Origin of the sequence: Burkholderia sp. AU33545 (assembly GCF_020419685.1) — a bacterium.
GTDB lineage: Bacteria > Pseudomonadota > Gammaproteobacteria > Burkholderiales > Burkholderiaceae > Burkholderia > Burkholderia diffusa.
Window position 1 is genome coordinate 1 of record NZ_JAIZRQ010000012.1, and the last position, 53,768, is coordinate 53,768.

Sequence of the window (53,768 nt, forward strand, 5' to 3'; positions counted from 1 at the left end):
GCGCGGCGCCGCGCGGGCGCAGGCCCGGCGCGGCATCGCGCGTCAGTTCGTACACCGTCTGCCCGCGCAGCCGGAACGCCTGCGAGACGTACGTGAAATTCTCCGAATGCCCGGCGAACAGCAGGCCGCCCGGCTTCACGAGCGGCTCGAAGCGCGACAGCACCTGCCCCTGCGTCGGCTTGTCGAAATAGATCATCACGTTGCGGCAGAAGATCGCGTCGAACGGCTTCGCGATCCCGTAGTCGGCATCGGTCAGGTTCAGCTGCTCGAAGCGGATCATCGCGCGCAGTTCCGGGCGCACCTTCACGCGGCCGGCCTGCGCGCCCGTGCCTTTCAGGAAGAAGCGCTTGAGCCGCTCCGGGCTCAGGTGCTTGACCTGGTCGTACGTATAGATGCCGGCCTCGGCCTTCGCGAGCACCTGCGTGTCGAGATCGGTCGCGAGGATCGATGCGCCGCGCGCGGCCGATTCGCCGAGCGCCTCGATCAGCGTGATCGCGATCGAATAAGGCTCCTCGCCGGTCGACGCCGCCGAGCACCACACCGACACGGGCGCCGCGCGACCCTTCACGAAGTCGGCCAGGATCGGGAAATGGTGCGACTCGCGGAAGAACGCGGTCAGGTTCGTCGTCAGCGCGTTGGTGAACGCTTCCCACTCGAGCGGATCGTTCTCCTGCTCGAGCAGGTCGAGGTAGTCGCGGAACGTGTCGAGGCTGCGTGCGCGCAGCCGGCGTGCGAGCCGGCTGTACGCCATGTCGCGCTTGTGCTCGGACAGCGAAATGCCCGCGCGTTGATGGATCAGCGCGCGGATGCGTGCGAAATCCGCGCCGGTGAACGCGAAGTCGCGCCCCGGCTCGCCCGCGCGGGGCGAGGCATCCGGTGCATCAGGTCGAAACGGTGCGCGCGCGGACGGCATGGCTTAGAAAGTCTCCCAGTCGTCGTCGGACGTGCCGGCCGCCGCCATCGCCGGCTTCTCGCCGTTCAGCGCGGGGCGCACCAGCGCGGGCTTCTCGGCAGGCTTCTGCGCCGGTGCGGCGGCCGCCTTCGCGAGACGCGGGCCATAGCCGCCCGCGGCCGGCGCTTCCTTCGATGCGCGTGCGGCAGCGGCGTCCGGCGCGCGCTTCGTTTCGTGGCTCGCGGCCGGTGCCGCGGCATGCGGCGCCGGTGCGGCGCGACGGGCCGGCTGCACGGCAGCCTGCGGTGCCGGCAGTGCGGCCGGCGAGGCTTCGTGACGGTGCGCCGACGGCAACGCCGGCGCTGGTGCGTGCGCGGCCGGGCGTGCGGTATTGCGCGCCGGCGCGAGCGCGATGCCGCCCGCGACGCGCCACGCCGACACGATCGCCTTCATCTGGCGCGTCTGCTCCTCGAGCGATGCGGCCGCGGCCGCTGCCTGCTCGACGAGCGCCGCGTTCTGCTGGGTGACCGAATCCATCTGGCCGACCGCGCGGTTGACCTGCTCGATGCCGGTCGACTGCTCTTCCGACGCGGCGCTGATCTCGCCCATGATGTCGGTCACGCGGCGCACGGCCTGCACGATCTCGTCCATCGTCGAGCCGGCCCGCGCGACGAGCGCCGACCCGCTGTCGACCTTCTCGGCCGAGTCGCCGATCAGCTGCTTGATTTCCTTCGCGGCGCTCGCGCTGCGCTGCGCCAGCGAGCGCACTTCGCCCGCGACCACCGCGAAGCCGCGACCCTGCTCGCCCGCGCGCGCGGCTTCGACCGCCGCGTTCAGCGCGAGGATGTTGGTCTGGAACGCGATGCCTTCGATCGTGCCGATGATGTCGACGACCTTGCCCGAGCTCGCCGCGATGTCCTGCATCGTCGACACGACCTGGCCGACCACCTCGCCGCCCTGCGTCGCGATGTCGGATGCGTTCACCGCGAGCTGGCTCGCCTGCCGCGCGTTCTCCGCGTTCTGCCGCACGGTGCCGGTCAGCTGCTCCATGCTCGATGCGGTTTCCTGCAGCGACGCGGCCTGCTCCTCGGTGCGCTGCGACAGGTCGGTGTTGCCGGTCGAGATTTCGCGCGCGCCGACGTCGATCGACTCGGTGCCGCGATGCACGGCCTGCACCATCGTCGTCACGGCGTCCTGCATCCGCTTGATGCCGCCGAACAGGCGGCCGATCTCGTTCGTGCTGAACACGTTCACCGGCTGCGTGAGGTCGCCGCCTGCGATGCGCTCGAAGTGCGCGATCGCGTCCTCGAGCGGCTTCACGATCAGCCCGCGCAGCGCGAAGCGGATCGCGATCACGACGACGAACGCGATCGCGATGCCGGCCGCGATCAGGCCGACCATCAGCGAGATCTGCGACTGCGTCGCGGCCTGGCGTTCTTCCGCGCGCTTCTGCAGCGATGCGATCACGGCCGCCGCCGTCTGGTCGAACGCGACGAACATCGGGCTGATCTTCGCGTCGGCAATCGCGTGGTACGCCGCCATGTCGCCCGCGCGCGCCGCGGCAAATTCGGGCTCGACGCCTTCCTTCACGATCGTCGTGTAGCGGGCGGTGAGCTCGTCGACGAGCGCCTGCTCGACACCGAGCTTCGGCGTCGACTGGAACGCCTGCCAGTTCTGGTTCGACTTCGCGTACAGCTCCTGCGCGCGGTCGAGCACCTTCGCCGCCTCGGCCGCATTGCCGGCTTCGGTCAGCGTACGGAAGCGATCGAGCGCAATGCGCGAGCGCAGCAGGTGCGCGGCCGTGTCGTCCAGCGTGTGGATCGCCGGCAGGTCGACGTGCGCGATCTCGTCGAGCGAACGGCTCGCGTGATCGAGCGCGTAAAGGCCGAGCCCGCCAACCGCGGCGGCCAGGCACACGAGGATGAGTCCGACCGCCGTCAGCGTCGTGCGGATCGACCAGTTATGCAACATTGCAGATTCTCCCGAAATTCCTGCGCGCGCGGCGCGCTTACCCGCCGAGCGTCTCGATCAGCGCCATTTCACGGCTCGACATCAGCTTCTCGATGTCCATCAGGATCAGCATCCGGCCGTCGACCGTGCCGAGGCCCGTCAGGTACTCGGTCGTCAGCGTCGCGCCGAATTCCGGCGCCGGCATGATCTGGTCGGTCTGCAGCGTCAGCACGTCCGACACGCCGTCGACCACCATCCCGACCACGCGGTTCGACACGTTCAGGATGATCACGACGGTCTGGTGGTCGTACTCCACGCGGCCGAGATGGAACTTGATCCGCATGTCGACGATCGGCACGATGATCCCGCGCAGGTTGATCACGCCCTTGATGAATTCGGGCGCGTTCGCGATACGCGTGACGCTGTCGTAGCCGCGGATTTCCTGCACCTTCAGGATGTCGATCCCGTATTCCTCGTCGCCGAGCGTGAAGACGAGGAACTCCTGGCCCGTCGCATCGCCCTGCTCCGCGTCGCGGCGGCTGGTCGCCGCGTTCGCCGCGGCCGTATTGATCATTTGGACTTCAGCAGACACGTTTGCCCCCAATCAGTTGAATGGCGAGAGTCAGAAGATTGCGAGCTCGGCGCCGGCTCGGGCGCCGTGCGTCGCACGGGTTTCACGGTTCAGCGCCGCGACGTCGACGATCAACGCGACGCTGCCGTCGCCGAGGATGGTCGCCGCCGAGATGCCGTGCACCTTGCGGTAGTTCGTTTCGAGGTTTTTCACGACCACCTGCTGCTGGCCGACCAGCTCATCGATCAGCATCGCGAAGCGGCGCCCCTCGGTTTCCATGATCGTGACGATCCCCTGGGTCGGATCGGTACGCGCGTCCTCGACCGAGAACACCTCGTGCAGCGCGACGAGCGGCAGGTATTCGCCGCGCACGCGCACCACGCGCTCGCCGTTGCCGACGGTGTAGATGTCGTCGTTCGACGGCTGCAGCGACTCCATCACGAAGTTCAGCGGCAGGATGAAGATCTCCGTGCCGACCTTCACCGACATCCCGTCGAGGATCGCGAGCGTGAGCGGCAGCACGATCCGCGTGGTCGTGCCGCGGCCGGCCTGCGACGAGATCTCGACGTGGCCGCCCATCGACTGGATGTTGCGCTTCACGACGTCCATCCCGACGCCGCGGCCCGACACGTCGGTCACCGTCTCGGCGGTCGAGAAGCCCGGCGCGAAGATCAGTTGCCAGACTTCGTCGTCGCTGATGTTGTCGGATACCTGCATCCCCTGCTTCGCGGCCTTCGCGAGAATCCGCTCGCGGTTCAGGCCGCCACCGTCGTCGCTGACCTCGATCACGATGTTGCCGCCGTGATGCGCGGCCGACAGCACGAGCTGGCCGACCGCATCCTTGCCCGCGGCGACGCGTTTGTCGACGGTCTCGATCCCGTGGTCGAGGCTGTTGCGCACGAGGTGCGTGAGCGGGTCGATGATCCGCTCGATCAGGCTCTTGTCGAGCTCGGTCGCCTGGCCGAACGTGACGAGCTCGACCTGCTTGCCGAGCTTGCCGGCCAGGTCGCGCACGAGGCGCGGGAAACGGCTGAACACGTAGTCCATCGGCATCATGCGGATCGACATCACCGCTTCCTGCAGGTCGCGCGCGTTGCGTTCCAGTTGCGCCATCCCGTTGAAGAGACGGTCGTGCAGCGCCGGATCGAACGCGCTCGCCGTTTCCGCGAGCATCGCCTGCGTGATCACGAGTTCGCCGACCAGGTTGATCAGCTGGTCGACCTTCTCGACGCCGACGCGGATCGAGCTGCCTTCGGCGCCCGATGCGGCGGCGGCCGGGCGTGGACGCTTGTCGTCGTGGTGCGCGGCAGCGTGGGCAGCCGGCGCGGCGGGTTCTGCCTGCGATTGCGGCGCGGGTTGCGGCGCCGGTTGCGCGGCGGCGCTCGGCTGCGCCGGCGCTTGCGGTGCGGCGGCGGCCGGTGCGGCACCGGCGGCTTGCGCGAATACCTCGACGCGTGCGGCCGGCTCCGGCGCCGCGGCCGGTTCGGGCGCGGCCGGCGCGACGGCAGGCGCCGGTGCGGCCGGCGCGGTGCCGCGCGCGATGCGGATCTGGCTGTCGTCGATCACGAAACAGCACACGGCGACGATGTCGTCGGACGGCACGTCCGATTCGAGCCACAGCGTCAGGTCCGCGCCCGCTTCCTCGCGGCCGACGATCCGGCCGAGATTGCCGAGCTCCTCGGTGAGCAGCGCCTGGTCCTTCGCGTCGACGCCGACGAGCGTGATCTTCAGGTGCGGGCCGCCCGCGACGGCGTCGTCCGCCGGATGCGCGGCCGCGACGGCCTGTTCGACCACGTGATCGGGCACGCGGTCGTCGGTGGAAGGCGCCGGCGCCGGCGCGGGCGCTTCGGCCGCTGCGGCCGGCACGACGGCCGCGGCCGCATCCGCGCCGCTCTCGGCCTTCAGGCGCTCGAGCTTCGCGCAGATCGTCGCGGCAGCCGCCGCGTCCGGTTCCGCGCTCGCGCGATAGTCGACCAGCTGGTCGGACAGCACGTCCTTGGTCTCGAGGAACGCGTCGACCATTTCCTTGGTCAGCGTCAGCTCATGGTTGCGCGCGCGGTCGAGCAGCGACTCGAGGATGTGGGTCGTCTCGGTCAGCGCGGAAAAGCCGAAGGTCGCCGCGCCGCCCTTGATCGAATGCGCGGCGCGGAAGATCGCGGCCAGGTCCTCGGGGTCGGGCGAGCCGACGTCGAGGTTCAGCAGCAGCTGCTCCATCTGTGCGAGCAACTCGTCCGCTTCGTCGAAAAAGGTCTGGTAGAACTGCGTGATGTCGAGAGTCATGCCCGGTCACCGGTTGGATTCGTCGCGTTCATGTCAGGAGGCGGTCTGTTCGGACAGCGTCGCGACCAGGTCGATCAGCACGGCCGGGTCGATCGGCTTCTCGATCCAGCCGGTCGCGCCCGCGTCGCGCGCGGCGTCCTTGAAGGCATCGCTGCCTTCGGTGGTCAGCACGAGGATCGGCGTGTCCGCGTATGCCGTCAGCTTGCGCAGCGAGGCGATCACCTCGAGCCCGCTCTTGCGCGGCATGTTCTGGTCGGTCAGCACCAGGTCGTACGGCACGGTGGCCGCCATGTCGAAGCCGGCTTCGCCGTCCGGCGCCACCGTCACGTCGTAGCCGGCCTGCGCCAGCGTCGCCTGCAGCAGCGCACGCATGGTCGCCGAGTCGTCGATGGCGAGAATGGTTCGGATCATGTCTGTCTCGAAATCTGGGAAACGTCAGGGTTTCGGTGCCACGGCGACGGCGCTCGCCAGCGCCGGTCGCGCGGCCTGCGCCGGGCCGCCGAGCTGCTGGGCCAGCAGCTTCGAGCCCGCCGCGTCGGCCGACAGCGTCGTGGTCGTCGCGTCGTCGCGCATCAGCGCGTCTTCGGATTTGCGGTTCAGGACGATCACGCTGATCCGGCGGTTTTCCGGATCGAGCGGATCGGCCTTGTTCAGGTTCTGCGTCGACGCGAGGCCGAGCACGCGCAGCACCTTCGCCTCGTCCATGCCGCCCGCGATCAGTTCGCGGCGCGACGCGTTCGCGCGGTCGGCCGACAGCTCCCAGTTGCTGTAGCCGCCCTCGCCGCCCGCGTAAGGCACCGCGTCGGTGTGGCCCTGGACGATGATCCGGTTCGGCACGTCGTTCAGCGTCTTGCCGATCTCGCGCAGGATGTCGCGCATGTACGGCTCGACGTGATCACTCGACATCGCGAACATCGGCCGCTTCTGCGAATCGACGATCTCGATGCGCAGCCCCATCAGCGTCGAATCGATGCGGATCTGCTGCCGGAACTGGCGCAGCGTCGGGTTCGCCTCGATCGCCGCCATCAACTTGATCTGCAGGTCGTGCAGGCGCGTCTGCTCGAGCCGGTCCTGCGCGCCCTGCGCCTGCGAACGCGTCTTGTCGTCGCCGGCCTTCGCGACGCGGTCGGCGAGCGACGTCGTGCCGTCGGTGCGGCGCAGCGTGCCGGCGTCGAGGCTCGACAGGTCGCGGCCGCCGCCGTTGATGATGCTCGAGTCCTGCGAGCTGCGATCGCCGCTGCCGAACAGCGCGGCCTTCAGCGGCGTGTTGAAATACTCGGCGATCCCCTTCAGCTGCACCGGCGTGACCGAGCTCAGCAGCCACATCAGCAGGAAGAACGCCATCATCGCGGTCATGAAGTCCGCATAGGCGAGTTTCCATGCGCCGCCGTGGTGGCCCTTCTTCTGCGGGGCCACCCGTTTCACGACGATCGCGCGATCCTTGCTCTTGCTCATCGAACGCTCCGCGTCACTTCGCCTTCACGCGGCGCACGTGCTCTTCGAGCTCGGTAAACGACGGCCGCTCGGTCGAGTACAGCACCTTGCGGCCGAACTCGACCGCGATCGCCGGCGCATAGCCGTTCAGGCTCGCGAGAATCGTCACCTTGATGCACTGGAACATCTTGGTCGACTCGGCCACGCGCTGCTCCGCGAGGCTCGCGAGCGGCCCGATCAGCCCGTACGACAGCAGGATCCCGAGGAACGTGCCGACCAGCGCCTGCGCGATCATCGCGCCGAGCACCGCGGGCGGCTTGTCGGCGGATGCCATCGTATGCACGACGCCCATCACCGCCGCGACGATCCCGAACGCCGGCATCGCGTCGCCGACGCGCATCAGCGCGTGCGCCGGGCCCTCGCCTTCCGCGTGGTGCGTCTCGATCTCCTCGTCCATCAGGCTCTCGATCTCGAACGCGTTCATGTTGCCGCCCACCATCAGGCGCAGGTAGTCGGTCAGGAATTCGACGATGTGGCGATCGGCGAGGATCTTCGGGTATTGCGTGAAGATCGGGCTCTTGTCCGGATCGTCGATGTCGGCCTCGAGTGTCAGCGTGCCTTCCTTGCGCGCCTTCGCGAGCAGCACGTACAGGAGCGCCATCAACTCCATATAGACGTCCTTCGTGTACTTCGAGCCCTTGAAGAGCGTCGGCAGCACACGCAGCGTCCCCTTGATGGTCTTCATGCCGTTGCCGAGGATGAACGCGCCGACGCCCGCGCCCGCGATCATCAGGATCTCGACCGGCTGGATCAATGCGCCCAGATGCCCGCCTGCCAGCGCGTAACCGCCGAAGACGGACAACAGCGTCACGAGTGTTCCCACGATAATCAGCACTGCCTGTCCCTCACGAATGACCGGCGGGGAGACCGCCGTTAATCAGGTTTACGGCAGTCGGCAGGAAAACTTTCGCGGCCGCGCCGCGGCGGCGCGGCGGTGTTTACCAGCAAGCCCCGCGCGGTTCGCGCGGCGAGCGGCAGCCGTGAGGCGTCCGCTCGCGCCCCGCCCGGCCTTGCCCGGCCCGGCGCTCAGGCCGCGGCGGCGGACAGCTCGGCGCGCGCGGCGGCGGCCTTGCGGGTCTTGCCCGCGCGCGACGGCGGCTGGCACAGGCCGCACACGAAACCTTGATGCGGATCATGCGCATGCGCGACGAAGTGGCCGCCGCAGCGCGTGCACGGGGTCATCTGCAGCATCCCCGAGTCGAAGAAGCGCACCAGCGTCCACGCGCGCGTGAGGCTCAGCGCGGCCTCGTCGCCGGACAGCTTCACGTGCTCCTGATAGAGCCGGTACGCCTTCACGATCGACTGGATCGGTTCGCAGCGGCCGTGGTCCTGCATGAACCGGTAGATGTTGTAGAACAGCGACGAGTGGATGTTCGGCTGCCACGTCATGAACCAGTCGGTCGAGAACGGCAGCATCCCCTTCGGCGGCGACGCGCCCTTCAGCTCCTTGTACAGCTTGATCAGGCGATCGCGCGACAGGCTCGTCTCCGCCTCCAGCAGTTGCAGCCGGGCGCCCAGCTCGATCAGTTCGATGGCGAGGGTGATTTCCTTCACCTCGATCACGACGCTTTTGCTTGCCATGGTGAATAATCGTCCGCTTGACGTTGTTCGGATGAGTGGCCAAGACGCTGCCTGCCGGCGCGGCGCGCCGGGACGAACGCAAGGCGGGTAAGGATCAGCGGACGCTTTCGACCGGCTGGCCGGCCATCAGGATGGCCGAATGCGCGTGCGTGACGACGTCGCTGCGCCCCTTGTCGGCGAGCGACGACAACAACGCGTGATCGTCGAAGCGGAAGCGGCACAACATCTGGTTCGATGCGGCGAGCTTCACGGTCTGGGCGAGCGTGAGGTTCGCGAGCACATCGGCCAGTTCCTGGGAAACTCCCATGCGGAACATGCCCATCGCCTTGTCTTCCCGCAGCAGGCGCTGCGCGAGGAGGAGGTACGACAGGTTGACCTCTTTGATCTCACTGAGCATTTCGCTGTTGGCGCTCATGATTCCCCCGTTAAGAGCTTTGCTTTGGCCGTTCATGTTATGAAAACGTTTGCTCGATCAGGCCCCGCTGGGCGCTCCGTCGGCACGTTTATATTCTTACAGGGCGAATTTTGGCCAAACGGCATTTATGCCGGTATCAGCGAAGTGGCGTATGCCGCGCAGGATTTGTCTGTAAACCGTGTAGGAATTTTTCCGACAAGGCGAATTGAAAGGGAACAAACGGCGGGGCGGGTGACGCGCGAATTCGTCGACGATGCGGTCCGACACGGGACGAATCCGGCTGAAGGCCTTCCGGCAAGGCTGCCGGAAAGTGAATCGGAAAAAATTATAGTGGTTTTTCACGATAGCGCAACAATTCTCGTTGCCATATCGCTTTGTGTTTCCGCACCCCTTTTATCGGGGTTTTCGCGTATTTCACGGTGTAACAAGCCTTAAGTGTTTGAAAAAACACTCGAACCCCTGAAGGCGATATCGATAATGGACTCCAATGGGCGGCGGCGGGAGCCGCGCCGGCCCGCCCCGCAGCTTGCCGCCCGGCCTCCCGCGCACCGCGCCCCGGACCGGGCCACGTACCGCAGAGCGCGTGCGTCGGCGAGTTCCGCAACCCTGCATCGGACCAGCATGCGCACTCGAGCGCCCTCGCTGGTCGACATCGGAGAACGCCCATGCGTATTGCCCAGATCGCGCCCCTTTACGAAGCTGTCCCGCCGAAACTCTATGGCGGCACCGAGCGTGTCGTGTCCTACCTCACCGAGGCGCTCGTCGAGCTCGGCCACGACGTGACGCTGTTCGCAAGCGGCGACTCCGTCACGTCCGCGCGTCTCGAGGCGGCATGGCCGCGCGCACTGCGGCTCGACCCGTCGATCCGCGATTCGATGGCGCCCCATATGCGCCTGATCGAGCAGGTCGCCCGTGTCGCGCACGAATTCGACGTGCTGCACTTCCACCTCGACTACCTGCCGTTCTCGCTGATGTCGCGCCTCGATACGCCTTATGTGACGACGCTGCACGGCCGCCTCGACCTGCCGGAGTTGCAGCCGGTGTTCGACGCATTCCCGGACGCGCCGGTCGTGTCGATCTCGAACAACCAGCGCAAGCCGCTGCCGCAGGCCGCCTGGGCCGGCACCGTGTATCACGGGCTGCCCGACACGCTGCTCACGCCGCAACCGGACGTGAAGCCCGAATACCTCGCGTTCCTCGGCCGGATCTGTCCCGAAAAGCGAGTCGACACCGCGATCCGGATCGCCGCGCAGAGCGGGCTGCCGCTGAAGATCGCCGCGAAGGTCGACAAGGCCGACGCCGACTACTTCAAGGAAGTGATCGAACCGCTGCTCGGCGAGGCGCACGTCGAATTCATCGGCGAGATCAACGAGGCGCAGAAGCCCGCGTTCCTGTCCGGCGCGAAGGCGCTGCTGTTCCCGATCGACTGGCCGGAGCCGTTCGGCCTGGTGATGATCGAGGCGATGGCCTGCGGCACGCCGGTCGTCGCGTTCAACCGCGGCTCGGTGCCGGAAGTGATCGAGGACGGCGTGACCGGCTTCATCGTCGAGGACGTGCAGGGCGCCGTCGGTGCGCTGCACCGGATCGACAGCCTGTCGCGCGATGCGATCCGCGCGCGTTTCGATACGCGTTTCAGCTCGAAAGCGATGGCGCGGCGTTATGTCGAAACTTACGAATCGCTTTGCACGGCGGCAAAACGGCCGACCTTGCGCCAGGTCGCGGGCGCCTGACGCCGAAATTCGTCAGGAAATACCCGGTAAAATTCGCGCCGAAATCGGCGTGAAAATCCCGAAAACGCCAAAGAGCCGCATCGTCGATGCGGCTCTTTATTTTTGCGCGGTCATTCGATCAGGAAACGATCGCGGTTTTTCCCGACGATCCAATTCGGCGGCTTGCCGCGCCCGCTCCAGGTCGCACCCGACTTCGGATCGCGGTATTTCGGGGGCAGCGGCGCCTTTTTCGGCGGACGGCCGCGCCGCGCTCGCTCCGCGAAGCCCAGATCCTCGGCCGTCAGGCCATATTCGGCAATCATTCGCTGGACGTCGGCAATCACCGCCGCCACTTCCTGGCGACGCACGTCCTCCGCCTGGGCCTGCAAGTCGGCGATTTGCGCCTTGAGTTTCGCGTATTGAGACATTTTTCGACTCCCCTTTTCCATGATGCAGCTCCGGCGAGTTCGGCCGGAACGCCAACATCCGTTACGTCATCGTACCGCCGCCCTGCTCTTCGAAATTAATGCTGTCATCTTTAACCGATTCGTCGATATCGAGAATGCGGACTTATTCTAATAAAAGCCATTCGCCAGCCATTCAGATTTAACAATCGTTGACCCTCTCGAACCCGATTCATTTCCTATAATCCAGACCAATTCCGGGCGTTGGAATAACTCATCCGGTCGTCCGTTTGTCTTCAACCCACTTGAACGAGGTCCTTACATGAATCTTTCTCAGCGTCTGGCTGCAGAGGCATTCGGCACGTTCTGGCTGGTGCTCGGCGGGTGCGGAAGCGCCGTGCTGGCCGCCGCCTTTCCGGGCCTCGGCATCGGCTTTGCCGGCGTCGCACTCGCCTTCGGCCTGACCGTGCTGACGATGGCATTCGCGATCGGCCATATTTCGGGCTGCCACCTGAATCCGGCGGTGAGCGTCGGCCTGACGGTCGCCGGCCGCTTCCCGGCGCGCGATCTCGCGCCGTACATCGTTGCGCAGGTGGTCGGTGCCACGCTGGGTGCGTTCGTGCTGTACCTGATCGCGACCGGCAAGCCGGGCTTCGACGTCGTCGGCAGCGGCTTTGCGACGAACGGCTTCGGCGAGCGCTCGCCCGGCCACTACTCGCTCGGCGCGGCGTTCATCTGCGAAGTCGTGATGACGGGCTTCTTCCTGTTCGTGATTCTCGGCGCCACCGACAAGCGCGCGCCTGCCGGCTTCGCGCCGATCGCGATCGGCCTGTGCCTGACGTTGATCCACCTGATCTCGATCCCGGTCACCAACACGTCAGTCAACCCGGCCCGCTCGACCGGCCCGGCGCTGTTCGTGGGTGGCGAGGCGATCGGCCAGCTGTGGCTGTTCTGGGTCGCGCCGATCATCGGTGCGGCAATCGCCGGGATCGTCTACCCACTCATCGCAGGGCGCGACGATGCCGTCGGCCTGCTGCCCGCATCCGCTCGCACCAACGAATAAAACACTACGGGGTCACGCGAGCAGAGCAGCGAGCCTCACGCTGTCGAACAACATAGAGGCAGGTAATTTGGACGGGCGCCGCTGGCGCCCGTTTTTCATGGCCGCTCAGGAAGCGGCGACGCCGTCGAGGGTGTCCTCGAGCGCGAACAGCATGCGCAGGTGACGGGCGACGCCCGCGTCGAAGTTGTTGCCGATTCGCGGGATGTGCGGCAGGTGCGCGATCAGGTCGGGGTTGGCGTTGTTCATCATGAACGCGTGACCGGCCGTTTCGAGCAGATCGATGTCATTCATGTTGTCGCCGAACGCAATGCAGCGGCCGGCGTCGACGCCGAGCCGCGCGAGCACCGCACGCAGCGCGCGGCCCTTCGACACGTTGGCGGTCATCACTTCGAGACAGTCGGGCAGCGAGTACGTGACGTACAGTGCATCGCCGAACCGCACGCGCATCTGCTCGGCGACCACCGCCAGATCGGCCGGCTCGCCGATGTACAGCACCTTCGCGATATCGGCGCCGTCGTGCGCGGACATGTCGATCACGTCGTACCGGAATCCCGAATCCTGGTGGAATTCGAGCAGGTGCGGCGCGTCCCGGTCGATCAGCCAGCCGCGGTCGGTAAACAGGTTGACGATCACGCGCCCGTGCGCGCCGGTCACGCCCGGCTGCACGAGGCCGCGGACGATCGCGGGATCGATGTCCTGCGCGTGGATCGCCGTGTCGTCCGGTGCATGCACGCGCGCGCCGTTCGACGTGATCAGGTACGGCCGAATGCCCAGCACGTCCCGAATGCCGGCGACGTCCGCGTAGTGGCGCCCCGTCGCGATCACGAACTGCAGGCCGTCGCGGTCGAGCCGGCGGACGGTCTCGATCGTGTACGGATCGAGCTGGTGGTCGCTGTTCAGCAGGGTGCCGTCGAGATCGGTGGCGATGACTTTGTACATGGGGACGGGTGAATGGCGCGCGGGACGCTGCGGAACCGCCATTTTAACGTCGTGCCCGGAGGGCCGCCGGGCGGTTGGGGAATGGAGCGGGTTTCGGGCCGTTCGGCCTGCTCGGCCCACTCACCGCACGCCGCCCACTTGAACCGCTCACCCCGCTTCCGTCGCCCTCAACACCTGCAGCGCAAGCCGCAACGCACCGTGCGCGGAATCGTCGAGCGGCGCGCGCAACCGGGCCGCGTGGCGTGCCGGCACGGCCGGCGCCAACGCGTCGGCCAGCCCGCCGCACAGCGCGACCGGCAGCGCCTGCCGAGGATCGAGCGCGTCGATCATCTTGCCGATCTCATCGCCGGCCTGCGCGATCAGCGCCGCCGCACAAGGATGGTCGCGGTGCGCGAACACGATCGGCGCGAGGCGCGCGTAGATCGTCTGGTTCGCATCGCACGACCACTGGACGAGTGCGTCGCGATCGTGCGCGCCCGTTTCCGCGAGCAGCGCGCCGGCGAACGCGTCACGCGGCACGCGGCCGTCGAGCGCCTGCTGCGCGTATGCAAGCGCGCGCATGCCAAGCCACGCGCCGCTCGCCTCGTCGCCGGACGGAAAACCGAAGCCGCCCGCGATGCGGCAGTCGCCCGCCGCGTCGAGCGCCGCCGCGATGCTGCCCGTGCCGAGCGCGACGATGAGCCCCGGCGCGCCGCCGTGCGCGCCGACGACGGTCGTATACGCGTCGCTCTCGATCGCGAGCGCGTCGAGCGGCGCCTGCGCACGGAACGCGGCGAGCCACGCGGCATTGTTGACGCCCGCGAGCCCGCAACCGAGCGCACATTGCGACCAGTCGAACGCGAGCCCCGCCTGCGTGAAGGCGTCGGCGCAGGCAGCGCCGATCGATGCCCACGCGCGCTCGATGCCGAGGCCGAGCCCCGACGGGCCGCCGCGCCCCTGCGCGAGCTCGCGCCCGTGCCGGTCGGCCAGTACCACGCGGGTGCCGGTGCCGCCGCCGTCGATGCCGATCGCAAAAAGTAGTGCCGTCATGCGTAGATCCTGCTGATTCGAACAGGCGCCAAGCTTAACCGGATCGGCGCCGCGCGCCCATCTGCCGTTCGGCCAGCTATGCCGTGAATGGGCCTTCCGCTATGCTGGCACGATCGAATCGACACTGGAACGAGGCTGACGATGTCGCAGCGGTGCAACTGGGTAAGGACGGAAGCGGATGCTCACTATCACGATACCGAGTGGGGCGTGCCGTCGCACGACGATCGCCATCTGTTCGAAATGCTGATTCTGGAAGGCGCGCAGGCGGGCCTGTCGTGGTCGACGATCCTGAACAAGCGCGCCGGCTATCGCGAGGCGTTCGCCGAGTTCGATGTCGACGCGGTCGCGCGCTTCACGCCGAAGCGCATCGAGAAGCTGCTCGAAAATCCGGGCATCGTGCGCAATCGCGCGAAGGTGGAATCCGCGGTGACCAATGCCCGGGCCGTGCAGCGCATTCGCGACGACCACGGCTCGCTCGCGCAATTCCTGTGGTCGTTCGTCGATCACACGCCGGTGCAGAACGCGTGGCAGTCGTATCGCGACGCGCCCGCGTCGACTGCCCAGTCGGATGCGCTCAGCAAGGCGCTGAAGGAGTACGGCTGCAAGTTCGTCGGCTCGACGATCTGCTACGCGCTGATGCAGGCAACCGGAATGGTCAATGACCACGAGACCGGCTGTCCGTGTCACGCCAAATGCGCGGCGCTCGGGGGCAAGCAGCAGCCGGCACGGAGCCGCAAGGCAGGTTGACGGCGACGAAACCCGCCCGGGGCGGGCCGGGGGTTGGCGCATCGGCACATCACAACGCCATGCGCGGCCCCACACACACGCGCTGCGCTTCTTCAAACTGATACCGATCCCCGTCACGCCGACGCTGAGCGTCGCGATGACGGCTTCGGAACGCGCCCGGCGGCGGCTCGAAGCCGCCGGCAATCCGTCGAATCGGCCGCGTCGCCGTCAGGCGACCGCCCCGCCAAGGCTTGAAACCCGAGACCGGCGCCCTTTTTCCGGCCCGGAAAAGCAAAACGGCGGAGCGGCTTCTTTCGAAGCACGCTCCGCCGTTTCGCGGCGAACCGGAGATGCTCTTAGTGGAGCTTCTTCGGCAGCATCTGGCTGCGCAGGCGCTTGTGCAGGCGCTTGACGGCTGCTGCCTTCTTGCGCTTGCGGACTGCGGTCGGCTTTTCGTAGGACTGGCGTTCGCGCAGTTCAGCGATCAGGCCATTTTTTTCGATAGCACGGCGAAAGCGGCGAATCGCCACTTCGAACGGCTCGTTTTCTTTCAGAAGAATCGTCGTCATGTCGTTCCTAAATTGCTTAAACGGTCAAAAACGTAGCGGCCAAGCGCCACGCACCGGCCATCCGGGCGTCCCCACAACAGGCGAAACGAGCGGAAATACGGCCTCGGAGGCCGGAAAAGAGAGGCACAAAGCACCGCGGGTACGCTTCACAAGCCGCGTGCAGCGCCGCGTTTGACTGCCAGCAAGAATGCCGAGACGGCACAGGCTTGACAGAAAATCTCAATTCAGCCCGCCATCATATCAGGAAATCACAGACAAAACTATCCTTTTGTCGATTCCGGCTCGCCGCCCCGCGCGGCGCGGCCGCGTACACCATCCAACGGGACCGTCGCGCAACCTGCCCGAAATCGCTGTCACCCAAGCCAGGCGCGGCCTGCGCGGCGATCGCCACATTCCGTCCCGATTTTCCTCACACATCCCTCTAAAGTTTTCGCCGGGTGCCGCCGTCAACCAGGAAAGGCGGGCAGCGCCACTCGCGATAAAGCGCAACGCCGAAAACGAACCTGATCCTGTCTGAACTCAGGCATTTTCCAAAACGAGGAAGCAAATGCTGAACATCAACACCAACATCCTTTCGCTGTCGACGCAGACGAATCTGTCGGGCTCGCAAAACGCGCTGTCGCAAGCGATCAACCGCCTGTCGTCGGGCAAGCGCGTGAACAGCGCAGCGGACGACGCAGCGGGCCTCGCAATCGCGACGACCCAGACGGCCGCAATCAACGCGCTGAACCAAGGCGTGTCGAACGCGAACAACGGCATCTCGATGGTCCAGACGACGGCCGGCGCGCTCCAGTCGATCGTCGACAACCTGCAGCGTATCCGCCAGCTGGCAGTTGAAGCAGGCGACGGCTCGCTCGACTCCAACGCACGTGCAAACCTGCAGTCGGAAGTCTCGACCCGCCTGACGGAAATCACGCGCGTCGCAACGCAAACGACGTTCAACGGCCAGTCCGTCCTGCAAGGCCTGAGCACCGTCAGCTTCCAGATCGGCGCAATCAACGGCCAGACGATCGCCGCGAACTTCGGCACGCAGAGCTGGGACTCGGCAAACCTCGGCCTCTCCGCGCTGACGGTTTCGAGCGTCACGGATTCGCAAGCCGCAATGGGCTCGATCGACGCAGTGCTGACGAAGGTCAACACGTTCCAGGCAACGCTCGGCGCAACGCAGAACACGTTCCAGTCGGCCATCACGAACACGCAGACGCAATCGACGAACATGTCGGCAGCGCGTTCGCAGATCACCGACGCGGACTTCGCGACGGAAACGGCGAACCTGAGCAAGGCGCAAGTGCTGCAGCAAGCAGGCATCTCGGTGCTGGCACAAGCAAACTCGCTGCCGCAGCAGGTTCTGAAGCTCCTGGGTTAATACCCCACGACCGGCGGCGCGCGTCTCGCGACGCGCCGGCCGCCGGCACGGGCGCCGCGACCTGGGTCCGGCGCCCGCGCCTTTTCATCGCGCACCCGGGAGGCTCACCTCCCGTTGCGCGCTTGTTCGACACCGACGCGCGATTCGCCCGAACCTGTCCGGCGACGCGGACCGGAGCCCCCGAATGACCTCGACGACCACCACCACCACGTCCACCAGCGACCTGAACACCGCGCTCCAGCAGGCTGCGCAGTCCCTCATCAGCGGCTCGACGAAGTCGTCGCTCGACGTCAATTCGCTCGTCTCCGCGCTCGTCACCGCGAAGACCACCGCGCAATCGACCGCACTCGCGAACAAGCAAGCGTCCGACAACACCGAACTATCCGCGATCGGGCAGATCAAGTCGCAGCTCGCGGCGCTGCAAACGGCGCTGACGGGCCTCACCGACGGCACCACGCTGTCGGCACTGACCGCGACGGCCAGCGGCTCCGGCCTCACCGCCACCACCGCGAGCGGCGCGGCGGCCGGCACGTACACGGTGAAAGTCAATGCCGTCGCGACCGCCAACTCGATTTCGTCGCCGGCGCTCACGTCGTCCGACACGATCGGCAGCGGCACGCTGACCGTCGGCGTCGGCAGCGGTTCGATGCAGGTGTCGGTCTCGTCGACCGATACGCTCGCAACGATCGCCGCGAACATCAACAAGGCCTCGAACAACCCGGGCGTGACGGCCACGGTGATCAATGCGTCCGACGGCCAGCACCTGGTGCTCTCCTCGAACAACACGGGGGCGACGAACACGGTGTCGATCACCGCGGGTGCCGGCCTGAACAGCAAGCTCGACTCGACCCAGTCGACCTACAACACGGTGACGCCCGCCGCGGATGCCAACATCACGATCGCCGGCAGCACCGTGACGAGCGCGACGAACCAGATCTCCAACGCGCTGACCGGCGTCACGCTGAACCTGACGGCAGCCGCGGTCAACACGACGCAGACGCTCACGATCGCGCAGGACACGACCGGCATCACGACGGCGATCAACAATTTCGCGAAGGCGTATTCGAGCTTCGTCACGACGGCATCGAGCCTGTCGTCGTACACGAGCACGTCCTCGGGCTCGACGGCCGGCCCCCTGCTCGGCGACGCGATGCTGAACTCGATCACGAACGGCCTCGCGACCGCGCTCAGCGGTGGCGTCACGACGGGAGGCAAGACCTACAGCCTGTCGTCGATCGGCCTCAACCTGAACACCGACGGCACGCTGACGGTCGACAGCACGAAGCTGCAGACCGCCCTCACGACCAACGGCTCAGCCGTCTCCGCGATCTTCAACTCGACGAACGGCGTCGGGGTCGCGCTGAACAACTTCGCGAATTCGTACTCGCAGACGGGCGGCCTGATCGACCAGCGCACGGCCTCGCTGAACAAGGACCTGTCGAACCTGCAGGATCAGGCGACGCAGCTGAAGAACTACCAGACCGCGCTCACGGCCCAGTACAACGCGCAGTTCACCGCGCTCAACACGCTGATGACGCAGATGCAGAACAACCAGCAGTATCTGACGCAGCTGTTCGGCGGGTCGAGCAGCGCCGGCACGCTTGCCACCAACAAGTGACGGACCGGCACCCGGCCACCGCCCACGAGGACTTCTCGCCATGGAACCCACTTCGCTGACACGCGCGCTGGCGCTCACGCACGCGCTCGCGGACGCCGTCTCGCACGACGCATGGGAGCGCGCCGCCGCGCTCGTGAACGAACGCGCCGCGCTGCTGATGTCGCTCGACGCTGACCAGACGCCGGATGCGCTCGCGATCATCCGCGAGATCCAGCGGCTCGATGCGATCATCACCGAACAGGCGATGGCCGGCCGCGAGCGGCTGATGACGAATCATCGGCTGGCGCTGCAGCGCATCGACGCGGCATCGCGTTATCAGTCGACCGGGATGCTCGGCTGAACCGCACCGACGCAGATCGAACAAGAACAACAACGACGCCCGCGAGGGCGCCCTCCTCGAAGAGCCGCAGCGATGCGGCTTCTTTTTTTTGGGGGACGCCGCAACCGCGCCCCCACCGCACCGCGCCGCGATGCCCGGCGGCACGGCGCCCGTCCGGCCGCGGCCGTTACCGCGCCGGCACGTCGCCCGGGGTGCCGGCGAGCCATGCGTCCCACATGCCGTGGAACGCGTCCTCGAGGTGGCGGGCGAACCGCTTCGCGTCGCCGAGCGGCGAACGCTGCATCTGCTGGCGCAACCCGGCACGCATCGCCGCGAGCTCGCCGCGATCGCGGGAGAACGCGACGGCCTTCGCGATGTAGTCCGCTTCGTCGCTCGCGATCCAGTCGCCGAGACCGGCCGCATGCAGCAGGCTCTCGCAGATGTGCGTGACGAACCGCTCTCCCTTCATCCCGAGCACCGGCACGCCCATCCACAGCGACTCGGCCGTCGTCGTGCCGCCCGGGTACGGAAACGGGCTCAGCATCACGTCCGCGCGGTTGTAAGCAGCGAAGTACGCGTCGCGCGACGAGCCCGGCTCGAGGATCAGCCGGTCGGCGTCGATGCCGTGCGCCGCGAAGCGCGCGCGCGTTGCATCGCAGATGTCCTCGACCGCGAGTTCGTACGCTTTGAGCAGCAGCTTCGCGCCCGGCACGGTGTGCAGCAGGCGCGACCAGACGCGCACCACCTCGTCGGTCACCTTCACGAGCTTGCCGAAGCAACCGAACGTGATGTGCCCGTTGCGCAGCATCGGCAGCGGGCCGACCTGCACGTCGTACGGCGGCGGCGTGAAGCACAGGTAGCTGTCCGGCAGGCGCCACGGCCGCTCGACGAAGTGCGCTTCCTCGGCGGCCGGCAGCACGTGCGCATCGCCGAGGAAATAGTCCATCTCCGCGATGCCGGTCGACGCGAAAAAGCCGAGCCAGCTCACCTGGATCGGCGCCGGCTTCCACGCAAAGGCAGGCAGCCGGTTGTGCGCCGTATGCCCGGCCAGATCGACGAGCACGTCTATCCGCTCCTCGTGGATGCGTCGGGCCGTCTGCTCCGTCCCGAGATCCGTGATGCGATGCCAGCCGTCGAAATGCGGCTTCAGCCGCGCGGTGTAGTCGTCCTCGGTGTCGAACGTCGTGAACGCGACGAGCTCGAGCCGCGACCGATCGAGATGCGCGACGACGCTTTCGAGAAAGATGCCGACCGGGTGCCGCCGGAAATCGCCCGACACGAAGCCGACACGCAACCTGCGCCCGTTCAGCGGCGCCGGCCGGTGCCGCCACGGCTGCGCGTGCATCGACATGCGCGCGCCGAACACGCGCGCATCCGCCAGGTACGCATCCGGGTCGAAGGCGGTCTGGCCCGCGAGGCAGAACAGCAGCGACGTGTAGGTGCCCGGATTGTCGGGATCACACTCCAGCGCGCGGCGATAGCACTGGATCGCCGCGTCGACGTCGCCGGTCTTGCGCAGCACGTCCGCGAGATGCGCATACCGGCGCGCGGTGCCGGGTTCGAGTGCCACGGCGGCATGCGCACTCTCCAGCGCTTCATGGACGCGCCGCGCCTGGCACAGCGCGATCGACAGGTTCTGGTGGATATCCGCCGAATCCGGATCGAATTCGAGCGCGTGCCGGTACTGCACGATCGCGTCGTCGACACGGTCCAGCCAGTAATACGCGTGGGCCAGGTTCACATAGCCCTCCGCCCGGCGCGGATCCAGCTCGATGGCCCGCTTGCCGGCCTCGACGGACTCCTCGATGCGGTTCTGGCTCTTCAGCGCCCGGCTCAGGTTGAGGTGTGCGTCGACGTCGCCGCCGGACAGCTCGATCACCCGTTCGAAATGCACGATCGCTTCGTCGTTCCGACCTGCTTCACGCAGCGCGCTGCCGAGACAGTTGTGGACCTGCGGATCCCGCGGATCGAGTTCGACTGCCCGGCGCAGCGTCGCGATGGATTCGTCGAGCTCGCCACGCGCGAGCAGCGCGGTGCCGAGATTGCCGTGCACGATCGCCCGGCCAGGGTTCAGCGCGACGGCCGCGCGATAGCTGTCCACCGCCGCGTCGAACTTGCGCTGCGTCGTCAGCACGTTGCCGAGATTGTTGTACGCGTCCGCGTAGCGCGGATCGTGTTCGATCGCCTTGCCGTATGCGAGCACCGCCGCATCCGCCTGCCCCAGATCCTTCAGCGCGTTGCCCAGGTTGTTGTATGCCTGCGCATAGTCCGGACGTAGCGCGATCGCCTGCGCGCAGTGCTGCATCGACGCATCCGGCTGCCGCGCCTCGCGCAGCGCATCGCCCAGGTTGTTGTGCGCTTCCGCGTAGTCCGGCTGCCGCCGCACCGCTTCGCGGTACTGCGCGATCGCATCGTCGAGCCGGCCGCGCTCGCGCAGCGCGTTGCCCAGGTTGTTGTGATAGATCGCGCTCGGATATGCGTCGATCGAGCGGCGCATCAGCGCGATGCCTTCTTCCGGCTGCCCTGCCTGACAGGTCAGCAGTCCGAGGAAATGCAGCGCGTCTGGATGCGCGGGCTCCCCCGCGAGCAGCTGCTCGTAGCCCGCCTTCGCGTCGCTCAGCCGGCCCGCCTGGTGATGCGCCAGTGCGGCGCCGAGAATGTCCGTGGTCTGTTGCATGTCGTCGTTTCGTCGTTCGCGCGCCACCCTGCCGGGCGGCTCAATTCGGTTCGTCGCCCGCCGCGGCCCGCTCGTCGGCGCCGGCGTTCGTCCTGTCCATCCACATCCCGTAAAACGCCTCCTCGAGATGTTTCGCGAAGCGCGGCGCGTCGGACAGCGGCGACGCGAGCAGCTGCGCGCGCAATGCCTGCCGCAGCGCACCGAGCCGCTGCGGATCGGCCGCAGCGGCCACGGCCTTCGCGACGTAGTCGTCTTCGTCCCGCGCGATCCAGTCGGCCAGGCCGACCGTCTGCAGCACGCTCTCGCAGATGTGCGTGACGAATCGCTCGCCTTTCATCCCGAGCACCGGCACGCCCATCCACAGCGACTCGGCCGTCGTCGTGCCGCCCGGGTACGGAAACGGGCTCAGCATCATGTCGACGCGGCGGTAGGCCGTCAGATAATCGGCGCGCGGCGAGCGGCCTTCCATCACCAGCCGGCTCGCGTCGATCCCGTTGCGGGCGAACCGCTCGGTCGTGCGGCGCACCGCATGCGCGTCGTCGAGCTCGCCCGCCTTCAGGAACAGCCGCGCGCCCGGCACCGCGGCAAGCACCCGCGACCACACGCGCACGACCGCATCGTTCATCTTCCCGAGCTTGCCGAAATAGCCGAACGTCATCACACCGTTCTCGCGTTGCGGCAACGGACCGACGTCGAGCGCCGGATGCGGCGGCGTGAAGCACAGATAGCTGTCGGGCAGCCGCCACGGCCGCTCGACGAAATGCGCTTCCTCGCCGGCCGGCAGCACGTGCCGGTCGCCCAGTACGTAGTCGATCGCGCGCAGCCCCGTCGAGGCGAAGAAGCCGATCCACGTAACCTGCACCGGCGCGGGCTTCCATGCGAATACGCCAAGCCGGTTTAGCGCCGTGTGGCCCGACAGGTCGACGAGGACGTCGATGCCGTCCGCGCGAATCCGCTGCGCCGCCTGTTCGTCCGACAGGTCGAGAAGCGAATGCCACGCGTCGAAGTGCGGCTTCAGGCGCGCGGTCGTGTCGTCTTCCGCCGCCGACGTCGGATAGGCGATCAATTCGAGCCGGTGTCGATCGAGATGCGCCAGCACGCCTTCGAGGAAAATGCCGACCGGATGCGTCACCAGGTCGCCCGACACCCAGCCGATGCGCAGCCGTCCACCCGACGGGCGCGAGCCGGTGTCGGTATGCGCGAGCGGCCGTGCATCGGCTTCGACGTATTCGCCGAAATGCCGCGCAGCCCTGAGCGTCTCTTCCTGGTCGATCGATGGATGCGTGGCGAGCGCGAAGACCAGCCGGTCGTGCAGGACCGGGTTGGTCACGTCGAGTTCGACCGCGCGGCGGTAATGCGCGAGTTCGCCATCCACGTCGCCGAGCATGCCGAGCACGTCGCCGAGCGTCATGTGCGCGGGCGCTGCCCGGTCGTTCAATGCGAGCGCCGCGCGGGCATGAGGCAGCGCGTCGTCGGCACGGTTCTGCTTCAGCAGCACGATCGCGCAGCGATGATGTGCGTCGACGTCGTTCGTATCGAGCTCGGTCGCGGCCCGGTAGCACATGACGGACGCGTCGTACTTGCCCAGGTCGTGATACATGTCGCCGAGCATGCGATAGGCGGGACCGTGAGCGGGCGCCAGCTCAAGCGCGCGCGTCATGCACTCGGCCGCACGCGCCGTCTGCCGCCGGCGGTACAGCACCTCGGCAAGGCCCGCGTGCGCGTCGGCGCGCATCGGCGACAGTTCCGCGGCTCGCTCGAACTGTGCGATCGCCGCGTCGGCCTGCCCTGCGTCGCGCAGCGCGACGCCGAGGTCGACACGCGCCTGCGCGTCGCCAGGCGTCAGTTCGACGAGACGACGCAAGGTCGCTATCGCCTCGTCGCGGTCGCCGCGGGCGAGCAGCGCCGCACCGAGATTGCGGTGCGCGATCGGGTTGGACGGGGCCAGCGCGACGGCCGCGCGATAGCTGTCCGCCGCCGCGTCGAACTTGCGCTGCGTCGTCAGCACGTTGCCGAGATTGTTGTATGCGTCCGCGTAGCGCGGATCGTGTTCGATCGCCTTTCCGTATGCGAGCACCGCCGCGTCCGCCTGCCCCAGATCCTTCAGCGCGTTGCCCAGGTTGTTGTATGCCTGCGCATAGTCCGGACGCAGCGCGATCGCCTGCGCGCAGTGCTGCATCGACGCATCCGGCTGCCGCGCCTCGCGCAGCGCATCGCCCAGGTTGTTGTGCGCTTCCGCGTACTCCGGCTGACGCCGCACCGCTTCACGGTATTGCTCGATCGCATCGTCGAGCCTGCCCCGCTCGCGCAGCGCGTTGCCCAGGTTGTTGTGATAGATCGCGCTCGGATATGCGTCGATCGAGCGGCGCATCAGCGCGATGCCTTCTTCCGGCTGCCCTGCCTGACAGGTCAGCAGTCCGAGGAAATGCAGCGCGTCCGGATGCGCGGGCTCCCGCGCGAGCAGCTGCTCGTAGCCCGCCTTCGCGTCGCCCAGCCGGCCCGCCTGGTGATGCGCCAGTGCGGCGCCGAGAATGTCCGTGGTCTGTTGCATGTCGTCGCTTCGTCGTTCGCGCGCGGTTCAGTCGATGCGTGAGTCGTGCGGGCCGGCGACGTTGCCGGCCTGGCCCGCGCGACGGGCCCACATTCCGTGGAACGCCTCCTCGAGATGCCGCGCGAAGCGCGGCGCATTGCACAGCGGCGATGCGATCAACTGCATGCGCAGGCCGGTCCGCAGCAGACGCAGTTGCGCCGGATCGGTCGCGAAGGCCACGGCCTTCGCGACGTAGTCGTCTTCGTCCCGCGCGACCCAGTCGGCCAGGCCGACCGTCTGCAGCAGGCTTTCGCAGATGTGCGTGACGAACCGGTCGCCCCGGATGCCGAGCACGGGCACGCCCATCCACAACGCATCGGCGGTCGTCGTGCCGCCCGAATACGGAAACGGGCTCAGCATCATGTCGACGCGACGGTACGACGCCAGGTATTCGCCGCGCGGCGCATTCGGCTCGAGCAGCAGCCGCGCCGGATCGATGCCGTGCTGCGCGAACCGCTCGCGCGTGCGGCGCACCGCATACGCGCCGGCCAGCTCGCTCGCCTTGAGCAGCAGCCGCGATCGCGGCACAGCCGCGAGCACCCTCGACCAGACGCGCACGACCGCGTCGCTCATCTTGCCGAGCTTGCCGAAATAGCCGAACGTCACCGCGCCGCCGGCCAGTTGCGGCAGCGGGCCCGGCACGATCGCGTCGCGCGGCGGCGTGTAGCACAGATAGCTGTCGGGCAGGCGCCACGGACGCTCGACAAAATGCGCTTCCTCGTCGGCCGGCAGCACGTGGCGATCGCCCAGCACGTAATCGATCGCGTCCAGCCCGGTGGTCGCGACATAACCGATCCACGAAACCTGCACCGGCGCCGGCTTCCACGCGAACAGCGCGAGCCGGTTGAAGATCGTGTGGCCCGCCGCGTCGACCAGGATGTCGATCGCATCGTCGCGAATCCGCCGGGCCGCGGCCTCGTCGCTCAGCGCGGCGAGACTCGTCCAGCCCGCGAACAGCGGGCGCAGCCGCTGGGTCAGGTCGTCCTCGACATCGCGGGTCGGATACGCGACGAACACGACGCGCGTGCGATCGGTCGCGCGCAGCACGCTTTCGAGGAAATAGCCGACCGGGTGATGCTTCAGGTCGCCCGATACGACGCCGACCCGCAGCGGTCTCGCGCCGTCGGCCGTCGGCCACGAGCGGTACGGCACCGCTCGCGCGGCGGCCTGCGCGCCGTAGCGCCGCGCGGCATCGAAATGAACGTGCGGCGCGGCGGCCGCGCTGTAATTCAACGCGAACAGCAGGTTGTCGTGCGGCTCGAGAAGATCCGGCCGCAACGCGATCGCGGCGCGGTAGCCTTCAAGCGCGGCCTCCAGTTCGCCCGCATCGAGCATCGCGTTCGCGAGATTGTTGTAGGCCTGCGCATGGTCGGGCCGCAGCCGGATCGCCGTGCCCAGCGCCTCCACCGCGCCTTCGCAATCCTTCAGCGTTCGCAACGCGTTGCCGAGGTTGTTGTACGCATCGGCATCGTCCGGTTGCAGCGCGAGCGCCTGCCGGAAGCACTCGGCCGCCGCCGCGGGCCGGTTGTGCGCGGCCATCACGGTGCCCAGGTTGTAGAAATAGCGTGCCTGCGGATCGCGCCGGATCGCATCCGCGATCGCCGCGACGGCCCCGTCGAAGTCCCCGCGGCGAAACGCGACCAGCCCGTGAACGTGCAGCGCCTCGGCCCGCTCGGGCTCGCGCTGCCGCACCTGCCGGCACAGATCCTCGGCAGCGTCGAGCCGGCCCGCGTCGTAATGTTCCAGCGCGCACGCCAGCAGCGCCTCGACCGGCGTGTCCGCGCCGGACAGTCCGTCGGACGGTTCACGTACGCCGCCGGACGGGAGTCCGCGTTCGAGGAGGTTTTCGTTCATAGGCCGGGCTTCCGCTGGGTCCGCTGGGTGTGCGATAGGCATGGATGACGAACCGGCCGCCCGGGGCGACTGGCGCGAACGATGCCGGGACGGCGCTTTCGGCGCGCGACAACCGGCGCCCCCGCCATCAGGCCGAGCGCGCCGGGTCGCGTGAAAGGCGGGCGCGGACATGCCGGCGCGTCGGCGCCGACGGCAGGAAACTCGCGGATATTGTCGCGACGTTCGCTGTGTTTCGAAGGGACGATCAGTCGAGCAAAACACCCGCAATTCGTCGCATCGCGCGACGGGGCGGTGGCGCGACCCGGATCAGATCGTTTCAGCGCTCGGGCGCCTTGCGCTGGCGGCCGCCGTGATCGACGCCGGGATTGACGTTGCGAGGGGGCACCTCGCATCACGGAGTTGCGGCGAAACGGCGCGGGAAAGCCTCGCGGACTCGACCGCATGCGCGATGCAACGCGACGCTTCAGCGAATTCGGAAAATGGATCGGGAAATTCGGTGCCTGGAATCAGGCTGTTTGGCGCGCCCGGCTGGGATCGAACCAGCAACCCCTGCCTTCGGAGCTTTACCGGCGCGCAACACATCCTTTTAAATCAAAGCCTTACGCAACTCGCAAACTGCAAAACCAAGGCTGCACAAGGTCAATCAAGGCCAATCCAGTTCATCCAAGCTGCAATTTAGCTGCACGACGCCTTACTGACGCGGCACCCGGTAGGTCGTGTGCTGCCGCCAGCGCGCAGGCGTGTAGCGTTGCAGCGTGTCGAGCGCATGCAACATGCCCCGTTTCAGCGGCCCCGCAGCGGGCCTCTCCACCACGACGTGCAACAGCAGCGCAGCCCCGATCGCCGCAGCGACAACGCCCCAAAACATCACAACTTGGTCGACGGTCGAGCCGACTTGGTTGAAGAGCATGTAGCCGACGTTCTGGTGTATCAGGTACAGCGGGTAGCTCACCGCACCGAACCAGACCCATCGCGAGCTGGCCAGCATCGATGTGCGGCGCAACGCGAGCGCAAGCATCACAACGAAGAACGTGGTCATCACGGCAACCACTACCGCAGGATTCAGCGCCCTCCCGAAGTTCTCGCTGAAGTACGGCAGGAGCTGGAATTCGTGATAAAGCGACAGCGCCCAGGAAGCGTAGACGAGCGCGATGCGCGATCTCGACAGGCCGCGTGCACGGATGAGAAAGCACGCAGCGCCGGCGATGAAGAAACCAGCATAGTCCGTCACCAGAAAGCCCTTGAGCTTGATGAACGGGAACACCTCTACAAGCACGGTTGCGACGAGCCACACGAACAGCCAGCGCTCGGCGCGATGAATCTGGCCGATGATGAGCAGAATGCCGACCAAGCGGTAGAACCGCAGTTCCGCGCTGAGTGACCAGTACGCGCCGTCGATCGGATCCGCGCCGAAGCCACCGCCGAGCGTAACCATGTTCACGAGGTATTGCGGCCACGTCGCGACGAAGCGATCGCCGCCGATCGCGAGTGTCACGAGAAAGGTGATCGTGCAGCAGACCCAGAAAGCGGGCAGGAGGCGAGACGCGCGTGACGCGATGAAGCGCTTGATGCTCCCGTCGCCCGCCGTCATCAGGATCACGAAGCCGCTGATCATGAAAAACAGGTGAACGCCAAGGAAACCGTACTGCGCAACCGGCTCAAGCGCCGGATAGTGCATGGTCGTCAGGTCGTCGCCAGCGTAGCCTCGGAACGCGTAGTGGAAGAACACGACAGCAGTTGCCGCAATGAAACGAAGGACATCAAGTTCTGGAATACGGGAAAACTTCACGATCGGTTTTTGTTCGATTTGTCGTTGTGGATTGTGCCGGCTGGGCGGCAGTTTGATCGCGCACGACGGCCCGTTCGCGCGCGCTTGTCATTATGGACGAGGTGGTCGGCTAGCGTCGTTGCACGCTTTTGCGGACGTGCAGCGTCCGCCCTTCAATGCCACTCTTCGAAATTCAAGTACGCGCCGAACCTCTGCTTGACGCCCTCCAAAGCCTCGTCAGCAAACCACTTCATGAGGTTAATATGGGCATCCATGTGCTGAGGCGGGATGAGGTTGTTATTTGCCTTGGTAGCCTGCTGGATCGCCCACAAGGAAGCGTGTTGTGCATTGAGGTAGCGCACGTATTCCGCAAGTTCGCTGCCGAACAGGAACTCGATCTTGGGTATCAGGTTTGTCATCTCGCGCCGCTCCGGCGCGTGAAGCCGGTCGACTCCACCCTGAACGACCGCAGATGCAAACGTCCAGACGACCATAAAAAGTTCGTAGCGCTTCTCGAACAGGTCGAGGTTCAATTTCGCCCTAGCGACGCGGTATTGCCGCCACGCAATAAGGCCGCCGACGATGCCGACCACGAGCGCAACCATCGCGGTCGGCACCCCCTTCACCAGTTCAAACCAGATGGAATGCGTCTCAGACATGACCGCTCCGCTTACATCAGAGTGACTGATTGGCAATGTGACAGCCGAAACAGGCGCACGCCCCGTCAGTGCAAAGTAAATGGCTTGCGCCTCGCACGCTGCCAACATAACGCCCCCCGCGCATATTTGAATGGCTGGAGGGTACAGTAAGTTGCCAAATGAGCGAGACTGCATAACCATGGCGCATGAAAGTGCATAGCGGAATTCGCTCGTCGATCGCCGCGCGGCCGGCCCCGGCCGGCCCCGAGCGGCCGGTGCATGTGTGCATAAAAACCACTCGTTTTTGCGGGCAGGTGGGGCGGGGTCACAACTGCGCGCGCCGGGTCCGCGCCGGCCTCATCCGGGACCGATCCGTCCCCAAGGGGGCCTCTCGCACGCGCCAGCAGGCCCGCCAGCGGCCTGCTGCGTGCCGGCGCACTTGCGGCGCGTCCTCACGCGGCCGGCCGCTCAAAGGGCGCCTGAGACCGCCAACCTCACGCATTGGCGTGGACGAAAAAAAGCCGCCGGCACCGAAGTGCCTGGCGGCTTTTTTGCTGCTGACCGAATGCTCGTCAGACGTCGAGCTGCGCGTCCGTGATGCCGAGCGCGGCGGCGATCTTCTCGCGCGTCGACTTGCGCAGCTTCTCGCTGTTCTCCTGTTGAGCGTAGGCGGACTGGCTGATGCCGAGCCGCGTCGCGACTTCGGCCTGCGTCAGCCCGAGATATTCGCGCCACGCGCGCAGGGGCGTCGCCCCGTCGACCGTTGCGCTGACGACTGCATGCGGAATCAGGTCGCGTTCTTCGTCGCGCTGCGCCATGTATTCCGCGTAGGGGATCACCACAAAGGCCGGCGCTCCGTCCGGCCCGTTGATGATTTGGATGTTAGTACGTGCGTTCATCGCGTTTCTTTACCTCCTCGATTTCGACTACCTTGATCTCACCGTCCCAGTTGAACAGAACCCGGTAGTTGCCGACCCTGAGCCGGTAGCCATACTCGTGATTCGTAAGTGACTTCACGTTATGGCAGTTCGGCATTGCTTCCAAGGTGCCCACGCTGTCACGAATGGCCGTCTGGATTTGACGATCAAGCTTGCGCAGTTGCTTGAATGCTTTGGGGGTCCATTTGATCGAGTTCATGTAAAGAATTATAAGTTTTATTATAAGTTTCGGCAAGCGTTTTATAAGTTATTTTCGCGGCGCGCGCGGGCGCTTCGGATACGGGTATTGCGGCTGGAACTCCTGCACGAGCGCATCACATCGCGCGTCCGTCAGCTCGTCCAGCCCAATCGCGCGAACCCAGAACGCGCAGCCAGAAACCGCAGTCGCGCGCACATGCTCCGCCCCAGGATAAAAACACACCGCCGTCCTGTCGCTGCCCGCGATGTACCCGCTCCAGTGCTCGCACGTCCAGCATGGGCCGTCTAGCTTCGGGATGAATAGGCCGTAGCCTGGTCGTTCGCTACCCATCATCAATACCTGTATATTTATACAGTGTAGCTGCGCGCATCGATTCCCGATACGGTGCAATCGACCGCGCCAGTCCGACTGAAAAAGGGGACAGTGATGTGCACCAACTACAAGGCACCGAACGAAGATCCGGGTATCAACGAGCTGAAGATCGGCATCGGCGACCTGTTCCGCCGCGCGCCGTGGGATGTCGACGTGTGGCCCGACTATCGAGCACCGGCCGTACTTCCGGACGGCGACGGCTCGGCCGTTACCGTGGCCGTGTTTGGCTTCTGGCCGAAGTTCATGCAACCGGACAAGGTTGACGAGAACGGCAAGAAGCGGAAGAAGTTCGACACCGTCAACGCGCGCGGCGAAGAGGTTGCAGAGAAGCGCTTATATCAGCGCGCGTGGCGCGACGGGCAGCGCTGCCTCATCCCGGCGCAGTATGTCGTCGAGCCGTCATACCCGCATGCGAGGCCGAAGGCTGGCGGCGGATGGGATCGCGGCCCGTGCGTGTGGCAGCGGATCGGCCTTGCCGACTGGAGCGCCTACTGTGTCGCCGGGATCTGGCGACGCTACGAGGGCGACGACGGCCGCGTCCTGATCGGCATGACCATGCTCACGCTCAACGCAGACGAACACCCCCTGTTCAAGCTGATGCACCGGCCCGAAGACGAGAAACGCGGCGTCGTGATGTTGCGGCCGGCCGACTACGACGAATGGCTGCACACGAAGAACGTCGAAGCCGCGCGCGCGATGCTGCAGCTCTACCCGGCCGACGAAATGACCGCCGAACCTGATCGGCCGGCGAAGTAGCGGGCGCTGTCGACACGTGGCGCCGCGTCACTGCGCCGGCAGCACATACGGGCGGAAGCGCACGACCTCGACGCCGAGCCAGTCGTTCACCTCGCGCAGCCGCGCCTTCAGCGGTTCGATCTCAAGCTCGTTGAACACCTCGGCCGCGTCGTGCACGTTGCCGAACCCGCCCGCGTTCGACGGGATGATCCCCATCAGTTGCGGCGGCACGCGGTGCGCCGCGAGTTGGTCCTCGACCGTCACCTTCTTGATGTTCCAGAACTCATCCTTCGCCGCGACCTCGCCGATCGGCAGGAGTTGGATGCCGTCCTTCTTCCCCTTCGGCGCGTACATGAACAGGTTCCGGAAGTTGCCCGGCCCCTTCGAGCTCTTCAGCGCCGCGCGCAGGTTGTCGACGTCCTCCGTGCGCTCGGCCGCGTCGGTCATGTACAGGATGAAGCCCGCGTGGCTGCCGTTCTTGTAGTAGCGCCGGCGGAACAGCGTCGCGCTCTCATTCAGCCAGGTCGAATTCAGCGCCGACAGGTATTCCGGCAGCCCGTAGATCTCCTGGTTGAGGTCGGGCTCGTACAGGTGATAAACGGCGCCCTTCGGAAACGCGTGAGGCTCGCGCACGTTCGTCACGAACCAGTACTGGTCCGGCTCGACACCGACCCGCGTGTATTTCGCGAGCGACGACTTCAGCGCCATCGGTGCGCCGATCCGATTCGTGCGCAGCTCGAGGTAGCTGTTCGCGAAGACCAGGTACTCGAGCACGAACCGGCTGAAGTCCGCGCGCGACAGTAGCGGATGCTCTATGTACGACTGCACGAGGATGTTGCGCTTCACGTAGATGGCCGAGCTGTGGTGTGGCGCGGCCCGAAACGAGCGCGCGAGGCCGTCAAGGGGCAGCGGCGGCTCGTACCAGTTCCCCATCCGCATGCACTCGACATACTCGAGCAGCTCGCGCCGATCCATCACTTCGACCGGATCGCCGAAGGAAAACACCTCCGCGCGCGGCGCCGGCGCTGGCGTCGCGTTGGCCGCCGGCTCGGCGTGGCCGTGCGTGCGGCGCCCGGCGCCGCGTCGATACTTGCGTGACATCAAAAAAGCTCCATGAATCCGGTATTGGTCCCCGTCGCGCCCTCGAGCGGCTCGTTCGCGAGCGCGTGCATGCACGCCCAGGCCAGGTCGCCGTGGCTCGCCTCTTCGGATCGGCTCGCCTTGTACGTAACCTGCAGCCCGCTGGGCGTGATCGTTTTCTTGATCGCCATGAACGCGGCAGCGAGATCCTTCCAGCCCGTGTCGAACTCGAGCCGGCCTTTGCGGATCACGTTCTGCGCCTTCATCACGAGCGCGGTCTTGATCTCGACCGAGTAGTGGAACGGCGTCGCGGCCGGGAAAAACTTCGTGACGAGCTGATAGACGCCCTGCCCGATCCCGGTCGTGTCGATGCCGATGTAGGTCACGCGGTAGCGCCTGGTCAACGCCTCGATCTGCGCGGCCTGCGCTTCGAAGTCAAGGCCGTGCCACTGGAATCGCTCGAGCACGCGGAATTTGCCGCCGGGATACTTCGGCGGCGCCAGGACCACGCATCCGACACTGTCACCCGTGTGCGACGGGTCGTAACCGATCCACACCTCTTCGTCGCCGAACGGACGCAGGTACAGCGGCTTGAAGTCGTCCCACACCTCCCATGTGTCGACCATGCACGTCTGCAACGTCGCGAGAGGGAAGACCGACAGCGAATCGTCAATGAACTGGCATAGCAGCAGGTTTGCGTATTCGTCCGCGCTGTATTCGAGCTTCAGGCGTTCGAGGTCGAACAGGTTGCAGCCGCCGCGCACGGCGTCCTCGACGGTCACAATCTGCCGATACTGGCCGTCCGCGCACGCGCGGCCCGCCGCGAGCGCAGCGTTCGAGATGTCGATCGAAACGCGCTGATCTTTCGGTCGACCGCGGTTGAACAGCGCACCGGACCAGAACGGGTACGCGTCGTGCGCGAGGCTCGACGGCGTTGAGAAATACGTCTGGCGCCACTGCGAATGAATCGCCATGCCGGACGCAACCTTGCGCAGGTCCTGGAAGCGCGGAACCCAGAAATACTCGTCGAAATACAGGTTGCCGTGATAGCTCTGTGCCGTGCGCGCATTGGTGCCGAGGAAGTACAAGGTCGCGCCGTTAGGCAGCACCATCGGATCGCCCTTCAGCTCGACGCCGACGGCGTCCTTCGCGAACTGGACGATGTACTGGCGGAACACGTGTGCCTGCGCCTTGCTGGCCGACAGGAAGATCTGATTGCGTCCCGTGTTCAGCGCGTCCAGCAGCGCTTCGCGCGCGAAGTACCAGGTCGCGCCGATCTGCCGGCTCTTCAGGATGTTGCGAATCCGCTCTTTGAAGCCAGCCCGGTACCACGTGCGCTGATAGTCGAAGATCGATTCGAGGAACGCATCGTTCAACTTCTCGATCTGCTCTTCGCTGAACGCGTTGCGGTCGTCCGAGCTGCGCGATCGGCGCGTGCCGCCACCGCCCCCGGATTCGCTCACCTTTCCATCGTTTGCTGGTCGCGAGCGCAACCGGTCGAGCTGACGCGTCAGCAGGTCGATCTCCTTGAAGTCGCGCCCTTCCTTCGCCTCCTTCGTGACGAGCTTTATCAGTTGCGCCTCGATCGTCATGTTGACGCGATCGACCGGTTCGGTCTCGTCCCATCCATCGCGCTTTTTCCAGCTATAGAGCGTGGCCGGCTTCACGCCGAGCAGCTCGGCGATCCGCGCGATGCGATACCCCTGCCAGTACAGGTCGCGTGCGCGTCGGCGTGGATCAACGTCAGACGAATCAATGGGAAGTGCAGTCATGCAGCAAGGCTACCGACGCGCGCGCGTAGGCCCTACTGCGTACGGTTGTATCGGTTGTGTGCACAACCAATATGCGTTGCGACGCAGGTTCGAACTGCCGAAACTGGAATCCCTGAACACAGCCCCCTCTCAGCGGATTCGCACATGGCACAGGCACAGAAGACAAAGTTTTTCCGGATCGCGACCGAAGGCGCGACGACGGACGGTCGTACGATCGATCGAACGATGCTCGAACAGATGGCGAACAGTTACGACCCGAACGTGTACGGCGCACGCATCAACGTGGAACACATTCGCGGCATCCATCCGGAGAGCGCATTTGGCTCCTACGGCGATGTGATCGCGCTCAAAGCCGAAGAGCAAGATGGAAAGATGCGATTGCTCGCGCAGCTCTCGCCGACGAAAGAGCTGATCGACCTGACCACCGAAAAGCGCCAGAAAGTTTATACGTCGATGGAAATCGACGATGACTTCGCCGACACCGGCGCGGCGTACCTCGTCGCCCTCGCTGTTACTGACAACCCGGCGAGCCTCGGTACCGAGATGCTCAAGTTCAGCGCGAAGAACAAGGTTTTCGACTCGCGCAAGCTGCGACCGGAAAACCTGTTCAGCGCTGCCGTCGAGGTCGAGATCGAACTCGAAGAAGAAACCCCGCGCACCACCGACGCCGGGAAGTCGCTGTTCTCGAAGGTGCGCGGCCTGCTGAACCGCAAGGAAGCAACCGACGACCAGCGCTTTTCCGACCTGTCGCAATCGATCGTCGCGCTCGCAGAAAGCCAGAGCCAGGTGATCGAGCAGCTCGAGAAGTTCAACACGAACGTCGACAAGCTGAAGCGCGCGCAGCAGGACGGCGACAAGCGACACAGTGAGCTGGTCCAAAAACTCTCGCGCACCGACAGCAGCGCGCAACAGCGGCCGACGTCGACGGGCAGCGACAACGGGGCGCAGACCGACTGCTAACCCGCCCTCATCCCATTTCCCATAGACGGAGAACCCATGCGGAACACTACCCGCGAGCAGTACAACCGGTACCTGGCCCGCATCCAGGAGCTGAACGGCGTCGGCGATGCGACGAAGAAGTTTTCGGTCGCGCCGAGCGTGCAGCAAACGCTCGAAACCAAGATCCAGGAATCGAGCGCATTCCTCGGCCGGATCAACATCCACGGCGTCGAGGAAATGGAAGGCGAGAAGATCGGCCTCGGCGTATCCGGCCCGATCGCGAGCCGCACCGATACGACCAAACGAGCGCGTGAAACGCGCGACGTCTCGGCACTCGACAACCAGAAATACCGTTGCGAGAAGACGAACTACGACACGCACATCCGCTATCAGCAGCTCGACGCGTGGGCGAAGTTCCCGGACTTCCAGGCGCGTGTGCGTGATTCCATCATTGTGCGTCAGGCACTCGATCGCATCATGATCGGCTGGAACGGCGTGAAGGTTGCGGACGATACCGATCTCGCCATGAACCCGCTGCTGCAGGACGTGAACATCGGTTGGCTGCAGCAGTACCGCAACAACGCGAAGCAACGCGTGTTCTCGGGCGTGAAGATCGGCAAGGGCGAAGAATTCAAGAATCTCGACGCTGTCGTTTCGCTCGCGCGCAACGAGTTCCTCGATCCGTGGTACGCCGAAGACCCGAACCTCGTCGTGATCTGCGGCCGCGAGCTGCTCCAGGACAAGTATTTCCCGCTCATCAACCAAGCGCAGCCGTCGACCGAAACGCTCGCAACCGACATCGTCGTCTCGCAGAAGCGCGTCGGCAACCTGCCGGCCGTCAGTGTGCCGTACTTCCCGCCGCACGCGCTGATGGTCACGCGCCTGGACAACCTGTCGATCTACTGGCAAACGAGCGCGCGCCGGCGCTCGCTGAAGGAAGTGCCCGAGCGCGACCGCATCGAGAACTATGAAAGCTCGAACGATGCGTACGTGATCGAGCAATACGGCGCCGGCTGCGTGGTCGAGGACATCCAGTTCGTCGACGCTGCCCCGGCCGCTCCGCAGGGTGGCGCATGACGAACCCGTTCCGCCAACACTTCCAGCGCACCGTCGCGGCCACGGCCGCGCGCGGCACGCCGGCGAGTGTCGGCGGGCTGCGCGACGACTCGGCCTATACGCTGATGCTCGCGCAGCTCGACGAACACCGCCGCGCACTGAAGGCCGTCGAGTCGCTCGAGCGCAAGGCTGACCTGAAGCGGCAGTTTCTGCCCGCATACGACGCGTGGGTCGCGGGCGTGCTCGACGGCGCGGCCGGCGCCCAGGACGACGTGCTGATGACGATCATGGTCTGGCGCGTCGACGTCGGCGACTACCAGGGCGCGCTCGAGATCGGCGCGTACGCGCTGCGGCACGCTCTCCCACTCCCCGACCAGTACAAGCGCAGCACGCCGTGTCTGCTCGTCGAGGAATTCGCCGAGGCCGCGCTGCGCGCCCATCGCGCCGGCGACGCGATCCAGGTCGAACCGCTCGTCGAGATCGAGCAGCTCACGGCGGCGGCCGACATGCCCGACGAAGTGCGCGCGAAGCTGCACAAGGCGATCGGCTACGGCCTCTCCGCTTCCGATCCCGCGCGTGCCCTCGACCACCTACGCCGCGCGTTGCAGCTCTTCGCGAACGTGGGTGTGAAGAAAGACATCGAGCGGCTCGAGCGCGAGCTGAAGAATTCCGCCAACGGGGGCCAGTCCGGCCCCGGTGGCTGACACCAAGCGTACCCCGCGCACCAGGCGGCACGGGGCCGTAGCCGGCACTGTCCGCGCGAAAGCCCCGTCCACCGCCTCTATCGATCAACCTGACGAGCCCGACCATGTCCTTTGTCTCGACCCCGCCGCTGTCGCGTGCGCCGGCGGAAGCGGAACCCGCCAAGCCGATCAAGAACGATCCGTTCTACCCGGATGTATCGCTCGAGCACGCGCGCGACACGATTCGCTTTGACGGGACGATTACCGACGCCCGTCTGCGGCACGAGCTGCTCGCCGCGATCGCCGAGGTCAACGACGAGCTGCGCAGCGCACGCGCGGCGTGGCGCGATTCCGGCATCACGTGCCTCGCCGACGCGCCGGCCGACCAGCTCGACGGCGAAAGCGTACGGCTGCAGCACTACCGGCGCGCGGTGTATTGCCTGGCGAAGGCGACGCTCATTGAGCGGTACCGCGACTACGACACGACTGGCGATGGCGCTCGTCGCGCAGACGAGCTGGAACCCCAGGGCGACGAGCTGCGCCGTGACGCTCGCTGGGCAATCAGCGACATCATCGGCCGCCCTCGCGTGACGGTGGAGCTGATCTGATGGAGGTGCGGGCGCTCCAGGGGGAAACCATCGACGCGCTTTGCTGGCGCGCGCTCGGCCGCACGCGCGGCGTCGTTGAAGCGGTGCTCGACCTCAACCGGGACCTGGCGCAGTACGGCCCGATCCTGCCTCACGGGCTGCTCGTCGAGTTGCCCGACGAAGTACCGCAAGCGGCGCAATCCGGCGCCGAGCGGCTCCAGTTATGGGACTGAAGATGGCTGAACCTATTTCCACGTCGTCCGCAACGGTCGCGGCGCTCGGTGTCGCCACGTTGTCGCTGTTTCCCGGCGTCGACGCCAATGTCGTCATGGGCGCGTTCGCCGGCTCGCTGCTGTTCGTGATGACCTCGGCCGACCCGTCGATCCCGAAGCGCATCGCGTTCTTCGTGATCTCGTTCGTCGCCGGCTGCCTCACGGCCGACCTGTTCGCCGCCGCGCTCGACGCGGTGCTGCCGGCCCGCGTCGAGGTGCACGCCGGCATAGGCGCGCTGATCGCATCCGCGCTCGTCGTGAAACTGCTGCTGTGGTTAATCGCCCAGGCGGATGCACCCGATCGGCTACTGAACGTGTTCAAGGGGAGGGAAAAGTGATGCTCACGACCTTCTACGTCCTGTTGTGCGCGGCGATCGCGCTGCGCCTCGTGACTTTCCGTCGCGGCGCGAGCGCCCATCGGCCGCTCGCGGCATGCCTGGCGTACACGATCGCGGTCGCCGCCGGCGCCGCGCCGATCCGAGCAGCGTTCGGCATGCTACCGCCGGCGAATCTCGCCGACACGGTGCTGGTCGGCGTCCTGTGCCTCGCCGTGTACGGCGTTCGCGGCAACGTCGTCGAGCTGTTCCACCGAGGCAACCCGCGCGACTCCCTGATCGCGCGCGTGCTGCAATTCAAGGTATGGGGGCGCCATGTATAAGACCCTTCGCCTGGGCGATCGTGGCACGGACGTCGGCTACCTGCAGCGCCAGCTCGTCGCCGCCGGCGCGCGTCTCGACACCGACGCGATCTACGGCAACGCGACCCGTAGCGCCGTGATGGCGTTCCAGGCATCGCACGGCCTGGTCGCGGATGGCATCGCCGGCCCGAAGACCTGGTCGACGCTCGCGGCAGGCCGGCGCGACCCGCGACACCTGACCGACGCGGATCTGCAACGTGCAGCCGATCGGCTGCAGGTCGATCTCGCCGCCGTACGCGCCGTCAACGAGGTGGAATCGCACGGTGCCGGGTTCCTGCCGGACGGCCGGCCCGTGATTCTGTACGAGCGGCACATCATGTACCGCCAGCTCGCGGCGGCCGGCATGGACGCGGATGCACTGGCGGCGAAGTATCCAGCCCTGGTCAACCGGAAGCGCGGCGGCTACGCCGGCGACGCGGCGGAATATGCGCGCCTGGCGAGCGCATCGCAGATTTCGGCCGCGTGCGCGCTCGAGGCGACGAGCTGGGGCGCGTTTCAAATCATGGGTTATCACTGGAAGGCGCTCGGCTACCCGGACGTGTTCGCGTTCGTCGACGCGATGAAGGTCAGCGAGGCCGAGCAGCTTGAGGCATTCGTCCGCTTCGTCCTGGCTGACAAGGTGATGCTCGCCGCGTTGCGCGGTAAGAAGTGGGCAAAGTTCGCCGAGCTGTACAACGGCAAGGCGTATGCCGAGCACCTGTACGACGTGAAGCTCGAACGGGCCTTCGATCGCTACTGCCGGGTGGCCGCGTGACGACCGACGCCCGCATCTTCGTCGTCGGCGCGATCGCGCTGGTCGCTGCGGTCGTCGTCATCGCTGTCCAGCATGCGCACCTGGTCGACGCCGGCCAGCGCGTTGACGATCTCGCGCGCGACCTGCGCGAGCGAACGACCGAGCGCGACGCGGCCCGCCGCGACGTGAAGGTCGTCACGCAGTACGTCGACCGCGTCCAGGTCGTCCGCGAGAAGGGCGACATCATCATCAAAGAGGTTCCCGTTTATGTGGATCGCGAAGCTGATCGCGCCTGCGTTGTTCCTGTCGGGTTTGTGCGCGTGCACGACGGCGCCGCCGGCAACGTGCCGGTGGGCGATCCCGGAAGCGCTGATGCGGCCCCCTCGGGCATTGCGCTCTCTGCCGTCGCCGCAACCGTCGCTGACAACTACACCACCTGTCACGAAAACGCCGAGCAACTGATCGCGCTGCAGGCCCGAGTACGCGACACGGAGGAACCGGCGCCATGAAGAAGCCCGACAGCCTGCGCGCGGCGCTCACGGCCGCCCTGCCCGAGTTCGCGCGCGATCCCGATCGGCTGCACATCTTCATCGAACACGGGTCGATCGCCGTCACCGCTGCGAAGTCGCTGTCGTTCGAATACGCCTACACACTCGACGTCATCGTGACGGACTACGCTGGCGATGCGGATCACCTCATGGTCCCGATCATCGCCTGGCTGAAGATCCACCAGCCCGAGCTGCTGCTCAATCGCGATCTGTGCCGTGACGGGTTCAAGTTCCAGGCCGAGCAGCTCGACAATGGAAAATCCGACGTCGAGATCCTGTTGAAGCTGACCGAGCGCGTCGGCGTGATCGAGCAGCCGGGCGGCTACGAGATTCGCCACTTCGGCGAGCCGCCGATCGCGGGGACCTGATGGCTGATCGCCTGTCACGGGCCGAGGATTGGGCGTCCGGCCTGCTCGGCCAGCTCACGTCCGCGCAGCGCGCGGTCCTGGCGAAGCGGCTGGCCGTCGAGCTGCGCCGGCGCCATTCGCAACGCATCGCTGAAGCCCGCAACCCGGACGGCAGCCGGTACGCGCCGCGCAAGCCGCAGGCCCGCCGCAAGAAAGGCCGCATCCGGCGCGCGATGTTCGCGAAGCTGCGCACTGCACGCTTCCTCAAAACCGCCTCGAGCGCCGACGCGTCGGTCCTGCATTTCACGCGCCAAGTCGAGCGCATCGCGCGCGTGCACCAGGAGGGCCTCCGCGATCGCGTCGAGCGCAACGGGCCGGTCGTCCAGTATCCGGTGCGCGAGCTGCTTGGCCTGGCCGATGCCGACGTCGACCGGATCGCTGACGTCGTTCTGGACTTCCTGTCGCGATAGCGAGACGCTGTACCCGTTCGCGTTGGGTCACGGTTGTTAGCCAGCCGTGTACAACCCTTTTCGCGTGATCCTCTCCCGCGCGCGCGGCATCCTTGCCGCATGGATGATTTTGCTGACCTGAACCGCCGCATCGAAAGCCTTTTGCGCGAAGGCACCGTGATCGAAGTCGACCATGGCGCCCGCCGCGTTCGCATCGAATCCGGCGGCCTGCAAACCGACTGGATTCGCTGGCTCGCGCAGCGCACCGGCGACAGCATCGTGTGGGACCCGCCGTCGATCGGCGAGCCGGGCCTGCTCTTCTGCCCGTCCGGTGAGCCGACGACCGGCCTCTTTCTCCCTGGCGTGTACTGCGACGGCCACGACTCGCCCAGCTCGAGCCCGACGCAGCACGTGCGCCACTACCGCGACGGCGCGCGCATCGTGTACGACTTCGCCGCGCACGCACTCACCGCCACGCTGCCCGCTGGCGCCACCGTGCACGTCATCGCTCCGGGCAGCGTCACAGTCGAAACCAATACCGCGACGGTCAAGGCGCAATCCGTCACGCTCGACGCCGACGATACGACCGTGACCGGCTCGCTGCTCGTGAAGGGACCGCTCACGTTCGAATCCGGCGCGACCGGCAAGAATGGGGGTAGCACGGGCGGTATCGGCTCCGTGATCGAAATTCAGGGCAGCGCCCACTTCACCGGCACCGTGACCGCTGACGTCGACGTGCAGTCGCGCAACGTCAGCCTCGTGGGCCATCCGCACCAGGCGCAAGGCGAATTCGCAGAGACGTCGAAGCCGATCCCGGGAGGCGCATGATCGGCATGAACGCCCGCACCGGCCGCGCAATCGCCGGCCAGGCCCACATCGAGCAATCCGCCGCGGACATCCTGTTCACGCCGTTAGGCACGCGCGTGATGCGCCGCGAATACGGTTCGCTGCTGCCCGACCTGATCGACGGCCCCGTCAATCCCCTGATGCGCATGCGCGTGATGGCGGCGTCCGTCATGGCGCTGGCCCGGTGGGAGCCGCGCATCCAGGTCAACCAGGTGGACTTCGGTAGCACGGGCATCGACGGCGGCGCGGTGCTCGAGCTGCAAGGCGAGCGCACGGACGGACCGCACGCCGGCTCGCCCTTCTCCATGCACCTGCCGGCAACGAACGGTCGAGGTGCGGCATGAGAACCACGCCCATCGATCTGTCGCAGCTCCCGGCCCCCGACATCGTCGACGAACTCGACTACGAAACGATCCTGGCCGAGAAGAAGGCACGCCTGATCTCGCTGTATCCGAAGGAGCAACAGGACGAGATCGCAGCCACGCTCGAGCTGGAATCGGAGCCGATGGTGAAGCTATTGCAGGAAGGCGCGTACGAAAAGATGTTGCTGCTGGCGCTCATGAACGAGAAAGCGCGCGGCATCCTGCTCGCCTACGCCAAGCGCACCACGCTCGAGCACATCGGCGCTCTCTTCGACGTCGACCGTCTGCTGATCTCGCCGGGTGATCCCGACCAGGGTATCGATCCTGTCTACGAGGATGACGACAGCCTGCGCGAGCGCATCCAGCTCGCGCCCCGCGGTTTCTCAGTCGCCGGCCCTGACGATGCGTACGTGTTCCACGCACGCGCCGCTGACGGGCGCGTGAAAGCGGCGACCGCCTACAGCCCGTCGCCATGCGTGATGATCGTCACGATCCTGTCGCGCGAGGGTGACGGCACGGCGAGCCACGAGCTGATCGACATCGTGAAGAAGGCGCTGGAAAAGAAGCGGCCGCAGGCGGACGAGGTCATCGTGCAGAGCGCGAAGATCGTCCGATACGCGATCCGCGCGACGCTGCGATTCTTCAACGGCCCTGATCGAGCGGTCGCACTTGCCGAAGCACAGAGAAAGACGCGGCAATTCACCGAGTCGATGCATCGGCCGGGTTCCGAAGTCACTTTGGACGGCCTGTACGCGTCGATGCGCGTCGCCGGCGTCCAGAAGGTGCTGCTCGACACGCCGGCCGAAGGCGTGGCGATCGCGATCGACCAGGCGCCGTATTGCACGGGTATCGAGCTGAAGGACGGCGGGGTGGCCGATGACTAAGCCTGCCCACTCTCTGCTACCGCCGAACGCGACTGTGCTCGAGCGGCGCCTGACCGAAGCCAATGCGGACGTGCGCGACATCCCGGTCGAGATCGACACGCTGATGGACCCGGATCGGATCCCGCTGCGCTTTCTCCCCTGGCTCGCCTGGCATATGGGCGTCGACACCTGGCGCGATGAATGGCCCGAGCAGGTAAAGCGCGCCCGCGTGAAGTCCGCGATCCGGATCGCCCGTAAAAAGGGCACGGCCGACGCCGTGCGCGATGTCTGCGCGTCATTCGGCGCAAACGTGATGATGCGCGAGTGGTTCGAGAAGACGCCGCGCGGCGTGCCGGGCACGTTCGAGATCGTGATGACGGTCGGTGCGCGCGACGGCGTGCCGGCCACCGCGCAGTACGTCGCGGACATCATGGCCGAGGTCGATCGCACGAAGCGAGGGACCGCGCACTACACCTTTACGCAGGGTTTCAACGTGACCGGCGCAATCGGCGTCGCTTGCGCTGTACGTGCGGCCGTCTATCGCCGCCTCTCTCTCACGGACTAACGGACATGGCTGGAAACCTCATCTACATCACGGACGCTGGCCGCGCCGCACTGGTCGCGCTCGGCAACACCGGCACGACCGCGCGCCAGGTCACGCAGATTGGTCTCAGCACGGCGGCATTCACGTTCAAGCCGGACATGACCGCTCTACCGAACGAACTGAAGCGCATCACGACCTTCGGCGGCGACACCGTCGCGAAAGACACGATCCACCTCGTGATCCAGGATGACAGCGCGGACCAATACAAGCTGTACGGGTTCGGCCTGTACCTGGACAACGGCGTGCTGTTCGGCGTCTACGTGCAGAACACGCCGATTCTGGAAAAGGCGCCGGCGTCGATGTTGCTGCTCGCCACCGACACCGAGTTCACGTCCATCGATGTGGCAAAGCTGACGTTCGGGCCGACGTCTTTCCTCAATCCACCGGCGACCACCGAGCGCAAGGGTGTAGTCGAGCTAGCGACACAGGCCGAGGTCGACGCGGGCGCGGACAACACGCGCGCCATCACGCCGAAGACGGCGGCCGCGCGATATGCACCGCTCGCCAGCCCCGCGATCACCGGCTCGGCGAGCATGACGTCCGCGCCTGGCGCTTCCGATGCGCAGTTGGCAATCAAGGCCCAGTCCGGCGCGTTGAACCGGGAAGCAAAGTTGCGCTTCCACGGCACCTTCGGCTCGGGGACAGGGACCGCCGACGCCGGCGTCCGCCTCATCGCCTCGATCCGCGCCGCTTTCATCGGCGGCACGTGGGGCAAGGAGTCGCTCGGATTCTGGATCAACAACGGTTCCGTAAACGACGCTGCGAGCGACGCAAAACAAAAGCGCGTGATGAATCTGACGGCGGCAGGCATCCAGGTCGACGGCGGCCTGAGCACGACTGTGCGCCCGACGTTCGCCGGCAATCTCGCCTGGGATGCCGGGAATTTCAATCCGCCCGACTATGTCAGCAAGGTCCAGACAAACGCGCAGAAGATCCTCAGTTCGCTGTATCTCGATCGCACCGGGATCGGCGGCACGACGTCCCTTTTCCTCGACGGCGACGACGGGCAGGAGCAGGTAATTGCGTTCCGCACGGACGGCAAACACAAATGGCTTCTGTCCAGCGCCGCCGCCCTGTCGAACCTGAATCTGTTCCGCTACGACGACAACGGGGCAAACGCCGGATCGGTGCTGTTCATTGATCGCATGACGGGCCGCGCGTCGCTCGCCGTGCGTCCGCGCTTCAACGGGTACGAAGCCTGGGATGCGGGCAACCTCGACCCAACCCGCTTTCTCACGTATGCGGGCGCGAATCAGCACGCGACAGGCTCGTATCTGTTCGAGGGGAGCATCGTCACGGCGTCGCCGGACGTATCGGGCGTAACCATCGGCCGCAACGGAGCGTTGCCGAACGTGCTGTGGCGCTACAAGGATGGCGCGGTCGACGAGAAGCTGTGGGACGTCCAGGCATACGGATCGAGCCTGCAGTTCCGCGCGGTCAACGATGCCTGGCGTGATTCGAATGCGTGGCTGACGGTTCTACGAAACGGCGTCAAAGTCACCAGCATCATCACGTCGGTTCGCCCACGGTTCGCCGGCAACCTTGCGTGGGACGAGGGCAACTTCAACCCCGGTGATTACGTCTCGAAGACCGCGACGGCTGCACAGAGCATCGTTGGAGAGCTGACCGTGGACCGAAAGGGGCGCGGCGGCCGGGCTGCGTACTCGATGGACGCTGACGCCGGGCAGGAGAAGGCCGTGATCTTTCGGACGGCCGGCGTGCTTCGCTGGGCGCTCTCGTGTTCCGGCACAGCGGACGCGCTCAACCTGAACCGATTTGCGGACAACGGTACGAGCCTCGGCGCAGCACTCTCGATTGCGCGCGATACCGGCGTGGCGGCGCTCGCCGCACGCCCGACCTGGGCCGGTGCGACACCGTGGGACAGCATGAATCTGACGCCGCTCGACAAGAAGACCGGCGGCACGATGGCTGCCCCTCTCTACTTGCTTGCCAAAGCCGGAATCAACGGTTTCGAGGACGGCACCGGGGATAGAGCAAGTTACAGCACCTACAACTTCGCGTTGAAGGGTTGGAACGGCATGGGGATGCGCTCGTATGACGGAAGCGTCAACGGGTATTACGACTTCCGTGCCGGCAAGTGGGACGTCAAGGGTGGGTTCTATGTGAACGGCGCGCGTGTGTGGGACCCAACAAACCTCACGCCGCTCGACCGGACCATCGGCGGCCAGATCAACGGCACGGTGACACTTTACGGCGCCGGCGACAATGGCTCGCCGCTCGTTTTCAATTCGAATGGCTATGCGCCGCGCATCCAAGCGCAAGCTTCGACGAAGCAACTGATATTCGCGAACGCCGCGAACACTGCCGCGAATATGGTGGTTCAGGATAACGGCACCGTCAGTTTCCCACGGGCGCGACCGAGCTGGGCCGGCCTCACGCCGTGGGATACGGGCAACTTCGATCCGAACGCGAAGATCAATCGCGGTGGCGACACCATGAACGGGCGGCTATTTCTCGCGCGCGACGGGTGGGATGCAGACATCGGATTGCGCTCGGCAGATGGTTGGCAGACGTTCCTCCGCGCGCGGCGTGGTGGCGGAATCGAAATCATCAACAGCGCATACAACAACGTACCGGCGTTCTTTGAGGATAACGGCAATCTACATATCGGCGGGTCGACCTATCAGAGTGACGGCAACGTCTGGATGCCGTGGGCGGGAAAGTATCTCAGCGCACTGTTTGGCGGAAGTCTCGATCTTGAATTCAGCCGGGGGAATCCGGCGATCTGGCGGCACCCTAGCGGATTCCTTATTCAGCTTGGATACCAGACTGGCCCATTCCGAGAGGGTCATCCGCCCGTTGTGCATTTTCCGCTGGCCTTCCCTTCCGGGTGCATGAATGTGCAAGCGACAGCACATAACGCTAGCGGCTCGATCGATTCCGACGTTTGGATGCAAGTGCGCTGGTGGAACAACGATGGATTCCAACCTTTCGTGCAGTCGTCTGGTCAAGGCGCAATCGATGGTTTCTTTTGGCTGGCAATCGGGTGGTGAGTGATATGGGACAAAAATACGCAGTGGTTGACGAAACGCGGCGCATCGTTGCTTTCTATGACGACGCCTTGCATAGCAAAAAGGCCATCCCGGCCGGAGCAATCCAAATCAGTGATGACGAACATCGCGCACTCCTTGAGGGGCAGTCTCATGGGAAATGCATGGCTCTCTGTGTCAGAGGACGTCCTGCTTTCGCAGATCATCCTCCGCCGCCCATCGAAGAACGCATCGAGGTAGCAAAAAACAAGCGCAACCGCCTACTGGAGCAGACCGACGGCATGGTCGCACGGCATCGAGACCAAGTCGAAGAAGGTATCGAGACAACACTGACCGAAGCGCAGTACCGCACGCTGCTCGCATATCGCCGCGAGCTTCGTGACATGACCAGAATGAAAGGATTTCCGGAAGTCCAGTGGCCCGCTTTTCCGTTATGAAGAGCGACCAAAAGCGCAATTTCACCTCTCTGGGCGCCTGCCCAATTCGCATAGGAAGAAACAGAAAATGGCAATCAAGAAAGACATCGTGCTCGAATCGACCGGTGTGCAAGCTGCCTACCACGTCGTCAGCAACGTCTCGATCGATGCAGCATCGAAGTACACAAGTGGAACGGTACAGAGCTACGTGTCGGAAGCGACGTTCAAGTCAGGAAAGTTGCCGCTGCAGGGCGGCGTAACGATTTTCGTGTCGGGCATGCCGGAAGCCAACGAGGGGGCGTTCGCGTATATCCAGCGACGACTGGTGGAACCGAAGCCCGAAGGTGAGGCCGCGAATGCGGACGAGTCGATGATGTACGGCACGGCCGACCGATACATGCTCGCCGGTGGCGAATTCGTCGCGTAACGCGAGGCAGGAAGGATAGGACGCGGCGACGTGCGCGATGCAGGAACATCGTGCACGCCCCGCACCAGCAGAGTATGCCTGCAGGATTGGCCAGGGCCGCGACACCTCTCGAGAGGCGCCGGCATCCTAGCACAGGCAGGAAACACCCCATGCAGGACATCCGATGCGGAAGCTGTAACCGCAAACTCGGCGCCGGCGAATACGTCCGGCTCACCATCAAATGCCCGCGGTGCGGCGCAATGAATATTCTGAGGGCCGCGAGCCCCCTACCCGCAGGCCATCGAGCCTCCGATACGAGGGAATCGCCCCATGCAGCAAACCATCTCCGCTGATCTGATCAACCGCGTGCACCAGGCCGACGCCCTGAGCGTCATGCGCGCGCTGCCCGATGCCTGCGTCGACCTGGTCTTCACCGATCCGCCCTACTCGTCCGGCGGCACCACCAGTGCGTCGCGCAGCCAGGCACCGTCGAGCAAGTACATCGGCGGCGACGTGAAGACCGTCTATCCTGAGTTCCAGCACGACAGCAAGGACCAGCGATCGTGGACGTTCTGGTGCATGACGTGGCTCGCCGAAGCCTACCGCGTGTGCCGCAACGAAGCGCACCTGGCCTGCTTCGTCGACTGGCGCCAGTTGCCGAGCCTCACCGATGCGATCCAGGCCGCCGGCTTCACCTGGCGCGGCGTCGCGGTGTGGGATAAGACGAGCGGCCGCACGCGGCCACGCATGGGTGGCTTCGCGCAGCAGACCGAGTTCCTGGTCTGGGCGACGAAGGGCGCCGTGCGCCGCGCCGACGTGTATCTGCCTGGCGTGTTCTCCGAGCGCCTCGCGCATCCGAAGCGCCACATGACCGAGAAGCCCGCGCAGCTCGCGCGCGACGTCGTGCGCCTGGCGCCTGCCAGCGGCGTCGTCCTGGACCCGTTCGCCGGGTCCGGCACGTTCCTCGCCGCAGCGAAGGGGGCCGGCCTGAACTGGATCGGTTGCGAGCTCGAACCGACCTACCATCAGGTCGCGACCGCACGCCTGGCCGAGCTGGACGCGCTGCCCGTCGCGGCATAGCGACGGCCTGCAGCGGCTTCGGTTGTACCCGGCCGCTGCACAACCTCCGGCGCGTGATCTCCGCGCGCGCGGAAGGCAATCTTTCGGAAGGCTCACTTCCGGGAGAAACGCTTGCCTTCTGATTACCACCACGGCGTACGCGTCATTGAAATCAATGACGGTACGCGCCCCATTCGCACGGTCAGCACCGCCGTGATCGGCCTGGTCAGCACCGGCGACGACGCCGATGCGGGCACCTTCCCCGAAAACCGGCCCGTGCTCATCACGGACGTGCAGGCCGCGATCGGCAAAGCTGGCACGAAGGGCACGCTCGCTCGCTCGCTGGACGCGATCGCCGCGCAGACCTCGCCGCTGATCGTCGCCGTGCGCGTGCCGACCGGCAAGGATGCAGACGCCACGACCAGCAACGTGATCGGCACGACCAACGCGGACGGCCAGTACACCGGCATGAAGGCGCTGCTCGCCGCGAAGAGCAGGCTCGGCGTGAAGCCGCGCGTGCTCGGCTGCCCTGGCCTCGACACATTGCCGGTTGCAACCGAGCTGGCGACGATCGCGCAGAAGCTTCGCGGCTTCGGCTACGTCAACGCTTTCGGCGCGAAGACGAAGGAAGAAGCCGTCGCCTACCGCGCGAATTTCGGCCAGCGCGAGCTGATGACGATCTGGCCGGACTTCGTGAACTGGAACACCACGACCAACGCCGAGGACATCACCTGGGCGACGGCGCGCGCGCTCGGCATGCGCGCAAAGATCGACGAAGAGACCGGCTGGCACAAGACGATCTCGAACGTCGCCGTGAACGGCGTCACCGGCATCAGCCGCGACGTGTTCTGGGACCTGCAAGACCCGAATACCGACGCCGGCTACCTGAACAGCCACGACGTCACCACGCTCGTGAATGCGAATGGGTACCGTCTGTGGGGATCGCGCACCTGTTCCGAGGACAAGCTGTGGGCGTTCGAGAACTACGTGCGCAGCGCGCAGGTGATCGCCGACACGATGGCCGAAGCGCACATGTGGGCCGTCGACCAGCCGATGAGTCGCACGCTGATGCGCGACGTCGTCGACGGCGTGAACGCGAAGTTCCGCGCGTGGAAGACCGCCGGCTACCTGATCGACGGCGAGTGCTGGTTCGATCCGGCCGCCAACGAGAAGGATTCGCTGAAGGCTGGTCATGGCTTCATCGACTACGACTTCTGCCCGACGCCCCCGCTCGAAGACCTGACGTTCCGCCAGCGCATCACCGATCGCTACCTGGTCAAGTTTGCGGAAAGCATCGCCGTCTGACAGACCGCTATTCACCATAGGAAAACGCAATGGCTCTGCCATCCAAACTCAAGAATTTCAACGTGTTCGAGGACGGCGTTTCGTTCGTCGGCGAGGTGCCCGAGATCCAGTTGCCGAAGCTCACGCGCAAGATGGAGGCGTATCGCGGCGGCGGCATGAATGCCGAGGTCGACATCGATCTCGGCATGGAGAAGCTCGAGCTGGGCCTCACGATGGGCGGCTTCATGAAGGAGATGTTCAAGACGTGGGGCACGTCGAAGATCGACGGCGTGTCCGTGCGTTTCGCCGGCTCGTATCAGCGCGACGACACCGAGGAGACCGATGCGATCGAGGTGTACGTGCGTGGCCGCTACAAGGAGATCGACCCCGGCAAGGCGAAGGCCGGCGACAACGCCGACCAGACCGGCACGATGTCGCTGTCGTACTACCGCCTCGTGTGCAACGGCGAAACCCTGATCGAGATCGACATCCCCAACTTCGTCGAGATCGTCGGTGGCGTCGATCGCCTCGCGCAGCAGCGCCGCGCGCTCGGACTCTAACCACCCTTCCACTACCCATTCAGGAACCACACCATGCAATCGAAGCAATCCGTCGTCATCTCGCTCGACACGCCGATCACCCGCGGCGAGCAGGAAATCACCGCCGTCACGCTGATGAAGCCGCTCGCCGGCGCGCTGCGCGGCGTCGCGCTCACCGACGTCCTGCAGCTCGACGTGATCGCGCTGTCGAAGGTACTACCGCGCATCAGTGACCCCGTTCTCACCACGCAGGACGTGCTGCGCCTGGACCCGGCCGACCTGCTGCAGCTCGGCACGGAGGTGGCCGGTTTTTTGGTGCCGAACTCGTCGAAGGTAGACGTCTCCCTCGATCCGTCGACGACGTGATGGCCGACATCGCGCTCGTGTTCCACTGGTCGCCCGAGGTTATGGCGACGATGTCGCTGCCCGAGCTGATGGGCTGGCGAGAGCGGGCGCGTGAACGCTACGAACAGGGTGACGAATGAGTGCCCGATCTCTCCGTCTCGAGGTCGTCCTCAAGGCGCTCGACCAGGCGAGCCGGCCGATTCGCGAGATCGCCGCGAAGAACCGCATCCTGGTAAATGAGCTGCGGGATTCCCGCGCGCGCCTCAAGGAACTCAACGATACGCAACGGCGCATCGGCGAATTCCGCGAGATGCGCACGGGGCTCGCCAATACCGCGACGAAGCTCGCAGACGCGCAGAAGAAGGTCAAGGAACTCGCGACGTCGTTGCGCGCGTACGGGCCGCCATCGCAGCAGATGGTCGCCGAGTTGGCGAAGGCACGGCAAGCCTCGTCAAAGCTTGGCGTCGCGTTCAAAAAGCAATCCGCCAGTGTCGACGAGCTGCGCAGCCGGCTCAGTCGCGCCGGCGTCGACACGAGCAGGCTTTCCCTGCACGAGCGCACGCTGCGCACCGACATCGCCGCAACGACCGGCGCGATCGACGCCCAATCGCGTCGCCTTGACGCGCTGAACAGCCGCCAGAAACGCATCGCGGACGCGCGCGCAAGGATGGGCGCCACGCGCGGCGCCGCTGCCGAGATGGCGATCGGCGGATACGCCGCGCGCGCGACCGGCAAACACCTCCTCGACGATCTGCGCGAACCGCTGGCCGAGGCGAAGAAGGTTCAAAACGAGCGCGGCCGAATCCTGGGGCTCGGCCTGGGCGACCGCGCGACGCAGGATGCCGAGCGCTACGTGCGCGCGATGAAGACGCCGGGCGTGGCGATCGCCGAGAACATGACGCTGATGCGCGACGCGATGTCCATCTTCGCGGACGAGCATCACGCGCAGATGGTGATGCCGACGCTCGCGAAGATGAAGTTCGCGAACGAGGCGATGTTCGGTGCCGGCCAGGGGCACGAGAACGAACAGAAGTTCATGAACATGCTGAAGGTGATCGAGCTGCGCGGCGGCACGAAAAGCGAGGCAGCGTTCAAGAGCGAAGCGAACATGGTCCAGCAGGTGCTGACCGCGACGGGCGGCCGCGTCGGCGGCGACGAGTGGCGCAACTTCATCCAGACCGGCAAGGTCGCGGCGAAGCAGATGCGCCAGGACGCGTTCTACTACCAGATGGAGCCGCTGATTCAGGAAATGGGCGGGCATGCGGCCGGGACCGGCGTGCAGGCCGCGTACAGCAACCTGATGCAGGGCAAGACCACCGTGCGCGCGGCGAAGCGCTTGGTCGAGCTGGGCCTGGTCGACAAGAAGTCGGTCGAGTACAACACGATCGGCAACGTGAAGCGCATCAAGCCCGGCGCGCTGATCGGCGGCGATCTCTTCAACGCGTCGCCGTTCGAGTGGTTGGAGAAGGTGCTGCTGCCGAAGCTGAAGGCCAAGGGCATCACGTCCGACGCGAAGATCCTGGAGGAATTCTCCACGATCATGACGAACGGTAACGGCGCGAACCTGTTCGCCACGATGTACATGCAGCGCGAGCAGATTCACAAGAATGAAAAGCTGAACCGTGGCGCGTACGGCATCGACAAGCTGCACGAGCTGGGCCAGAAGCAAACGGAAGGCAAGGAGCTGATCGCTCTCGAGAAGGTGCGCAACCTGCGCACCGTCATCGGCGAGCAAGTGCTGCCTGTGTACAACCGCGCGCTCGAGCTGACGACGAGTGTGCTCGAGCGGCTGCTCGGCTTCGCAAAGGAATACCCGAATTTCACGCGTGCGGTCGCGATCGGTGCCGCCGGCCTCGGCGTGCTGCTCGCCGTGCTCGGCACGCTGACGATCGCACTCGCCGGCATTCTCGGGCCGCTGGCGATTGTGCGCTTCAGCATGTCGATGCTTGGCATCCAGGGCGGCGTCTTCGTGCGTGCGCTCGGCGCCAGCGCCGGCGCGCTGCGCGGCATTTCGCGTGCAGCGTCCGGCGCAGCCGCCGGCGTCACGGCAGCCGGCAAGGGCACGCAGTCCGCAGCCGGGCGCATCCGCACGGCGCTGTCGAGCGCATGGCAGGCGTCATCGCCTCGAGCCGCCGCGTCGTCACTGCGCACCTATCTCGTGTCGCTCGCGCAGCGCGTGCCGGCCGCGTGCCAGGCCGCGAAGGCGTCGATCCAGCAATGGGGCGTGTCGGCCGCGACCGCGATGAAGGATGGCGCCGGCGCCGCGCGGCAGTACACCGTCCAGGTGTGGCGCGCCGTCGCCGCACAAGCGGCCGCCACCCGTGCGGCAGCGGCGTCGCGCTGGACGACGGCGCGCCAGTACGTCGCCCGGCGCGGCGTTTCCGGCCTGGCCGTCGACGCAGCGCGCGGCGGCCTCGATCTGGTCAAGGGCGGCACGATGGGCGCGATCAACGGCGTGCGAGCTGCGCTCGGCGGGCTTGCGCAGACGCTGCTGTTCGTCGGCCGCGCCGCGTTGATGAATCCGATCGGACTGGTGATTGCCGGCATCGCGCTCGCCGCACTCCTGGTCATCAAGTATTGGGAGCCGGTCAAGGCGTTTTTCTCGGGCTTTTGGCAGGGGCTGACGGACGGCCTGCGTCCGCTCGCGCCGATCTTCAGCGGCGTGCTCGCGACGCTCGGCGCGGCGTTCGCACCTCTGAAGCCCGTGTTCGACTGGCTGGTCGGCGCCGTGAAGAGCGCATGGGACTGGATCACGCGTCTGCTGGGGCCGGTCGACGCGAGCAAGAAAAGCCTCGACGCGGCGGCCAGCGCCGGCAGGGGGTTCGGCGCGTGGCTCGCGGACATCGTCGTTGTCGCGGCGCAGGCTGCTGCGCGCTTCGTCGACTTCGGCGCGAACCTGATGTCCGGCCTGGTCAACGGCATCAAGAGCGGTCTCGGCTCCGTGAAGGATGCGATCGAGTCGGCCGGCGGCAGCGTGATCGGCTGGTTCAAGGAAAAGCTCCGCATCCATTCGCCGAGTCGCGTGTTCGCCGCGCTCGGCGGCTTCACGATGGCCGGCCTCGAGCAAGGGTTGCGCGAGGGCCAGGACGGCCCGCTATCGACCGTGATCGAGGTTGGTAAGCGGATCGTCGCCGCCGGCGCCGGGATCGGCATCACGGGCGCGGCGATCGCCGGCGGCGCACCGCTCACCGTCGACAACCGGGCGCCGCTTACGGTCGCGTCGGCCACCGCACGCGCGCCTGCCGCACCAGCGCCCGTCACGATCCATGTCTACGCGGCGCCCGGCATGGACGAGCAGGCGCTCGCGCAGAAGGTGCTGCAGGTGATGCGTCAGGAACAAGCCGCGCAGGCCGCGCGCGAACGCTCGCGTCTGCGCGACCGAGATTGAAGGAGAGGTTGTCATGATGATGGCGCTCGGGCTGTTCGTGTTCAGCCTGTCGACCCTGCCCTATCAGGAGCTGAAGCGCCGGCGCGGCTGGCGTTTCGCCAGCAACAACCGCGTCGGCAAAAAACCCGCGCGGCAGTACGTCGGCGAGGACGACGAGACCATCAGCCTGTCGGGCGTGTTGCTACCCGAGCTGACGGGTGGCGACCTGTCCTTGGCTGTGATTGAGGCGATGGCGAACCAACACACCGCCTGGCCGCTGATCGAAGGCACCGGCCACATCTACGGCATGTTCACGATTGATAACATTGTCACGACGCGCACGCTGTTTTTCGACGATGGCACCGCGCGGCGCATCGAGTTCACCATTGCACTGACGCGCAACGATGATCTCGACATGCTCGGCATCGTGACCGACGCCATCAAGGGGGCGATCTCACTATGAACCTGGCCGACATCCCGGGCGCCGACCTGTTGCAGAACGTCGTGATCGCCGATGATCGCGTGCCGCGTGCGATCTACTCGATCACGCTCAACGGCAAGAACATCACGAAGAAGTTCGACGGCCGGCTGATCTCGCTAACGCTGCAGGACAACCGTGGCTTCGAGGCGGACCAGCTCGACATCACCCTCGACGACTCGGACGGCGCCCTCGAGATCCCGAGTCGCGGCGTTACGCTGAAGCTGTCGATCGGCTGGGCCGGCGCGGCGATCGGCCTGGTCGACAAGGGCGAATTCATGGTCGATGAGGTTCGGCACACCGGCACGCCGGATGTGCTCACCATCCGC

The 53,768-nt window shown here is 66.0% G+C and carries 56 protein-coding genes (1 of these 56 running past the window's edge); 34 read left to right on the forward strand and 22 right to left on the reverse strand.

Annotation, left to right across the window (positions count from 1 at the left end):
* The 9 genes from LGM71_RS31290 to flhD all read right to left on the reverse strand — a co-directional run.
* The coding region (locus LGM71_RS31290; RefSeq protein ID WP_226118329.1) for a CheR family methyltransferase at positions 1-913 on the reverse strand (913 nt) is incomplete at its 3' end.
* A gap of 3 nt (positions 914-916) precedes the next feature.
* Positions 917-2,863: a methyl-accepting chemotaxis protein gene (locus LGM71_RS31295; RefSeq protein WP_226118331.1), complete on the reverse strand. Its 1,947-nt coding sequence runs from the start codon at positions 2,861-2,863 to the stop codon at positions 917-919.
* Positions 2,864-2,900: 37 nt separating this feature from the next.
* Positions 2,901-3,416 carry a chemotaxis protein CheW gene (gene cheW, locus LGM71_RS31300; protein ID WP_059601930.1) on the reverse strand — a complete coding sequence of 172 codons (516 nt, stop codon included), beginning with the start codon at positions 3,414-3,416 and terminating at the stop codon, positions 2,901-2,903.
* A gap of 48 nt (positions 3,417-3,464) precedes the next feature.
* Positions 3,465-5,693, reverse strand: coding sequence for a chemotaxis protein CheA (gene cheA / locus LGM71_RS31305; protein ID WP_226118333.1), 2,229 nt, complete (start codon positions 5,691-5,693; stop codon positions 3,465-3,467).
* Between the two features lie 33 nt (positions 5,694-5,726).
* A complete protein-coding gene (locus LGM71_RS31310; RefSeq protein WP_124628650.1) occupies positions 5,727-6,104 on the reverse strand; it encodes a response regulator in 378 nt (125 codons plus the stop codon).
* A 24-nt stretch (positions 6,105-6,128) separates the two neighbouring features.
* Positions 6,129-7,148, reverse strand: coding sequence for a flagellar motor protein MotB (motB, locus tag LGM71_RS31315; RefSeq protein ID WP_124628652.1), 1,020 nt, complete (start codon positions 7,146-7,148; stop codon positions 6,129-6,131).
* 13 nt (positions 7,149-7,161) lie between these two features.
* Positions 7,162-8,022 carry a flagellar motor stator protein MotA gene (motA, locus tag LGM71_RS31320; protein ID WP_059601938.1) on the reverse strand — a complete coding sequence of 287 codons (861 nt, stop codon included), beginning with the start codon at positions 8,020-8,022 and terminating at the stop codon, positions 7,162-7,164.
* A gap of 191 nt (positions 8,023-8,213) precedes the next feature.
* Positions 8,214-8,768 carry a flagellar transcriptional regulator FlhC gene (gene flhC / locus LGM71_RS31325; protein WP_059601940.1) on the reverse strand — a complete coding sequence of 185 codons (555 nt, stop codon included), beginning with the start codon at positions 8,766-8,768 and terminating at the stop codon, positions 8,214-8,216.
* Between the two features lie 94 nt (positions 8,769-8,862).
* Complete coding sequence (gene flhD, locus LGM71_RS31330; RefSeq protein WP_059601943.1) at positions 8,863-9,183, reverse strand: flagellar transcriptional regulator FlhD; 321 nt, start codon at positions 9,181-9,183, stop codon at positions 8,863-8,865.
* Positions 9,184-9,848: 665 nt separating this feature from the next.
* On the opposite strand from flhD, the gene LGM71_RS31335 reads away from it, so the two are divergent.
* Positions 9,849-10,913, forward strand: coding sequence for a glycosyltransferase family 4 protein (locus tag LGM71_RS31335; RefSeq protein WP_124628654.1), 1,065 nt, complete (start codon positions 9,849-9,851; stop codon positions 10,911-10,913).
* A gap of 110 nt (positions 10,914-11,023) precedes the next feature.
* Here the strand turns inward: LGM71_RS31335 and LGM71_RS31340 are convergent, their stop codons facing one another.
* Positions 11,024-11,320, reverse strand: a complete 297-nt coding sequence (locus LGM71_RS31340; RefSeq protein ID WP_124628670.1) for an H-NS histone family protein — start codon at positions 11,318-11,320, stop codon at positions 11,024-11,026.
* Positions 11,321-11,618: 298 nt separating this feature from the next.
* Between LGM71_RS31340 and aqpZ the strand changes: the two genes are divergently transcribed.
* A complete protein-coding gene (aqpZ, locus tag LGM71_RS31345; RefSeq protein WP_124628656.1) occupies positions 11,619-12,359 on the forward strand; it encodes an aquaporin Z in 741 nt (246 codons plus the stop codon).
* 105 nt (positions 12,360-12,464) lie between these two features.
* Here aqpZ and LGM71_RS31350 read toward each other — a convergent pair whose 3' ends face one another.
* Both LGM71_RS31350 and LGM71_RS31355 read right to left on the reverse strand, forming a co-directional pair.
* Positions 12,465-13,298, reverse strand: a complete 834-nt coding sequence (locus LGM71_RS31350) for a Cof-type HAD-IIB family hydrolase (RefSeq protein WP_124905364.1) — start codon at positions 13,296-13,298, stop codon at positions 12,465-12,467.
* A 147-nt stretch (positions 13,299-13,445) separates the two neighbouring features.
* Positions 13,446-14,327 carry a BadF/BadG/BcrA/BcrD ATPase family protein gene (locus LGM71_RS31355; RefSeq protein WP_059601951.1) on the reverse strand — a complete coding sequence of 294 codons (882 nt, stop codon included), beginning with the start codon at positions 14,325-14,327 and terminating at the stop codon, positions 13,446-13,448.
* 141 nt (positions 14,328-14,468) lie between these two features.
* Between LGM71_RS31355 and LGM71_RS31360 the strand changes: the two genes are divergently transcribed.
* Positions 14,469-15,074 (forward strand): DNA-3-methyladenine glycosylase I, encoded by a 606-nt coding sequence (locus LGM71_RS31360; protein WP_059601954.1) that lies wholly within the window; start codon positions 14,469-14,471, stop codon positions 15,072-15,074.
* Between the two features lie 335 nt (positions 15,075-15,409).
* On the opposite strand, the gene rpsU is transcribed toward LGM71_RS31360, so the two are convergent.
* Positions 15,410-15,622, reverse strand: coding sequence for a 30S ribosomal protein S21 (gene rpsU / locus LGM71_RS31365; RefSeq protein ID WP_006401410.1), 213 nt, complete (start codon positions 15,620-15,622; stop codon positions 15,410-15,412).
* A 547-nt stretch (positions 15,623-16,169) separates the two neighbouring features.
* On the opposite strand from rpsU, the gene LGM71_RS31370 reads away from it, so the two are divergent.
* From LGM71_RS31370 to fliT, 3 genes are all read left to right on the forward strand, one after another.
* Positions 16,170-16,988 (forward strand): flagellin domain-containing protein, encoded by an 819-nt coding sequence (locus LGM71_RS31370; protein WP_151052362.1) that lies wholly within the window; start codon positions 16,170-16,172, stop codon positions 16,986-16,988.
* 184 nt (positions 16,989-17,172) lie between these two features.
* Positions 17,173-18,606: a flagellar filament capping protein FliD gene (gene fliD, locus LGM71_RS31375; protein ID WP_226118336.1), complete on the forward strand. Its 1,434-nt coding sequence runs from the start codon at positions 17,173-17,175 to the stop codon at positions 18,604-18,606.
* 40 nt (positions 18,607-18,646) lie between these two features.
* Positions 18,647-18,946 (forward strand): flagellar protein FliT, encoded by a 300-nt coding sequence (gene fliT / locus LGM71_RS31380; protein WP_226118337.1) that lies wholly within the window; start codon positions 18,647-18,649, stop codon positions 18,944-18,946.
* Positions 18,947-19,112: 166 nt separating this feature from the next.
* Here fliT and LGM71_RS31385 read toward each other — a convergent pair whose 3' ends face one another.
* The 7 genes from LGM71_RS31385 to LGM71_RS31415 form a co-directional block, all read right to left on the reverse strand.
* Positions 19,113-21,602 carry a tetratricopeptide repeat protein gene (locus LGM71_RS31385; protein WP_226118338.1) on the reverse strand — a complete coding sequence of 830 codons (2,490 nt, stop codon included), beginning with the start codon at positions 21,600-21,602 and terminating at the stop codon, positions 19,113-19,115.
* A 40-nt stretch (positions 21,603-21,642) separates the two neighbouring features.
* Positions 21,643-24,153: a tetratricopeptide repeat protein gene (locus tag LGM71_RS31390; RefSeq protein ID WP_226118339.1), complete on the reverse strand. Its 2,511-nt coding sequence runs from the start codon at positions 24,151-24,153 to the stop codon at positions 21,643-21,645.
* Between the two features lie 27 nt (positions 24,154-24,180).
* Entirely contained in the window at positions 24,181-26,046 is a 1,866-nt protein-coding gene (locus LGM71_RS31395) for a tetratricopeptide repeat protein (protein ID WP_226118340.1), read from the reverse strand.
* Between the two features lie 691 nt (positions 26,047-26,737).
* Positions 26,738-27,835 (reverse strand): acyltransferase family protein, encoded by a 1,098-nt coding sequence (locus tag LGM71_RS31400; protein ID WP_226118341.1) that lies wholly within the window; start codon positions 27,833-27,835, stop codon positions 26,738-26,740.
* Positions 27,836-27,987: 152 nt separating this feature from the next.
* Positions 27,988-28,473, reverse strand: coding sequence for a hypothetical protein (locus tag LGM71_RS31405; RefSeq protein WP_226118342.1), 486 nt, complete (start codon positions 28,471-28,473; stop codon positions 27,988-27,990).
* A gap of 551 nt (positions 28,474-29,024) precedes the next feature.
* Positions 29,025-29,351, reverse strand: a complete 327-nt coding sequence (locus LGM71_RS31410) for a helix-turn-helix domain-containing protein (protein ID WP_226118343.1) — start codon at positions 29,349-29,351, stop codon at positions 29,025-29,027.
* A complete protein-coding gene (locus LGM71_RS31415) occupies positions 29,335-29,589 on the reverse strand; it encodes a type II toxin-antitoxin system RelE family toxin (RefSeq protein WP_226118344.1) in 255 nt (84 codons plus the stop codon). The genes LGM71_RS31410 and LGM71_RS31415 overlap by 17 nt, the downstream gene beginning before the upstream one ends.
* 426 nt (positions 29,590-30,015) lie before the next feature.
* On the opposite strand from LGM71_RS31415, the gene LGM71_RS31420 reads away from it, so the two are divergent.
* A complete protein-coding gene (locus LGM71_RS31420; RefSeq protein ID WP_226118346.1) occupies positions 30,016-30,717 on the forward strand; it encodes an SOS response-associated peptidase family protein in 702 nt (233 codons plus the stop codon).
* Positions 30,718-30,744: 27 nt separating this feature from the next.
* Here the strand turns inward: LGM71_RS31420 and LGM71_RS31425 are convergent, their stop codons facing one another.
* Together LGM71_RS31425 and LGM71_RS31430 are read right to left on the reverse strand one after the other, a co-directional pair.
* Positions 30,745-31,797 carry a phage portal protein gene (locus LGM71_RS31425; RefSeq protein WP_226118348.1) on the reverse strand — a complete coding sequence of 351 codons (1,053 nt, stop codon included), beginning with the start codon at positions 31,795-31,797 and terminating at the stop codon, positions 30,745-30,747.
* Positions 31,797-33,548, reverse strand: a complete 1,752-nt coding sequence (locus LGM71_RS31430; protein WP_226118359.1) for a terminase large subunit domain-containing protein — start codon at positions 33,546-33,548, stop codon at positions 31,797-31,799. The genes LGM71_RS31425 and LGM71_RS31430 overlap by 1 nt, the downstream gene beginning before the upstream one ends.
* Before the next feature lie 144 nt (positions 33,549-33,692).
* Between LGM71_RS31430 and LGM71_RS31435 the strand changes: the two genes are divergently transcribed.
* The 27 genes from LGM71_RS31435 to LGM71_RS31565 form a co-directional block, all read left to right on the forward strand.
* Positions 33,693-34,508, forward strand: coding sequence for a GPO family capsid scaffolding protein (locus LGM71_RS31435; protein ID WP_226118361.1), 816 nt, complete (start codon positions 33,693-33,695; stop codon positions 34,506-34,508).
* Positions 34,509-34,544: 36 nt separating this feature from the next.
* Positions 34,545-35,564 carry a phage major capsid protein, P2 family gene (locus tag LGM71_RS31440; RefSeq protein ID WP_226118370.1) on the forward strand — a complete coding sequence of 340 codons (1,020 nt, stop codon included), beginning with the start codon at positions 34,545-34,547 and terminating at the stop codon, positions 35,562-35,564.
* Positions 35,561-36,247, forward strand: a complete 687-nt coding sequence (locus LGM71_RS31445; RefSeq protein WP_226118372.1) for a terminase endonuclease subunit — start codon at positions 35,561-35,563, stop codon at positions 36,245-36,247. The genes LGM71_RS31440 and LGM71_RS31445 overlap by 4 nt, the downstream gene beginning before the upstream one ends.
* Before the next feature lie 104 nt (positions 36,248-36,351).
* On the forward strand, positions 36,352-36,834 hold the full coding sequence (locus tag LGM71_RS31450) for a head completion/stabilization protein (protein ID WP_226118373.1): 483 nt from the start codon (positions 36,352-36,354) through the stop codon (positions 36,832-36,834).
* Positions 36,834-37,046, forward strand: a complete 213-nt coding sequence (locus LGM71_RS31455) for a tail protein X (protein ID WP_226118375.1) — start codon at positions 36,834-36,836, stop codon at positions 37,044-37,046. Before LGM71_RS31450 ends, LGM71_RS31455 begins: the two co-directional genes overlap by 1 nt.
* Before the next feature lie 2 nt (positions 37,047-37,048).
* A complete protein-coding gene (locus LGM71_RS31460; RefSeq protein WP_226118377.1) occupies positions 37,049-37,423 on the forward strand; it encodes a putative holin in 375 nt (124 codons plus the stop codon).
* Entirely contained in the window at positions 37,423-37,743 is a 321-nt protein-coding gene (locus LGM71_RS31465) for a phage holin family protein (protein ID WP_226118379.1), read from the forward strand. The genes LGM71_RS31460 and LGM71_RS31465 overlap by 1 nt, the downstream gene beginning before the upstream one ends.
* Positions 37,736-38,536, forward strand: coding sequence for an N-acetylmuramidase domain-containing protein (locus LGM71_RS31470; RefSeq protein ID WP_226118382.1), 801 nt, complete (start codon positions 37,736-37,738; stop codon positions 38,534-38,536). Before LGM71_RS31465 ends, LGM71_RS31470 begins: the two co-directional genes overlap by 8 nt.
* Positions 38,533-39,024, forward strand: coding sequence for a hypothetical protein (locus LGM71_RS31475; protein ID WP_226118385.1), 492 nt, complete (start codon positions 38,533-38,535; stop codon positions 39,022-39,024). The genes LGM71_RS31470 and LGM71_RS31475 overlap by 4 nt, the downstream gene beginning before the upstream one ends.
* Entirely contained in the window at positions 39,021-39,431 is a 411-nt protein-coding gene (locus LGM71_RS31480) for a phage tail protein (protein WP_226118388.1), read from the forward strand. The genes LGM71_RS31475 and LGM71_RS31480 overlap by 4 nt, the downstream gene beginning before the upstream one ends.
* Entirely contained in the window at positions 39,431-39,880 is a 450-nt protein-coding gene (locus LGM71_RS31485; RefSeq protein WP_226118390.1) for a phage virion morphogenesis protein, read from the forward strand. Before LGM71_RS31480 ends, LGM71_RS31485 begins: the two co-directional genes overlap by 1 nt.
* A gap of 99 nt (positions 39,881-39,979) precedes the next feature.
* On the forward strand, positions 39,980-40,687 hold the full coding sequence (locus LGM71_RS31490) for a phage baseplate assembly protein V (protein WP_226118392.1): 708 nt from the start codon (positions 39,980-39,982) through the stop codon (positions 40,685-40,687).
* The gene (locus LGM71_RS31495) at positions 40,684-41,049 is read left to right on the forward strand and encodes a GPW/gp25 family protein (protein WP_226118394.1); all 366 of its coding nucleotides are present in this window, start codon (positions 40,684-40,686) and stop codon (positions 41,047-41,049) included. Before LGM71_RS31490 ends, LGM71_RS31495 begins: the two co-directional genes overlap by 4 nt.
* Positions 41,046-41,951: a baseplate J/gp47 family protein gene (locus LGM71_RS31500; protein ID WP_226118396.1), complete on the forward strand. Its 906-nt coding sequence runs from the start codon at positions 41,046-41,048 to the stop codon at positions 41,949-41,951. Before LGM71_RS31495 ends, LGM71_RS31500 begins: the two co-directional genes overlap by 4 nt.
* Entirely contained in the window at positions 41,944-42,495 is a 552-nt protein-coding gene (locus LGM71_RS31505; protein ID WP_226118398.1) for a phage tail protein I, read from the forward strand. The genes LGM71_RS31500 and LGM71_RS31505 overlap by 8 nt, the downstream gene beginning before the upstream one ends.
* Positions 42,496-42,500: 5 nt before the next feature.
* Complete coding sequence (locus LGM71_RS31510) at positions 42,501-45,548, forward strand: hypothetical protein (RefSeq protein ID WP_226118400.1); 3,048 nt, start codon at positions 42,501-42,503, stop codon at positions 45,546-45,548.
* A 5-nt stretch (positions 45,549-45,553) separates the two neighbouring features.
* A complete protein-coding gene (locus tag LGM71_RS31515; protein ID WP_226118402.1) occupies positions 45,554-45,982 on the forward strand; it encodes a phage tail assembly chaperone in 429 nt (142 codons plus the stop codon).
* A 67-nt stretch (positions 45,983-46,049) separates the two neighbouring features.
* Positions 46,050-46,388, forward strand: a complete 339-nt coding sequence (locus LGM71_RS31520) for a hypothetical protein (protein WP_226118404.1) — start codon at positions 46,050-46,052, stop codon at positions 46,386-46,388.
* Positions 46,389-46,537: 149 nt separating this feature from the next.
* Positions 46,538-46,720: a Com family DNA-binding transcriptional regulator gene (locus tag LGM71_RS31525; RefSeq protein ID WP_175742700.1), complete on the forward strand. Its 183-nt coding sequence runs from the start codon at positions 46,538-46,540 to the stop codon at positions 46,718-46,720.
* Positions 46,698-47,447, forward strand: coding sequence for a DNA-methyltransferase (locus tag LGM71_RS31530; protein WP_226118406.1), 750 nt, complete (start codon positions 46,698-46,700; stop codon positions 47,445-47,447). Before LGM71_RS31525 ends, LGM71_RS31530 begins: the two co-directional genes overlap by 23 nt.
* A 111-nt stretch (positions 47,448-47,558) precedes the next feature.
* Positions 47,559-48,731, forward strand: coding sequence for a phage tail sheath protein (locus LGM71_RS31535; protein WP_226118408.1), 1,173 nt, complete (start codon positions 47,559-47,561; stop codon positions 48,729-48,731).
* A gap of 29 nt (positions 48,732-48,760) precedes the next feature.
* A complete protein-coding gene (locus LGM71_RS31540) occupies positions 48,761-49,270 on the forward strand; it encodes a phage major tail tube protein (protein ID WP_226118410.1) in 510 nt (169 codons plus the stop codon).
* 33 nt (positions 49,271-49,303) lie between these two features.
* A complete protein-coding gene (locus tag LGM71_RS31545) occupies positions 49,304-49,615 on the forward strand; it encodes a phage tail assembly protein (RefSeq protein WP_226118412.1) in 312 nt (103 codons plus the stop codon).
* Entirely contained in the window at positions 49,615-49,734 is a 120-nt protein-coding gene (locus LGM71_RS31550; protein ID WP_226118414.1) for a GpE family phage tail protein, read from the forward strand. The genes LGM71_RS31545 and LGM71_RS31550 overlap by 1 nt, the downstream gene beginning before the upstream one ends.
* Positions 49,731-52,982: a hypothetical protein gene (locus LGM71_RS31555; protein WP_226118425.1), complete on the forward strand. Its 3,252-nt coding sequence runs from the start codon at positions 49,731-49,733 to the stop codon at positions 52,980-52,982. Before LGM71_RS31550 ends, LGM71_RS31555 begins: the two co-directional genes overlap by 4 nt.
* Positions 52,983-52,995: 13 nt before the next feature.
* Entirely contained in the window at positions 52,996-53,424 is a 429-nt protein-coding gene (locus tag LGM71_RS31560; protein WP_226118427.1) for a phage tail protein, read from the forward strand.
* A protein-coding gene (locus tag LGM71_RS31565) for a phage late control D family protein (protein ID WP_226118429.1) crosses the window boundary here: on the forward strand, positions 53,421-53,768 show its start. Its footprint extends 798 nt past the window's final position; the window shows 348 of its 1,146 coding nt (coding positions 1-348); it begins with the start codon at positions 53,421-53,423; its stop codon lies off the right edge, out of view. Before LGM71_RS31560 ends, LGM71_RS31565 begins: the two co-directional genes overlap by 4 nt.

What these genes read in the sequence shown, in the direction of transcription:
- LGM71_RS31510 (WP_226118400.1), top strand. Translation starts at nt 42,501, where the DNA reads ATGGCTGGAAACCTCATCTACATCACGGACGCTGGCCGCGCCGCACTG.
- LGM71_RS31515 (WP_226118402.1), top strand. Translation starts at nt 45,554, where the DNA reads ATGGGACAAAAATACGCAGTGGTTGACGAAACGCGGCGCATCGTTGCT.
- LGM71_RS31370 (WP_151052362.1), top strand. Translation starts at nt 16,170, where the DNA reads ATGCTGAACATCAACACCAACATCCTTTCGCTGTCGACGCAGACGAAT.
- LGM71_RS31470 (WP_226118382.1), top strand. Translation starts at nt 37,736, where the DNA reads ATGTATAAGACCCTTCGCCTGGGCGATCGTGGCACGGACGTCGGCTAC.
- aqpZ (WP_124628656.1), top strand. Translation starts at nt 11,619, where the DNA reads ATGAATCTTTCTCAGCGTCTGGCTGCAGAGGCATTCGGCACGTTCTGG.
- flhD (WP_059601943.1), bottom strand. Translation starts at nt 9,183, where the DNA reads ATGAGCGCCAACAGCGAAATGCTCAGTGAGATCAAAGAGGTCAACCTG.
- LGM71_RS31430 (WP_226118359.1), bottom strand. Translation starts at nt 33,548, where the DNA reads ATGACTGCACTTCCCATTGATTCGTCTGACGTTGATCCACGCCGACGC.
- LGM71_RS31520 (WP_226118404.1), top strand. Translation starts at nt 46,050, where the DNA reads ATGGCAATCAAGAAAGACATCGTGCTCGAATCGACCGGTGTGCAAGCT.
- LGM71_RS31490 (WP_226118392.1), top strand. Translation starts at nt 39,980, where the DNA reads ATGGATGATTTTGCTGACCTGAACCGCCGCATCGAAAGCCTTTTGCGC.
- LGM71_RS31560 (WP_226118427.1), top strand. Translation starts at nt 52,996, where the DNA reads ATGATGATGGCGCTCGGGCTGTTCGTGTTCAGCCTGTCGACCCTGCCC.
- LGM71_RS31415 (WP_226118344.1), bottom strand. Translation starts at nt 29,589, where the DNA reads ATGAACTCGATCAAATGGACCCCCAAAGCATTCAAGCAACTGCGCAAG.
- LGM71_RS31355 (WP_059601951.1), bottom strand. Translation starts at nt 14,327, where the DNA reads ATGACGGCACTACTTTTTGCGATCGGCATCGACGGCGGCGGCACCGGC.
- LGM71_RS31530 (WP_226118406.1), top strand. Translation starts at nt 46,698, where the DNA reads ATGCAGCAAACCATCTCCGCTGATCTGATCAACCGCGTGCACCAGGCC.
- LGM71_RS31525 (WP_175742700.1), top strand. Translation starts at nt 46,538, where the DNA reads ATGCAGGACATCCGATGCGGAAGCTGTAACCGCAAACTCGGCGCCGGC.
- LGM71_RS31420 (WP_226118346.1), top strand. Translation starts at nt 30,016, where the DNA reads ATGTGCACCAACTACAAGGCACCGAACGAAGATCCGGGTATCAACGAG.
- LGM71_RS31550 (WP_226118414.1), top strand. Translation starts at nt 49,615, where the DNA reads ATGGCCGACATCGCGCTCGTGTTCCACTGGTCGCCCGAGGTTATGGCG.
- LGM71_RS31450 (WP_226118373.1), top strand. Translation starts at nt 36,352, where the DNA reads ATGTCCTTTGTCTCGACCCCGCCGCTGTCGCGTGCGCCGGCGGAAGCG.
- LGM71_RS31440 (WP_226118370.1), top strand. Translation starts at nt 34,545, where the DNA reads ATGCGGAACACTACCCGCGAGCAGTACAACCGGTACCTGGCCCGCATC.
- LGM71_RS31545 (WP_226118412.1), top strand. Translation starts at nt 49,304, where the DNA reads ATGCAATCGAAGCAATCCGTCGTCATCTCGCTCGACACGCCGATCACC.
- motB (WP_124628652.1), bottom strand. Translation starts at nt 7,148, where the DNA reads ATGAGCAAGAGCAAGGATCGCGCGATCGTCGTGAAACGGGTGGCCCCG.
- LGM71_RS31455 (WP_226118375.1), top strand. Translation starts at nt 36,834, where the DNA reads ATGGAGGTGCGGGCGCTCCAGGGGGAAACCATCGACGCGCTTTGCTGG.
- LGM71_RS31480 (WP_226118388.1), top strand. Translation starts at nt 39,021, where the DNA reads ATGAAGAAGCCCGACAGCCTGCGCGCGGCGCTCACGGCCGCCCTGCCC.
- LGM71_RS31460 (WP_226118377.1), top strand. Translation starts at nt 37,049, where the DNA reads ATGGCTGAACCTATTTCCACGTCGTCCGCAACGGTCGCGGCGCTCGGT.
- LGM71_RS31390 (WP_226118339.1), bottom strand. Translation starts at nt 24,153, where the DNA reads ATGCAACAGACCACGGACATTCTCGGCGCCGCACTGGCGCATCACCAG.
- LGM71_RS31350 (WP_124905364.1), bottom strand. Translation starts at nt 13,298, where the DNA reads ATGTACAAAGTCATCGCCACCGATCTCGACGGCACCCTGCTGAACAGC.
- LGM71_RS31495 (WP_226118394.1), top strand. Translation starts at nt 40,684, where the DNA reads ATGATCGGCATGAACGCCCGCACCGGCCGCGCAATCGCCGGCCAGGCC.
- LGM71_RS31310 (WP_124628650.1), bottom strand. Translation starts at nt 6,104, where the DNA reads ATGATCCGAACCATTCTCGCCATCGACGACTCGGCGACCATGCGTGCG.
- LGM71_RS31360 (WP_059601954.1), top strand. Translation starts at nt 14,469, where the DNA reads ATGTCGCAGCGGTGCAACTGGGTAAGGACGGAAGCGGATGCTCACTAT.
- LGM71_RS31405 (WP_226118342.1), bottom strand. Translation starts at nt 28,473, where the DNA reads ATGTCTGAGACGCATTCCATCTGGTTTGAACTGGTGAAGGGGGTGCCG.
- LGM71_RS31555 (WP_226118425.1), top strand. Translation starts at nt 49,731, where the DNA reads ATGAGTGCCCGATCTCTCCGTCTCGAGGTCGTCCTCAAGGCGCTCGAC.
- LGM71_RS31500 (WP_226118396.1), top strand. Translation starts at nt 41,046, where the DNA reads ATGAGAACCACGCCCATCGATCTGTCGCAGCTCCCGGCCCCCGACATC.
- LGM71_RS31435 (WP_226118361.1), top strand. Translation starts at nt 33,693, where the DNA reads ATGGCACAGGCACAGAAGACAAAGTTTTTCCGGATCGCGACCGAAGGC.
- LGM71_RS31295 (WP_226118331.1), bottom strand. Translation starts at nt 2,863, where the DNA reads ATGTTGCATAACTGGTCGATCCGCACGACGCTGACGGCGGTCGGACTC.
- LGM71_RS31445 (WP_226118372.1), top strand. Translation starts at nt 35,561, where the DNA reads ATGACGAACCCGTTCCGCCAACACTTCCAGCGCACCGTCGCGGCCACG.
- flhC (WP_059601940.1), bottom strand. Translation starts at nt 8,768, where the DNA reads ATGGCAAGCAAAAGCGTCGTGATCGAGGTGAAGGAAATCACCCTCGCC.
- LGM71_RS31335 (WP_124628654.1), top strand. Translation starts at nt 9,849, where the DNA reads ATGCGTATTGCCCAGATCGCGCCCCTTTACGAAGCTGTCCCGCCGAAA.
- LGM71_RS31505 (WP_226118398.1), top strand. Translation starts at nt 41,944, where the DNA reads ATGACTAAGCCTGCCCACTCTCTGCTACCGCCGAACGCGACTGTGCTC.
- LGM71_RS31410 (WP_226118343.1), bottom strand. Translation starts at nt 29,351, where the DNA reads ATGAACGCACGTACTAACATCCAAATCATCAACGGGCCGGACGGAGCG.
- LGM71_RS31425 (WP_226118348.1), bottom strand. Translation starts at nt 31,797, where the DNA reads ATGTCACGCAAGTATCGACGCGGCGCCGGGCGCCGCACGCACGGCCAC.
- cheA (WP_226118333.1), bottom strand. Translation starts at nt 5,693, where the DNA reads ATGACTCTCGACATCACGCAGTTCTACCAGACCTTTTTCGACGAAGCG.
- LGM71_RS31465 (WP_226118379.1), top strand. Translation starts at nt 37,423, where the DNA reads ATGCTCACGACCTTCTACGTCCTGTTGTGCGCGGCGATCGCGCTGCGC.
- LGM71_RS31540 (WP_226118410.1), top strand. Translation starts at nt 48,761, where the DNA reads ATGGCTCTGCCATCCAAACTCAAGAATTTCAACGTGTTCGAGGACGGC.
- fliD (WP_226118336.1), top strand. Translation starts at nt 17,173, where the DNA reads ATGACCTCGACGACCACCACCACCACGTCCACCAGCGACCTGAACACC.
- LGM71_RS31485 (WP_226118390.1), top strand. Translation starts at nt 39,431, where the DNA reads ATGGCTGATCGCCTGTCACGGGCCGAGGATTGGGCGTCCGGCCTGCTC.
- cheW (WP_059601930.1), bottom strand. Translation starts at nt 3,416, where the DNA reads ATGATCAATACGGCCGCGGCGAACGCGGCGACCAGCCGCCGCGACGCG.
- rpsU (WP_006401410.1), bottom strand. Translation starts at nt 15,622, where the DNA reads ATGACGACGATTCTTCTGAAAGAAAACGAGCCGTTCGAAGTGGCGATT.
- LGM71_RS31395 (WP_226118340.1), bottom strand. Translation starts at nt 26,046, where the DNA reads ATGAACGAAAACCTCCTCGAACGCGGACTCCCGTCCGGCGGCGTACGT.
- fliT (WP_226118337.1), top strand. Translation starts at nt 18,647, where the DNA reads ATGGAACCCACTTCGCTGACACGCGCGCTGGCGCTCACGCACGCGCTC.
- LGM71_RS31340 (WP_124628670.1), bottom strand. Translation starts at nt 11,320, where the DNA reads ATGTCTCAATACGCGAAACTCAAGGCGCAAATCGCCGACTTGCAGGCC.
- LGM71_RS31385 (WP_226118338.1), bottom strand. Translation starts at nt 21,602, where the DNA reads ATGCAACAGACCACGGACATTCTCGGCGCCGCACTGGCGCATCACCAG.